The sequence below is a fragment of the Enterobacter cloacae complex sp. XAL002 genome (genome assembly GCF_049236805.1).
GTDB classification, from domain to species: Bacteria; Pseudomonadota; Gammaproteobacteria; order Enterobacterales; family Enterobacteriaceae; genus Enterobacter; species Enterobacter intestinihominis.
Genome location: NZ_JBMKJN010000010.1, coordinates 55800 through 113470, shown reverse-complemented (window position 1 = coordinate 113470; position 57671 = coordinate 55800). Strand labels below are relative to the sequence as shown.

The following is a 57671-nucleotide window of genomic DNA, read 5'->3' as shown; positions in this document are numbered from 1 at the left end:
TGATTATTGTCTTTCTTATTCCGCTGGCGCTGAAAGGGGTGAGCTATAAGCCGCTGACGGCCGCCGCCATGCTGCGCCGTAACCTGTGGATTTACGGTCTGGGTGGGCTGGTGGTGCCCTTTATTGGGATCAAGGTTATCGACATGTTGTTAACGCTGTTCGGGCTGGTTTAAAAGGTGAATCTCATGACGATGTTACGTCCCGCTATACTGTTGTTTATTCTGCTGTCTCTGATTACCGGCGGGCTTTACCCGCTGATGACAACCGCGCTGGGCCAGTGGTGGTTTGAGGACCAGGCCAACGGCTCGCTGATTATCCAGAACGGTGAAAACCGCGGCTCGCGTCTGATTGGGCAAAACTTTACGGACCCGCGCTACTTCCAGGGACGCCCTTCCGCCACTGCGGAAAGCCCGTATAATCCAATGGCATCCGGCGGCAGCAATCTGGCTGGCAGTAATCCTGACCTGGACAAAGCCGTTGCTGAACGCGTTGCCGCCCTGCGCGCCGCGAATCCGCAGGCCAGCCGTGAGGTGCCGGTTGAGCTGGTCACCGCCTCCGCGAGCGGGCTGGAGTACAGCCTGACGCCGGACGCAGCGGCGTGGCAGATCCCACGCGTGGCCGCCGCCCGTCAGCTGACCGTCGAGCAGGTGAGCCAGCTGGTTGCAGAACATACGCAAAAGCCGCTGGTCAGCTTCATCGGCATGACGATAGTGAACATTGTTGAGCTGAATCTGGCGCTGGATGCGCTAAGGAAGAACTAAATGACCGAAGAGCCCATGCGCCCGGATCCGGACAGGCTGCTTGAACAAACGGCTGAAGCCCACCGCGGCAAGCTGAAAATTTTCTTCGGCGCCTGCGCGGGCGTCGGGAAAACCTTCGCCATGCTGACGGAAGCCCAGCGGCTTCGGGCGCAGGGGCTTGATATTCTCATCGGCGTGGTGGAAACCCACGGTCGCAAAGAGACGGCGGCGCTGCTGACGGGGCTGGCGACGCAGCCGCCCCAGCGTATCAGCCATCGCGGTCGGCTGGTGACGGAGTTCGATCTTGATGCCGCCCTCGCCCGCCGCCCCGCGCTGATCCTGATGGACGAACTGGCGCACAGCAACGCGCCTGGCTCACGCCACCCGAAGCGCTGGCAGGATGTTGAGGAGCTGCTTGAAGCCGGCATCGACGTCTTCACCACGGTGAATGTTCAGCATCTGGAAAGCCTGAACGACGTGGTAAGCGGGGTAACCGGTATCCAGGTGCGGGAAACCGTCCCCGATCCGTTTTTTGATTCTGCCGATGAAGTCGTACTGGTTGACCTGCCGCCGGACGATCTGCGCCAGCGCCTGCACGAAGGCAAGGTGTATATTGCCGGCCAGGCCGAACGCGCCATCGAACATTTTTTCCGCAAAGGAAACCTGATTGCCCTGCGCGAGCTGGCCCTGCGCCGCACCGCCGATCGCGTAGATGACCAGATGCGCGCCTGGCGGGACCTGCAGGGGCGGGAGCGCGTCTGGCACACGCGTGACGCCATTCTGTTATGCATTGGTCACGGCAGCGGCAATGAAAAACTGGTCCGCACCGCCGCCCGGCTTGCGGCGAAGTTTGGCAGCGTCTGGCACGCGGTGTATGTCGAAACGCCACAGCTTCACGGCCTGCCGGAAAATCAGCGTCGCGCCATTTTGAGCGCGCTGCGGCTGGCGCAGGAGCTGGGTGCCGAAACCGCAACCCTGTCCGATCCGCAGGAAGATAAAGCCATTCTGCGCTACGCGCGCGAGCATAACCTGGGCAAGATTGTCATTGGACGTCGCCAGCATCGCCGCTGGTTTAGCCGCGAATCTTTTGCCGACAGGCTGGCACGCCGCGCGCCGGATCTGGATTTAGTCATCGTCGCGCTGGATGACAAGCCCGCCCCCCTGCCCGGCCGTACGCCGGACGCACGCACCTTTGGCGATAAATGGCGCGTCCAGATCCGGGGCTGCCTCGTGGCCGTGGTCCTTTGCGCCCTGATTACGGTGATTGCCAGCCAGTGGCTAATCGCCTTCGATGCCGCCAATCTGGTCATGATTTATCTGCTGGGCGTCGTTGTGGTCGCGCTCTTTTATGGCCGCTGGCCGTCGGTGCTGGCAACGGTGATCAACGTCATCAGCTTCGACCTCTTTTTTATCGCTCCGCGCGGGACGCTTGCTGTCTCGGACGTGCAGTACATTCTGACCTTTGCCGTGATGCTTACCGTCGGGCTGGTGATCGGGAATCTGACGGCAGGCGTGCGCTACCAGGCACGCATTGCCCGCTATCGAGAGCAGCGCACCCGCCATCTGTATGAGATGTCAAAATCGCTGGCGGTCGGTCGCACGCAGCAGGATATCGTCCAGACCAGCGAGCAGTTTATCCGTTCGACCTTTCATGCCAGTAACCTGATTTTGCTCCCCGACGAGCAGGGGCGCCTTCGCCCGCTGACCTCCCCTTCGGGGATGACGCCCTGGGATGAAGCGATTGCCCGCTGGAGCTTTGATAAGGGTTTACCTGCCGGTGCCGGCACCGACACTCTGCCCGGGGTGCCTTACCAGATCCTGCCGCTGCGCAGCGCGGATAAAAATCACGGGCTGGTCATCGTCGAGCCGTCTAACCTGCGTCAGCTGATGATCCCCGAGCAGCAGCGCCTGCTGGAAACCTTCACCCTGCTGGTCGCCAGCGCCCTTGAACGGCTGGCGCTCACCGCCAGCGAAGAGCAGGCACGGCTGGCAAGCGAGCGCGAAAGTATTCGCAATTCGCTGCTGGCAGCGCTGTCTCACGATTTGCGCACCCCGCTTACCGTGCTGTTTGGTCAGTCCGAAATTCTGACGCTGGATCTGGCGGCGGAAGGATCAAAACATGCGATGCAGGCCAGCGAAATTCGTCAGCACGTGCTAAATACCACGCGTCTGGTGAACAACCTGCTGGACATGGCGCGCATTCAGTCCGGCGGGTTTAACCTCAAAAAAGAGTGGCTCACCCTTGAGGAGGTTGTCGGCAGTGCGCTGAAGATGCTGGAGCCGGGTCTCGGCGGGCGCCATATCGAGCTGGACATGCCGGAACCCCTGACGTTAATCCATGTGGATGGCCCGCTGTTTGAGCGCGTGCTGATTAATCTTCTGGAAAATGCCGCTAAATACGCCGGGGCAAAGGCCCGGCTGGGGATTGCTGCCAGGGTGGATAAACGTGTGCTGCGGCTCGATGTCTGGGATACCGGGCCGGGTATTCCGGCCGGCCAGGAGCGCGCCATATTCGAAAAATTTGCGCGCGGTAATAAGGAATCTGCCATTCCGGGCGTCGGGCTGGGGCTGGCGATCTGCCAGGCGATTGTTGACGTGCATGGCGGCACCATTTCCGCAGAGAACCGCCCGGAAGGTGGGGCACGCTTTTGTGTTACACTTCCTCTTGAAACCCCACCAGAACTTGATGAATTACCAGAGGATTTGTGATTAACGTTCTGATTGTTGAAGATGAGCTCGCTATCAGCCGATTTCTGCGTACCGCGCTGGAAGGCGACGGTTTGCGCGTTCATGAAGCCGGTACGCTTCAACGGGGGTTAATTGAAGCCGCCACCCGCAAGCCAGATCTGGTGATCCTGGATCTGGGACTCCCGGATGGCGATGGCATCGATTTTATTCGTGAGGTGCGTCAGTGGAGCCAGATGCCCATTCTGGTGCTCTCTGCCCGCACCGAAGAGACGGATAAAATCGCCGCGCTGGATGCCGGAGCGGATGATTATCTGATCAAACCGTTTGGCATTGGCGAGTTACAGGCCCGGCTGCGTGTGGCGCTGCGTCGACACAGTGCCACCACTCCTTCTGAACCGGTGTACGTCTTTGGCGATATCCGCGTCGATCTTGCCGCCCGCCGCATCGTGCGAGGGGAAGAAGAGATCCACCTTACGCCTATCGAGTTTCGTCTGCTGGCTGTGTTGCTCAGTAACCACGGAAAAGTGTTAACGCAGCGACAGCTGTTAAGCCAGGTCTGGGGACCGAATGCTGTCGAACATAGTCACTATTTACGCATTTATATGGGACACCTTCGCCAGAAACTTGAAGCCGATCCCGCGCGTCCTCGTCATTTATTAACAGAAACCGGTATCGGATATCGGTTTATGATCTGAATAAGTATTCACTTTAATTTTAAATAAAGAACACACCAGCCTGAATATAGCCATGAAAATAACGACGAGATTATTTTCATGCCTATATTCGCCCTCGCTAAACATATTTAGAACACCAACTTAACACCAAACCAACAAAACAGCATTTTGATCTGTATTATTCACTCATAACGACTAATTATTTCTGAAATGATCGGTTATTGGTGATCTGTTTCACAGTTAATCCCTTTTTCCTGGATAAAATGACCGTGCTTTCAATTACTGAAAGGAAAATGAACATGGAAAACAATAATCGTTTAATGCCCCATATAAGGCGGACAACACATATCATGATGTTTGCCCACCGAAACTGTTTTGACTTTCATCTCTTTAACGCCCGGTAGTCCTTCGACTTCTGGCGCATACGCTTACAGGTTATCCTGAAAAACGCTATTTTACAGGCTGTTGCCTGTGAACACCTGCGCTCATTCCTTGTGATTCAGATTCTCCGCAACCGGGCGGACTGAATTCTACTCAGCAAAAAAGCAATTAACTGATTTCGTATCAGCGGACACGCTTTGCTTTTTTTTCCGGAAAAAATCGATTTCTTTACCGCAAGAAGTCGAGGGACCCATATTGCCTGAAATAAAGAGATAAAGATGAAAACGTTAAAAATTGCCGTCAGCCGTGCCTGCCCTGAATGCTTTACCACTTCGCGCGAGATCGTGGATATCACCGCATCGGATTATATTGATGTGGCAGCCGTGGTTCTGGCCGTCAGTGATATTTTCAATGGCGCAATAGAAGAAATAGAAGCCACGGGATTCGGTATTCCGGTGTTTATTGCCACGCATAAAGAAGAAAGGGTTCCGGCTGAATTTCTGTCGCGTATTCACGGCGTTTTTGAGTACTCCGACACCAGCAATGCGTACTACGGACGCCAGCTTGAAGCGGCTGCGCAGAAGTACGAAACCCAGCTCCGCCCGCCGTTCTTCCGCGCGCTGGTCGATTACGTCCAGCAGGGGAACAGCGCGTTTGACTGCCCCGGACATCAGGGAGGCCAGTTCTTCCGCCGCCATCCGGCCGGAAACCAGTTTGTCGATTTCTTTGGCGAAACGCTTTTCCGCGCCGATCTGTGCAATGCCGACGTGGCAATGGGCGATCTGCTGATCCATGAAGGTGCGCCATGCATCGCCCAACAGCATGCGGCAAAAGTCTTTAATGCGGATAAAACCTACTTCGTGCTGAACGGCACCTCCTCTTCCAATAAGGTGGTGCTCAATGCCCTGCTCACGCCAGGCGATCTGGTGCTGTTCGATCGCAATAACCATAAATCTAATCACCACGGAGCACTGTTACAGGCGGGAGCGACGCCGGTGTATCTGGAAACAGCCCGCAACCCGTACGGGTTTATCGGCGGTATTGACGCACACTGTTTCGACGAGAGTTACCTGCGGGAACTGGTGTCAGAGGTCGCGCCTGGTCGCGCGCGGGATGAACGTCCCTTCCGTCTGGCGGTGATCCAGCTGGGCACCTACGACGGTACCATTTATAACGCCCGTCAGGTGGTGGATAAGATTGGTCACCTGTGCGATTACATCCTGTTTGACTCCGCCTGGGTGGGTTACGAGCAGTTTATCCCGATGATGGCCGACTGCTCGCCGCTGCTGCTGGAGCTGAACGAAAACGATCCGGGCATTCTGGTTACCCAATCGGTGCATAAGCAGCAGGCGGGCTTCTCGCAAACCTCGCAAATCCATAAGAAGGACAGCCACATAAAAGGCCAGCCGCGCTATGTCCCGCATAAGCGCCTCAACAACGCCTTTATGATGCACGCCTCCACCAGCCCGTTTTATCCGCTGTTTGCCGCCCTGGATATCAACGCCCGCATGCACGAGGGGCAAAGTGGGCGCAACATGTGGATGGACTGCGTGGTGACGGGTATCGAAGCGCGAAAACTGATCCTTCAGAACTGTCAGTTTATTCGCCCGTTCGTGCCGGAGACGGTGGATGGCCGTCCGTGGGAAAGCTGGGATACGGCGGAGATCGCCACCGATCTGCGCTTCTTCCATTTCGTTCCGGGCGAACGCTGGCACGCCTTTGAGGGATATGCCGAGCATCAGTATTTTATTGATCCCTGCAAACTGCTGCTGACCACGCCAGGCATCAACGCCCGCACCGGCGAGTATGATGATTTCGGCGTGCCCGCCACCATCCTCGCCAACTTCCTGCGTGAAAACGGCATCGTGCCGGAAAAATGCGACCTCAATTCCATTCTGTTCCTGCTCACCCCGGCGGAGGACATGGGCAAATTGCAGCAGCTCGTCGCCCAGCTGGTGCGCTTCGAAAAACTGCTCCAGAGCGATGTGCCGCTGAAAGAGGTTCTGCCCTCTCTTTATAAGCAACATCCGGAACGTTATGCGGATTATTCCCTGCGTCAGATTTGTCAGGAAATGCACGACCTCTACGCCCGCCATAACGTGAAACAGTTGCAGAAAGAGATGTTCCGCAAGTCTCACTTCCCGCGCGTCATGATGAACCCGCAGGAGGCGAACTATGCCTATCTGCGCGGTGAGGTCGAGCTGGTGTCACTGCGCGACGCGGAAGGCCGTATCGCCGCGGAAGGCGCGCTGCCTTACCCACCGGGGGTGTTGTGCGTGGTTCCGGGGGAAGTCTGGGGCGGTTCCGTGCTGCGCTATTTCGCCGCGCTGGAAGACGGGATCAATCTGCTGCCGGGCTTTGCGCCGGAGTTACAGGGGGTTTACGTCGAGGAGTGTGACGGGCGCAAACAGGTGCGCTGCTACGTCATTAAACAACCCGCCGCTCAGCCGTCTCTGCTGAAAGGAGAAAAATTATGAGTAAGTCCAACAAGATGGGCGTGGTACAACTCACTATCCTCACCATGGTGAATATGATGGGGTCCGGGATCATCATGCTGCCCACTAAGCTCGCTGAAGTGGGGACGATTTCGATTATCTCCTGGCTGGTAACGGCAGTCGGCTCAATGGCGCTGGCGTGGGCGTTTGCCAAGTGCGGGATGTTCAGCCGTAAGTCTGGCGGCATGGGCGGCTATGCCGAATATGCGTTTGGCAAGTCGGGCAACTTTATGGCCAACTACACCTACGGCGTGTCGCTGCTGATCGCCAACGTGGCGATTGCCATTTCCGCTGTCGGTTACGGTACGGAGCTGTTTGGCGCGACGCTGACCCCGGTGCAGATTGGGCTGGCGACCATCGGCGTGCTGTGGATCTGCACCGTCGCCAACTTTGGCGGCGCGCGCATCACCGGACAACTCAGCAGCATCACCGTCTGGGGCGTGATCATTCCGGTTGTCGGTCTGTGCATCATCGGCTGGTTCTGGTTCAGCCCGACGCTGTACGCCAATTCCTGGAACCCGCACCACGTGCCGTTCTTCACCGCCGTGGGATCGTCCATCGCCATGACGCTATGGGCTTTCCTCGGTCTCGAGTCAGCCTGTGCGAATGCGGAAGTGGTGGAAAACCCGGAAAAGAACGTGCCGATCGCGGTACTCGGCGGGACGCTGGGGGCGGCGGTGATCTATATCGTCTCAACCAACGTGATTGCGGGAATTGTGCCCAACATGGATCTCGCTAACTCCACGGCGCCGTTCGGGCTGGCGTTTGCGCAGATGTTTACGCCAGAGGTAGGGAAAGTGATCATGGGACTGATGGTAATGTCCTGCTGCGGCTCGCTGCTGGGCTGGCAGTTCACCATCGCCCAGGTATTCAAATCCTCCGCTGACGAAGGTTATTTCCCGAAAATCTTCTCCCGCGTCACCAAAGCGGATGCGCCGGTACAGGGTATGCTGGCGATTGTGATTTTCCAGAGCGGTTTGTCGCTGATGACCATCAGCCCGTCACTGAACAGCCAGTTTAATGTACTGGTCAACCTGGCGGTGGTGACGAACATCATTCCGTACATTCTGTCGATGGCGGCACTGGTGATTATTCAGAAGGTGGCGAAGGTGGATCCGCGCAAAGCCCGGGCGGCCAATATCGTGGCGCTGATTGGGGCGATTTACAGCTTCTATGCGCTCTACTCGTCCGGTCAGGAGGCGATGCTGTATGGCGCGATGGTGACCTTTATGGGCTGGACGCTGTACGGTCTGGTGTCACCACGGTTTGAACTGAAGAATAAGCATAGTTAAAAAAGAAGCCCGGTGGCGCTAACGCTTACCGGGCCTACGAGATCAATGTTTTCTCCCTCTCCCTGTGGGAGAGGGCCTGGGTGAGGGCATCAGCCCGCACCAGACACCACTTACGCGTTTTTCAGCACTTCGCTGACAATCTCTACCGCTTCTTTCTCAATCTGCTGGCGGTGCTCAGCGCCGAGGAAGCTTTCGCAATAGATTTTGTACGCATCTTCCGTACCGGATGGACGCGCGGCGAACCAGCCGTTTTCGGTCATCACTTTCAGGCCGCCGATGGATGCGCCGTTACCCGGTGCCGCCGTCAGACGCGCGGTGATCGGGTCACCTGCCAGGGTGCTTGCGCTGACCATCTCCGGAGAGAGTTTGGACAGAGCGGCTTTCTGAGCAGAGGTCGCGCCAGCCTGAATACGGTTATAGCTTGGCGCACCAAAGCGTGCTGCCAGGTCGTTGTAATGTTCCTGCGGGTTCTTACCGGTAACCGCGGTGATTTCCGCCGCCAGCAGGCACATTATGATGCCGTCTTTATCGGTTGACCATGGGGTGCCGTCGAAGCGCAGGAAGGATGCCCCCGCGCTCTCTTCACCACCAAAGCCGAAGCTGCCGTCGTGCAGACCGTCAACAAACCACTTGAAGCCCACCGGCACTTCCACCAGCTTGCGGCCCAGCGCATCGACCACACGGTCAATCATGGCGGAAGAGACCAGCGTTTTACCCACCGCAACCTCTTTGCCCCACTGCGGACGATGCTGGAAGAGATAATTGATCGCAACAGCCAGGTAGTGGTTAGGGTTCATCAGCCCAGCCGGGGTGACGATACCGTGGCGGTCGTAGTCCGGGTCGTTGGCAAACGCCAGATCGAACTTGTCGCGCAGCGCCAGCAGGCCCGCCATTGCGCATTCGGAGGAGCAGTCCATACGGATCGCGCCGTCTTTGTCCAGGTGCATAAAGCGGAAGGTCTGATCGACGTGATCGTTCACGATGGTCAGATCCAGCTTGTAGTGCTCGGCAATGCGTTTCCAGTATTCAATACCGGAGCCGCCCAGCGGATCCACGCCCAGCTTCAGACCGGCTTTCTGGATAGCGGCCATATCGACGATATCCGCCAGCCCTTCCACGAACGGCTGCACCAGATCCTGCTCTTTCACGTGGCCGGACGCCATGGCTTCATCCAGCGAGATGCGCTTCACGCCGTTCAGACCGTTAGCCAGTAACGCGTTGGCGCGATCTTCCACCACTTTCGTGACGTTGGTATCCGCCGGGCCACCGTTAGGTGGGTTGTACTTGATGCCGCCATCTTCCGGTGGGTTGTGGGACGGGGTGATCACAATACCGTCCGCCTGCGCGCCACCTTTTTTGTTATGTACCAGAATAGCGTTAGAAACCGCAGGCGTTGGCGTGAAACCGTTGTTCTCCTGAACAATCACGTCTACGCCGTTTGCCGCCAGTACTTCCAGCACGGAGATAAAGGCAGGTTCAGACAGGGCGTGGGTATCTTTCCCAACATAGCACGGACCGGTGACGCCATTTTTGGCGCGCTCTTCCGCGATGGCCTGAGCAATGGCCAGAATGTGCGGTTCGTTAAAGCTATGGAGCGCCGCGCTGCCGCGGTGGCCAGATGTACCAAACTTCACTGCGTGTTCTGCGTTGCCCACCACCGGCTTCAGCACGTAGTACTGCGCGGTCAGTTGAGCGACGTTAATCAAATCGCGTTGTTGTGCAGGTTGTCCTGCACGGCTGTGATTTGCCATTGCCTGGTCCTTCTGATGCAAGGGTTAAATTGTACCGCAAACCTTTTCGATCAATTCCGCCGGGAACTGCATGGACTGCATGATATGTTCGATCATGCTGCACTTGCGGCCCGTATTGGTATTGGTGATCACCCAGTATGGCGTACCGGGAACATGTTTGGGTTTGGTTTGGTTGCCATTTTGCAGCAGGGTCTGCTCGTCACCTGCGAAGTAAACGCGCGTGCGACCGTGCAGCGACTCTGTCGCTTCTGCAAATGCGTTGTTATCCAGTGAGTAAAGTGTAGACAGCACCAGCATAAAGCGGTTAACCGCCTTTTTCTGCTCTGCATATTCATCGGACAGCAGCAGCTCGCGCATCGCGCGCACTTTGTCTTTTGCCGGCATGACGGCAGGTTTTACTTGTGCAACAACGCTCGGCTGAGACACAACATCTTTAGTGACAGGAGTGGGCTGTGAGGCGGCGGAAATTTTAAGCATGCGCCGTAAAATGTCGGACGCGCTCTCCCCAATATGCCGCGTCTGGCTGGCAATATACTGATAGAGTTCGTCATCAACTTCGATTGTTTTCATCTTAATCCAGTGCGATATCTTATCTGAATACAAGTCGTTGAGATTATAAGGTCTAATCCCAACAGCGGATAGCGTCAAACCAGGTTGGCGGCAAAAGTCAGATTAAACTGGATCCTTGCCCCCGGGCGGCAGAATGGTCAACATGATACCCTAACCTGACAAACCTAAAAAAAGAACTTTGCCATGAAATTGAATACCCGAGCGCAAACTGCACAATCGCCGAACAATAATTCTCCCATCGTACTGGTTCACGGCCTGTTTGGTAGCCTGGATAACCTGGGCGTGCTGGCGCGCGATTTAGTGACCGATCACGAGATCCTCCAGGTTGATATGCGCAATCACGGTCTTTCAGGGCGCTCTGAGGAGATGACCTACGCAGCCATGGCGCAGGATCTGCGGGACACCCTCGATGCGAATAATATCCAGAAAGCGACGCTCATCGGGCATTCAATGGGCGGTAAAGCGGTGATGGCGCTTACAGCGCTGGCCCCTGAGCGAATTTCCCGTCTGGTGGTCATTGACGTTGCGCCCGTCAATTACGACGTTCGCCGTCACGATGAGATTTTCGCTGCGATCAATGCTGTGACAGAGTCAGGCGTCTCCACACGCCAGCAGGCGGCAGCCGTTATGCGCGAGCATCTCGATGAAGAAGGCGTGGTCCAGTTCCTGCTGAAATCCTTTGTTGACGGACAATGGCGCTTTAACGTCCCGGTACTGTGGGATCAGTATTCGCATATTGTGGGGTGGGAAAATGTCCCCGCCTGGCCGCACCCTACCCTCTTTATTCGCGGCGGCAACTCCCCTTACGTCACTGACGCGTACCGTGACACGCTGCTGGCGCAATTTCCGCAGGCTCGCGCTCACGTCATCGCCGGTGCCGGGCACTGGGTCCACGCGGAAAAACCGGATGCGGTCCTGCGCGCCATTCGCCGCTATCTTACTGATACAGCGAATTGATTAAAAAGCCAGCGACCGGAAGACGACGGGCTTCCAGTCGTTGGCGTGTGGATATGGGTGATGTATGATGGCGCGCTTATCGCCCGGGCATTAGCAGGGCGGCGTGTTTCCCCCGAAGTCTCAGAATCATGGCCAAAGAACAAACGGACCGTACGACACTAGATCTGTTCGCGAATGAGCGTCGACCGGGACGACCGAAAACGAATCCGCTTTCGCGCGATGAACAGCTGCGTATCAATAAACGCAACCAGCTTAAACGCGATAAAAATCGTGGGCTTAAGCGTGTCGAACTCAAGCTGAATGCCGATGCCGTCGATGCGCTTAACGAGTTAGCTGACGCGCGCAACATCAGCCGCAGCGAACTGATCGAAGAGATGCTGATCGCCCAGCTTGAGACGTTACGCGGCAAGGCGTGAGTCAGAAAATCCCCAATATTACCTTTTTCATGTAGCACAGAGTGCAGTCCTGCGTGATAGCTGTTTCCGCAGGGTTGCCTGTTCTGCTATTATTGCCCTTATCCGTGGACAATTTGCGCCACCATACCATTAAGTTTCAAGAGGTTATTTTACTCATGGCAATCATCGGCATTTTCTTTGGCAGTGATACCGGCAATACTGAAAATATCGCAAAAAACATTCAAAAACAGCTCGGTAAAGACGTTGCTGATGTGCATGACATCGCCAAGAGCAGCAAAGAAGATCTCGAGGGCTATGACATCCTGCTGCTGGGCATCCCGACCTGGTACTACGGTGAAGCACAGTGTGACTGGGACGATTTCTTCCCGACGCTGGAAGAAGTCGACTTCAACGGCAAGCTGGTTGCCCTGTTTGGCTGTGGCGATCAGGAAGACTACGCTGAGTATTTCTGTGATGCGCTGGGCACTATTCGTGACATCATTGAGCCGCGCGGTGCGGCGATCGTTGGTCACTGGCCAACAGCGGGTTACCACTTCGAAGCTTCCAAAGGTCTGGCAGATGACGATCACTTCGTTGGCCTTGCCATTGATGAAGACCGTCAGCCAGAGCTGACCGCAGAGCGTGTAGAAAAATGGGTTAAGCAGGTTCGTGAAGAGCTGAACCTGGACGATATCCTTAACGCCTGATATCCCTGCGGCGCAACTCCGGTTGCGCCCGTTGTCCAGGTAAAACCGATTAAATTAATTGCTACAAACTTTTAACTTTTTCGTCCAGACCTGTACAATATCCCCCTGGTAAAAAGTGGGTGCCATCGAACAAGTTTGTTGGTGATACCACGTTTTTATAAGCATACTTTGCTTGAGACTTGCAGTTTTCATTTAGCCATGGCAGTTCTATAATGAGACGCATTATCCCAAGTGCATTTTCTGTCACTTCTTCTTTTGAAGTGAATCGTTTAGCAACAGGACAGATTCCGCATGACTGACAACAATACCGCATTAAAGAAAGCTGGCCTGAAAGTAACGCTTCCTCGGTTAAAAATCCTTGAAGTGCTTCAGGGGCCAGACAATCACCATGTCAGTGCGGAAGACCTTTATAAGCGTCTTATCGATATGGGTGAAGAGATTGGGCTGGCAACCGTCTATCGTGTGCTGAACCAGTTTGATGACGCGGGCATTGTTACTCGTCATAATTTCGAAGGCGGTAAATCCGTGTTCGAGCTGACTCAGCAGCACCACCATGATCACCTGATCTGCCTCGACTGTGGCAAGGTCATTGAATTTAGTGATGATTCCATTGAATCACGCCAGCGTGAAATCGCCGCCCGTCATGGCATCCGCCTGACCAACCACAGCCTGTACCTGTACGGTCACTGTGCTGAAGGGGATTGCCGCGAAAATGAACATGCGCACGACGCAAAATAAGTCAGTGTTCATACTCTGAGCCAGCCGTGAGGTTGGCTTTTTTTTGCCTGGAAAAAGCCCGGTAAGCGCAGCGCCACCGGGCGTAAAGCAACTTATTTATTGTTATTGCGAATCTCGTCCCATATCTTATCGCAACGCTTCGCCACTTCCTGATCGTTACCGGTTTTACGCGCCTGAATGCAGGCCTGGTAATCCATCACGCGAACGTTTTCCTGCGTGGCGAATTGCTCATGGGCTTTGTCTTTTTTTAGCTCGTTCAGCACGCTTTGACAGGCTTCAATCTTCTCAGGTGAACCTTGTGCGGTATTGATGCAAGCGCTATACGCCTCTTTCAGACGGGAGTCTTCTTTCGGCGCCTGATCCTGCGCGCACGCCACCAGCCCGAATGCCAGCAGCGCAACGATTACCCTTTTTTTCATCATGTTCATTCTCCATAACGGCGGGACACAGCCCGCCGCAGCATTCATCAGAAGATGGTAAATGGCGCAATGACCATGAATTTCACGTCGCGCTCATCCTGGAAGATGTTGCCGTAACCGCCCGCGTAGCTCGGGATATCGGAGTGGTTGTCATACTGGGTGAAGTGCAGTTTGAACATCGTGCCTTTCGCACGGCCCTCCTGCAGGGTATAAATCGCATCCAGACTGTATGAAGACTCTTTCAGACGGTAGTTCGGATCGTAGTAGGCGTCTGGCGTAGCCATATCCGCTGGCTTCGCGTCCCAGGCGTACGCGTAGGACGCACCCACTGCCCAGCCAGGCAGGTTCCAGTTCTTCAGGTCATACATTGCGCCGAAGAAGACCGCCTTTTCACCGTCGGCGTTGAAGTCAGAGCGATTATCCCACCAGATATCCAGACGACCATTGGAAGAGGCGTAGGTTGGCGTCATACGTTGCAGGAAGTAGCCCTGCTGCCCTTCTGCCTTGACCCATGTACCCTCCAGACGCAAATCAACCTGACCCACCTTGTAGCCGAAGGTCAGCGCCTGTAACCACGCGGTGCCGTCATAAATATCATTTACGCTGCCATCGCTGACCTTGTCGCGCGTACCGTAGAACTGATAGCTGGTGCTCAGCGGGCTACCTGCGATATCAAATTTGTAGCTGGCTTTAGCAAAGTACTGATCGATATAGCCTTCAGCCTGACCAAAAGCCGCTTCCAGCACCAGATCGTTTTTGAAGTCGTACTTCGCCCCCAGCGAGTGGAGATAATCAACTTTGGTTTTTTTATCGTTTTGATAGAACTTGTCCATCTCAATGTGCCACGGCGCTTTGTACTCGTTGGTCCACATATAGGAGAAGCTCAACGCCCCCGCATCGCCGTAGTCAAAATTAGCACCGGCTTCCGCGCCCTGATAGGTACCTGGCATAAAGCTCCAGTGCGGCGCTAACAGCGTCTGACCGGTTGGCTGGATATAACCACCACGCGCCCAGACCGGGCCATATTTGAATTTTGCAGCCGCTTTATACAGGCTGATTCCGCTTTTATCGCCGGACCAGTCTTCGTCGTAAGCTTTATTGCTGGAGGAGAACGCAATTTCGTTCGGATGGCCGCTGTCGCCATTTTCGGCCATTTCAATTGCGGTGAACGCTGCAATATCGATCCCGAACATATCGGCGGCATATCCCGACTGGAAATCCAGGTTGGCGTTCCAGGTCGAGTGAGAAAGGTTAGTTTTGTATTTATCTTCAGTGACGTCTTTACGGTCACGCTCACGTTGCCAGTAATAAATACCGCCCGTGAGGGTGGAATCTTCAATGAAACCTGCTGCTTTTGCCTCTGGCGCAACCACCAGGCCCGACATTGCTGTCACACCGGCGATAGCCAGCGCCAGCGCACTACGTTTGCCACTGAACGTACGCATAGATTATTCCTCTTTGACGAATTAAAACGCCTTAAACGGCGAAAAACAGAAAAGACCAAATGGTCAGGGGTAGTCAGAAATACCCTCGAATTAACTACCGTCTTTAGGTTATTTTTCGCGACGCGAATTATCAATGCTTTTAATCAGGCAAAAGTCAGGATTATGACGAAGAGCACATATTTCGTAGTGCTTTGTAACATTTACCGGGAAGCGAGTACTGGCGGGGGAATACGCTAATTTTCAGTAAGTAACATTGAGATTGAGAATATATTTTTCAGCGTGTCTGTTTTTGGAAAACAACAAACTTTTTTTAAATAAAATAAGTAGCACCACATTGACCTGGAATGTTGGCTTTAAAAGATTATCCCGATGCTTAACGACATGATCGTTAAATAAAAAAACGCCGCATTACGCGGCGTTTGTTTCTCATTGACCAGAGCAGCGTTATTATTCGCCGATCTTAGTCCAGGTATCACGCAGACCCACGGTACGGTTAAATACCGGTTTTTCTGCCGTGCTGTAACGACTGTCCAGGCAGAAATAACCCTCACGTTCGAACTGGAACGCTTTACCGGCTTCAGCGGCTTTCAGAGACGGCTCGGCATACCCCTGCTTGATAATCAGCGACTCAGGGTTAATAACCGCCAGGAAGTCTTCCGCTGCGCCTGGGTTAGGCACGCTGAACAGACGGTCGTAGAGACGGATCTCAACCGGCAGCGCATGCTGCGCGCTCACCCAGTGGATTACACCTTTCACTTTACGGCCATCCGCCGGATCTTTGCTCAGCGTCTCTGCGTCGTACGTACAGAAGATGGTCGTGATGTTACCTTCCGCATCTTTCTCTACGCGCTCGGCTTTGATTACATAGGCGTTACGCAGACGTACTTCTTTGCCCAGCACCAGACGCTTGTACTGCTTGTTCGCTTCTTCGCGGAAGTCGGCACGATCGATCCAGATTTCACCGCTGAACGGCACGTCGCGGGTGCCCATTTCCGGTTTGTTCGGATGATTAGGCATAGAGACCAGTTCGCTCCCGCCCTGCGGATAGTTTTCGATAACCAGTTTCACTGGATCGATCACCGCCATCGCGCGCGGCGCGTTTTCGTTCAGGTCTTCACGAATGCAGGATTCCAGAGACGCCATTTCGATGGTGTTGTCCTGCTTGGTGACGCCGATACGTTTGCAGAACTCACGAATGGACGCAGAGGTGTAGCCACGACGACGCAGGCCAGAAATGGTCGGCATACGTGGGTCGTCCCAGCCTTCAACGTGCTTGTCAGTGACCAGCAGGTTCAGCTTACGCTTGGACATCACGGTGTATTCCAGGTTCAGACGAGAGAACTCGTACTGACGCGGATGCACAGGAATGGTGATGTTATCCAGCACCCAGTCGTACAGACGACGGTTGTCCTGGAATTCCAGCGTGCACAGAGAGTGCGTAATGCCTTCCAGCGCATCGCTGATGCAGTGGGTGAAGTCGTACATCGGGTAGATGCACCACTTGTTACCGGTCTGGTGGTGTTCTGCGAACTTAATGCGGTACAGCACCGGATCGCGCATCACGATGAACGGAGACGCCATATCGATTTTGGCACGCAGACACGCTTTACCTTCTTCGAAGCCACCGGCACGCATTTTTTCAAACAGCGCCAGGTTCTCTTCCACGCTACGATCGCGAAACGGACTGTTCTTACCGGGCTGAGTCAGCGTACCGCGGTATTCACGGATTTCGTCAGCAGAGAGCTCGTCGACGTATGCCAGACCCTTGTTAATCAGTTCAACCGCATAGGCATACAGCTGATCGAAATAGTCTGAGGAGTAGCAGATATCGCCTGACCAGTTGAAGCCCAGCCATTGCACGTCGTTTTTAATCGACTCAACGTATTCGATGTCTTCTTTTACTGGGTTGGTGTCATCGAAACGCAGGTTGCACTGCCCCTGGTAGTCTTGCGCAATACCAAAGTTCAGGCAGATCGATTTGGCGTGACCAATGTGCAGGTAGCCATTTGGCTCCGGCGGGAAACGCGTGTGGACTGTGGTGTGCTTACCACTGGCCAGATCTTCATCGATGATCTGACGAATAAAGTTACTCGGGCGGGCTTCTGCCTCACTCATCGTGGATTCCTCAAAGCGTAAACAACGTATAACGGCATATGATCTTATAAGCCGGACGTAGTGACAACCCTTAAAACGTCCCGGAAGAAAATAATGGGGGCAATTGCTGCAAAAAAAAGCGGCGGAGGATATCCCCCGCCGCTAAAGGCATAACTCTACTCAGGAGCGATTACTTGCCTTTAATCTCATACAGTGGCGTTTGGCCTGCAACTACCTGCCCCTGCGCCTGGATCACCAGACCGCTGAAGTCGTCGATGTTGCTGCACACTACCGGGCTTATCATGGAGCGCGCGTTGGCGTTCAGGAACTCCAGATCCATTTCCAGAATCGGCTGACCTGCCGCCACTTCAGCGCCCTCTTCCACCAGGCGAGTAAAGCCCTGACCGTTCAGCGCAACGGTATCGATACCCATATGGACAACGATCTCCGCGCCTTTTTCCGTTTCCAGGCAGAACGCGTGGTTGGTGTTGAAGATTTTCACGATAGTACCGGCTGCCGGAGAGACCACGGTTTTGTCCGTTGGTTTCACCGCCACGCCATCACCGACCGCTTTGCTGGCGAACGCTTCGTCAGGCACCTGCTCAAGCGCAACAACGTCACCTGTCACCGGAGAAACCAGCGCAGCGATGGTCACCGCATTTGGCACAGCCTGCGGTTTTGCAACCGGCGCGTCAGCTACTGGCGCGTTATCCGTTGAGGCGGCAGCGACCGGCCCACGGGCAACCACTTTTTTCATTTCATCGCCGATAGATTCGGCTTTCGCACCCACGATAACCTGGATGGTTTGTTTGTTCAGCTTCACCACACCAGACGCACCAAGGCGTTTGCACATTGCATCGCTCACGCGGGCGGAGTCGCCCACGGTCAGACGCAGACGGGTAATACAGGCATCGATCGCTTTCAGGTTGTCGGTGCCACCCACAGCGGCAATATAGCTGGTTGCCAACTGGGTTAAACCCTCTTCGGTATTGCTGTTGGCTTCACTGGTCACAACATCATCTTTCGTATCTTCGCGGCCCGGCGTTTTCAGGTTAAACATACGAATAACCGCGCTGAACAGAACGAAGTAGATAACGAAGAAGATCAGGCCCATCACCACCAGCATCCAGACGTTGCTGCTTGCCGCCGGCAGGTTGTACATCAACACATAGTCGATAGCGCCTGCGGAGAAGGAGAAGCCTGCATGGATACCCAGAAGGGTGGCAACGAACAGGCTGATACCGGTCAGGATCGCGTGCATCAGATACAGCAGCGGAGCCAGGAACATGAACAGGAATTCCAGCGGCTCGGTCACGCCGGTCAGGAAGGCGGTGATCGCAACGGACAGCAGCATCCCGCCAACCATTGGGCGACGCGCTTTCGGCGCAGCCAGGTACATTGCCAGCGCGGCGCCAGGCAGACCAAACATCATGATTGGGAAGAAGCCGGACATGAACATGCCCGCGGTGCCGTCACCTGCGTAGAAGCGGTTGATATCACCGTGGAATACCGCGCCAGCCGCGTTGGTGAACTCACCAATCTGGAACCAGGCGATGGTGTTCAGTACCTGATGCAGACCGGTTGGGATCAGCAGACGGTTAATGAAACCGAAGATGCCCGCGCCCATTGCGCCCGCAGATACGATCCACTCGCCACCCGCATGGATAGCATGCTGAACCGGTGGCCAAACGTAGCCAAAGATGGCGGCGAGGATCAGACAGAAAAAGCCCGTCGCAATCGGCACAAAACGTTTACCGCCGAAGAAGCTCAGGAAGTCAGGCAGTTTGATACCCGCCCAGCGGTTGTACACGGCGCCACCGACCAGACCGGTAATGATACCCGCCAGTACACCCATGTTGATTTCCGGGTTGATGGTTACCATCGCTTTCGTGAGGATGAAGTAACCTACCGCCCCTGCCAGTGCCGCAGCACCGGCGCTGTCTTTTGACCAGCTTGACGCCACGCCGATGGCGAAAATCAGCGCAAGGTTGTCAAAAATGGCGCCGCCTGCCTGGGCAATAAACGGCACATTAAGAAGATCGGGTTGCCCGAATCGCAGCAGCAACGCTGCAACCGGTAGCACGGCGATAGGGAGCTGCAAAGCCCTACCGAGGCGCTGGAAAAAACCTAAAATATTCATCCTATTCCCCCTACGAGACCCTTTGTTAAGACTCGCGCATTAACTATGTTTTTATTGTGTCACGAACGATAGATACTGTTGATGATTCACTGGCAGTGTGAGTGTGTGAAAAATTAATTCGTATCGCAAATTAAACACCTATTTTTTGTGATTATTGTCACCAAATATCGTATTAAACCCTCCCTTTCACTGGCTAACCACGAAAACTTATTTTATCATTCAAAAAATCAAGACGGATTGATCCGGCCTGAAAGGTTCCAGGTTACGCTTAGTTCAGGTTGCACTAATCATCCGCCCACTTTTACTTAAACTTTAGAGGTGAATAATGAGACTGATTCCCCTGGCAACAGCTGAACAAGTCGGAAAATGGGCTGCTCGTCATATCGTTAACCGCATCAACGCGTTCAAACCAACAGCCGATCGTCCTTTCGTACTCGGTCTTCCAACCGGTGGTACTCCCCTGACCGCGTATAAGGCTTTGGTTGAAATGCACAAAGCGGGCCAGGTTAGCTTTAAACATGTTGTGACCTTCAACATGGACGAATATGTCGGCCTGCCAAAGGAACATCCGGAAAGTTACCACAGCTTTATGCACCGTAATTTCTTCGACCACGTTGATATTCCGGCTGAAAACATTAACCTGCTGAATGGAAACGCGCCTGATATTGACGCAGAATGCCGTCAGTATGAAGAAAAAATCCGTTCCTACGGTAAAATCCACCTGTTTATGGGCGGCGTAGGCAACGATGGTCATATCGCGTTCAACGAACCGGCATCTTCACTGGCTTCCCGTACCCGTATTAAAACGTTGACCCATGACACGCGTGTGGCTAACTCCCGCTTCTTTGACGGCGACGTCAATCAGGTGCCTAAATACGCGCTGACCGTGGGTGTGGGTACGCTGCTGGATGCCGAAGAAGTGATGATTCTGGTGCTGGGCGCAGTGAAAGCGCAAGCGCTTCAGGCTGCCGTTGAAGGCAACGTGAACCATATGTGGACGATCAGCTGCTTACAGTTGCATCCAAAAGCGGTTGTCGTGTGTGACGAACCGTCCACCATGGAGCTGAAAGTGAAAACGCTGAAATACTTCAACGAGCTGGAAGCTGAGAACATTAAAGGTCTGTAATTGAATAACCGCCTCTTTTATTAGGGGCGGTCGCTTTTTTAACCGGGGGTCGATATGTACGCTTTAACCCACGGTCGGATTTATACCGGCCATGAAATTCTGGATGACCATGCGATTGTAATCGCCAATGGCCTGATTGAACGTGTTTGCCCGCTGGCGGAACTGCCGCCGGAGATCGAACAACGTTCCCTCAATGGAGCAGTAATCTCCCCCGGTTTCATCGACGTACAGCTTAACGGCTGCGGCGGTGTCCAGTTTAACGATACCGCAGAGGCGGTAACGGTTGAAACGCTGGAAATCATGCAAAAAGCCAACGAGAAATCGGGCTGCACCAGCTATCTGCCAACGCTGATTACCAGCAGCGATGACCTGATGAAACAGGGTATCCGCGTCATGCGCGAATACCTGGCAAAACATCCGAATCAGGCGCTGGGTCTGCACCTGGAAGGACCATGGCTGAATATGGTCAAGAAAGGCACCCATAACCCGAACTACGTGCGCAAACCGGATGCCGAGCTGGTGGATTACATGTGCGCCAATGCCGATGTGATCACCAAAGTGACGCTGGCACCGGAAATGACCGGCACGGACGTTATCAGCAAACTGGCCGCCGCCGGGATTGTGGTATCTGCGGGCCATTCGAACGCGACGCTGAAAGAGGCGAAGGCCGGTTTCCGCGCAGGTATTACATTTGCCACACACCTTTATAACGCGATGCCGTATATTACCGGTCGCGAACCGGGACTGGTTGGCGCAATTCTGGATGAACCAGACGTCTACTGCGGCATTATCGCCGACGGCTTGCATGTCGATTACACCAACATCCGCAACGCCAAGCGCCTTAAAGGCGACAAGCTCTGCCTGGTCACGGATGCTACCGCTCCGGCAGGAGCGAATATTGACCAGTTCATTTTTGCTGGTAAAACAATATACTACCGGAATGGACTGTGTGTGGATGAGAACGGCACGCTGAGCGGTTCTTCTCTGACGATGATCGAAGGGGTACGTAACCTCGTTGAACATTGCGGCATTGCGTTTGAGGAAGTGCTGCGCATGGCCACGCTTTATCCGGCGCGCGCTATTGGCGTCGATAAACAGCTCGGCGGTATTGCGCCAGGTATGGTTGCAAACCTGACGGCGTTCACACACGATTATAAAATTATTAAGACCATCGTTAATGGTAACGAGGTCGTCACTGAGTAAGTAAAAGTATGACACCAGGCGGACAAGCTCAAATCGGTAATGTCGATCTCGTTAAACAACTTAACAGCGCGGCAGTTTATCGCCTGATTGACCAGCACGGGCCAATCTCACGCATTCAGATAGCCGAACAAAGCCAGCTTGCTCCCGCCAGCGTGACAAAAATTACACGTCAGCTTATTGAGCGCGGCCTGATCAAAGAAGTGGATCAGCAGGCCTCCACCGGCGGCCGCCGCGCGATTTCCATCGTCACTGAAACCCGCAATTTTCAGGCCATTGGCGTTCGCTTAGGCCGTCATGACACCACGCTTACGCTCTACGATCTGAGCAGCAAGGCCATTGCCGAAGAGCACTACCCCCTTCCTGAGCGCACACAGGAGACGCTCGAACACGCGTTACTGAATACCATCGCGCAGTTTATCGAAAGCTGTCAGCGCAAGATCCGTGAACTCATCGCCATCTCGGTGATTTTACCCGGTCTGGTTGACCCGGAAAGCGGCGTTATTCGCTACATGCCGCACATTAAGGTAGAGAACTGGGGGCTGGTTGAGGCGCTGGAAAAGCGCTTCAAGCTGACCTGCTTTGTTGGTCACGATATCCGCTCGCTGGCGCTGGCGGAGCACTACTTTGGTGCGAGCCAGGACTGCGAAGACTCTATTCTGGTGCGCGTTCACCGTGGTACAGGTGCGGGTATCATCTCGAAAGGCCGCATTTTTATTGGTCGTAACGGTAACGTAGGCGAGATCGGTCATATCCAGGTGGAACCGCTTGGCGAGCGCTGCCACTGCGGTAACTTTGGCTGTCTTGAAACCGTTGCCGCCAATGCCGCCATTGAACATCGCGTCCGCCACCTGCTGGAGCAGGGTTATCAGAGCCGCGTCACGCTGGGCGACTGTAAGATCGGTGCCATCTGCAAAGCGGCAAACAAAGGCGATGCGCTGGCCTGCGAAGTGATCGAACAGGTAGGACGCCACCTGGGTAAGACCATCGCCATTGCCATCAACCTGTTTAATCCGCAAAAAGTGGTGATCGCCGGCGAGATCGTTGAAGCCGAAAAAGTATTACTGCCTGCCATTGAAGGCTGCATCAATACCCAGGCGCTGAAGGCATTTCGCCAGAATTTGCCGGTGGTGCGATCTACGCTCGATCACCGCTCGGCAATTGGCGCATTCGCCCTGGTAAAACGTGCCATGCTCAACGGGATCCTGCTGCAACATTTGCTGGAATCCTGATCGGACCTTATAGTAACGCCTTCTTTTTTTGATGTCGGATTGTCCATGACCATTAAGAATGTAATTTGTGATATCGATGGCGTGCTGATGCACGACAACGTTGCCGTGCCAGGTGCTGCGGAGTTTCTTCACCGCATCATCGACAAAGGAATGCCACTGGTTCTTCTCACGAACTACCCTTCACAGACTGGTCAGGATCTGGCAAATCGCTTTGCTACCGCGGGCGTCAATGTCCCGGACAGCGTGTTTTATACCTCTGCGATGGCGACCGCGGATTTCCTGAAGCGTCAGGAAGGCAAAAAAGCCTACGTGGTTGGCGAAGGCGCGCTGATCCACGAGCTGTATAAAGCGGGCTTCACCATCACCGATGTGAATCCGGACTTTGTCATCGTGGGCGAAACGCGCTCCTTTAACTGGGAGATGATGCATAAAGCAGCCTACTTTGTCGCCAATGGTGCACGTTTTATCGCCACTAACCCGGATACGCATGGTCGTGGTTTTTATCCCGCCTGCGGTGCGCTGTGCGCCGGTATCGAAAAAATCTCAGGCCGTAAGCCGTTTGTTGTCGGCAAACCGAGCCCGTGGATCATCCGCGCTGCACTGAATACGATGCAAGCACACTCAGAAGAAACCGTCATTGTTGGCGACAACCTGCGCACCGATATTTTGGCCGGCTTCCAGGCCGGGCTTGAAACCATCCTGGTGCTTTCTGGCGTTTCACAGCTTGATGACATTGATACGATGCCGTTCCGGCCAAGCTGGATTTACCCCTCTGTCGACGAAATCGACGTTATTTGATTCAGAACCACGCCCCAGGGCGTGGTTTTTCATTTCCGCTGCCTGAAAATATCACTTCATCTAACGAAATCAGCTCTTCATTGAGAAATCATCAATAGAATGGCTTAATGCATACTCTTTTTTTAAGATTCGGCAATTGCCATTGCACTTTTTACGTTTTCATCGGTAAAACGCTTGCGCCCCCTCCCCCTTTTGCGGCATTTTCATAAGCAAGCAACATCACAACGCAACAGGGTTAACGGAGAAGGTTATGTGTTCTATTTTTGGCGTACTGGATATTAAAACTGACGCGGGCGAACTGCGTAAAAAAGCACTCGAATTGTCCCGCCTGATGCGCCATCGCGGTCCGGACTGGTCAGGCGTATACGCCAGCGATAAAGCGATTCTGGCTCACGAACGTCTCTCCATTGTTGATGTCAACGCTGGCGCACAGCCGCTGTATAACGAGAAAAAAACGCACGCGCTGGCTGTTAACGGTGAAATTTACAACCATCAGGCGCTGCGCGCCGAGTACGGCGATCGCTACGCGTTTCAGACAGGCTCAGACTGCGAAGTGATCCTGGCGCTGTATCAGGAGAAAGGCCCGGAGTTCCTCGACGACCTGCAAGGTATGTTCGCCTTCGCGCTGTACGACAGCGAAAAAGACGCTTACCTGATTGGCCGCGACCATATTGGTATTATCCCGCTGTACATGGGACACGATGAACACGGTAACTTCTACGTTGCCTCAGAGATGAAAGCCCTGGTACCGGTGTGCCGCACCATCAAAGAGTTCCCGGCAGGTAGCTACCTGTGGAGTAAAGACGGCGAGATCCGCCCGTACTATCAGCGCGACTGGTTTGATTATGAAGCGGTGAAAGACAACGTGACGGACAAAGCCGAACTGCGTCAGGCCCTGGAAGAGTCAGTGAAAAGCCACCTGATGTCAGACGTACCCTACGGCGTACTGCTCTCCGGCGGTCTGGACTCCTCCGTGATCTCCGCGATTACCAAGAAATTCGCCGCACGTCGCGTGGAAGATCAGGAGCGCTCTGAAGCCTGGTGGCCGCAGCTGCACTCCTTTGCCGTGGGTCTGGAAGGGGCACCTGACCTGAAAGCCGCCCAGGAAGTGGCGAACCATCTCGGCACGGTGCACCATGAAATTCACTTCACCGTACAGGAAGGTCTGGATGCGATCCGCGATGTGATCTATCACATTGAAACCTATGATGTGACCACCATTCGCGCCTCCACGCCGATGTATTTGATGTCGCGTAAGATCAAAGCGATGGGCATCAAGATGGTGCTCTCCGGCGAAGGTTCTGACGAAGTGTTTGGCGGTTACCTCTATTTCCACAAAGCGCCAAACGCCAAAGAGCTGCATGAAGAAACGGTGCGTAAGCTACAGGCGCTGCACATGTTTGACTGCGCGCGCGCCAACAAAGCGATGTCCGCCTGGGGTGTGGAAGCCCGCGTGCCGTTCCTCGATAAGAAATTCCTCGATGTGGCGATGCGCATCAACCCGCAGGACAAAATGTGCGGCAACGGCAAAATGGAGAAACATATCCTGCGTGAATGTTTTGAATCCTACCTGCCGGCGAGCGTGGCATGGCGTCAGAAAGAGCAGTTCTCCGATGGCGTGGGTTACAGCTGGATCGACACCCTGAAAGAGGTGGCGGCAAAACAGGTTTCTGATCAACAACTGGAAACTGCGAGCTTCCGCTTCCCGTACAACACGCCAGCCTCGAAAGAAGCGTATTTGTACCGTGAAATCTTTGAGGAGCTGTTCCCGGTTCCAAGTGCAGCCGAGTGCGTACCGGGTGGTCCATCGGTCGCCTGCTCTTCTGCTAAAGCCATTGAATGGGATGAATCCTTCAAAGCCATGAACGATCCGTCAGGACGCGCAGTGGGCGTTCACCAGTCTGCCTATAAATAATGTTCAGAGTATCATCAGGCCCTCCGGGGCCTGATTTTTTTTCCTCTCTTTTCCCCGCATAAAATCGATTAATAACCAATAATTGTCGAATATTCGGCCTCGCTGTTCGCAACCTAACCAAACAGTCACATTCCGGCTATTTTCATTGAAAAAGGTGTTGACGCTGCAAGGGTCTATACGCATAATGCGCCCCGCAACGCCGATAAGGTAACGCGAAAAAAAGATGGCTACGTAGCTCAGTTGGTTAGAGCACATCACTCATAATGATGGGGTCACAGGTTCGAATCCCGTCGTAGCCACCATCTTTTTTGCGGGAGTGGCGAAATTGGTAGACGCACCAGATTTAGGTTCTGGCGCCGCAAGGTGTGCGAGTTCAAGTCTCGCCTCCCGCACCATTCCCAGGTAAGCGTTGCACGGATGGGGTATCGCCAAGCGGTAAGGCACCGGTTTTTGATACCGGCATTCCCTGGTTCGAATCCAGGTACCCCAGCCATATTTCTTCGATCATGCGGTTCTCCGCGGTATTGGGGTATCGCCAAGCGGTAAGGCACCGGTTTTTGATACCGGCATTCCCTGGTTCGAATCCAGGTACCCCAGCCATATTTCTTCGATCATGCGGTTCTCCGCGGTATTGGGGTATCGCCAAGCGGTAAGGCACCGGTTTTTGATACCGGCATTCCCTGGTTCGAATCCAGGTACCCCAGCCATCGAAGATTGCAGTACTGGCTACGTAGCTCAGTTGGTTAGAGCACATCACTCATAATGATGGGGTCACAGGTTCGAATCCCGTCGTAGCCACCATATTTATGTTATCGAATACGATTCGGTAAACTGAACATTGTTGGGGTATCGCCAAGCGGTAAGGCACCGGATTCTGATTCCGGCATTCCGAGGTTCGAATCCTCGTACCCCAGCCACTTTAAAGTCGTTAAGCAGTTTGTTTAACGCAATTGGGGTGTCGCCAAGCGGTAAGGCTCTGGTTTCTGATACCAGCATTCCGGGGTTCGAATCCCTGCACCCCAGCCACTTAAAACAAAAAAGCCCGCTCTGCGGGCTTTTTTGTTTTTGTTGCTCAGAATAGTGCGGCCTGATGCCCTCACCCTAACCCTCTCCCACGGGGCTGAGGGATCCCCAGTAATTTTTTTATGCAGAAGCAATAAAGTTGCTTTCTAAATGACTGAGGGCTGTCAGCGATGCCCTGGTCCGGCTGTAAATCGCTGAGGCGTTTGCCTTCCGGCCGGGGCGAGGCGCAGGGATGCGCCGAGAGGGCGGCTTTACAGGGACGTTGCCTCCGCCCGTACCCGATAAGCCGGAAGGAATAAGCCGAGGGCACCGCGAAGCGGCGATTTACCGCCGGGAGCCCGGGTCGCCAGGGTGGTGGCGACTGAGCCACCCTGGCACGTTCACCGCTCATGTCGTTACAGAGTAGCAAGGAACATAAAGTGAACGGAATGACCCCCACCGCCGTATATTCCCCTCACCCTAACCCTCTCCCCGGAGGGGCGAGGGGATTGCTCAGTGCTCGCATTAATTTGTGGGGAACCCTCAGCCCACGGGGAGAGGGAATAAAGATTAGAGTCCGAGGGCGTATTTCAGTGCCTGACGCTTCAGACCACCGGCACGTTCCGCTGCCATCAATCCAATATTGCGCAATATCCGCACCGGGCCAACATCATTGCTGAACCCGGCATAGAACAGATCCATCCCCGACTGCATAATGAAGTTATCCTCCATACGGCGCGTCTGGTAGCGCTTCAGTACCTCATGGCTGGCCCAGGCTTCCGCGTGGGCGCGAGCGTTACCCAGCACATCCAGTAACGCATCGACGTCACGGTATCCCAGGTTAACCCCCTGCCCCGCCAGCGGATGAATGGTGTGCGCCGCGTCTCCCACCAGGGCCAGCCCTTCACGGGCATACTGCAACGCATGGCGTCGCATCAGCGGGAATGCGCCAGCGGCAACCGGGGTCACGTTACCCAGACGGCGCGGGAAGTGCTGGCGGATTTCGCGCTGCAACTGTTCCATGGACAGCCCCTGCAAATGTCGAATACGCGCCGGTTTGTCGTACCACACCAGCGAAGCCCAGTTATCAAACAACGGTAAGAATGCATGCGGGCCGTTCGGCGTAAAATGCTGCCAGGTGCTTTCGCCCGGCGCGTTTTCTGACTGCACGGTGATCAGCATGCAGGATTGCTGATACTGCCAGGCATGGATCCCAATGCCTGCCATCTGCCTGACCTGCGAGTTCGCGCCATCCGCCCCCACCACCAGCTTTACGGCCAGCTCATCGTCGTTATCCAGCGTCAGGAGATATCCACCTTCATGACGATGCAGGGCTTTCAGCGAGTCCGGAACGCGCAGCGTCACCTTCGGGTGCGCCTCCAGCGCCTGCCAGAGTGCCTGCTGGAGCACGTTGTTTTCCACCATATAGCCCAGGCGCGGCAGTTTCAGCTCGGCGGCGTCAAACGAGACGTGAGCATTTTCCCACTCCCAGGTTTCAAGACGGCTGTAAGGGTGCGCGCGCATCGCCAGCACCGCCTCCCAGACGCCCAGCCCGCGAAGCAGATCAACAGAGGACGCGCTGATGGCGGAAATACGCACGTCCGGTTGGCTGGCAGGATCGAATACCGGCGGAGCCGCCTGTTCAATAACGGTTACGTCAAATCCCTGCTGCGCCAGCCCCAGCGCCAGTGCGCCGCCGACCATACCGCCGCCAACAACGGCAACTTCGGTGTTCAGGAGTGTCATGGTCACTATTCCTTATTGGAGAATACCTTAAGTTTACCGGATTTTTGCGGCCCTGAGGTTGACAACCTTCATACTGGTCACAACCGCACCAAAGCATTACAATACGCGGCTTGCAATCCTGAGCTGAGCAAGTCGATGACTAAAAAACTCCATATAAAAACCTGGGGCTGTCAGATGAACGAATACGATTCATCGAAGATGGCCGATCTGCTGGATACCACCCACGGATACCAGCTGACTGAAAATGCGAAAGAAGCCGATGTGCTGCTGCTGAACACCTGTTCAATTCGTGAAAAAGCACAGGAAAAAGTCTTTCATGTGTTAGGCCGCTGGAAGCTTCTCAAACGGAAAAATCCGGACCTGATCATTGGCGTGGGTGGCTGCGTCGCATCGCAGGAAGGTAAGCTGATCCGCCAGAGAGCCCCCTATGTGGATATCGTTTTTGGCCCTCAGACCCTTCACCGCCTGCCAGAGATGATTAATCAGGTTCGCGGCAGCCGTAGCCCAGTGGTTGACGTGAGTTTCCCGGAGATCGAGAAATTTGACCGTCTGCCAGAGCCGCGCGCTGATGGCCCGACCGCCTTCGTCTCCATCATGGAAGGCTGCAACAAATACTGTACTTACTGCGTGGTACCTTACACCCGCGGTGAAGAAGTGAGCCGCCCGGCAGACGATATCCTGTTTGAAATCGCGCAGCTTGCCGCGCAGGGCGTTCGCGAAGTGAACCTGCTGGGCCAGAACGTGAACGCCTGGCGCGGGGAAAACTACGACGGCACCACTGGCAGCTTTGCTGAACTGCTGCGTCTGGTGGCGGCGATTGACGGCATTGACCGCATTCGCTTTACCACCAGCCATCCGATGGAATTTACCGACGACATTATTGACGTCTATCGCGATACGCCAGAGCTGGTGAGCTTCCTGCACCTGCCGATCCAGTGCGGCTCTGACCGCGTGCTGAACCTGATGGGTCGTCCACATACGGTGCTGGAGTATAAGTCCACCATCCGCAAGCTGCGTGAAGCACGCCCGGATATCCAGATTAGCTCCGACTTTATCGTCGGCTTCCCTGGCGAAACCGCTGATGACTTCGAGCGCACCATGAAGCTCATCGGCGAGGTGAATTTCGACGTCAGCTACAGCTTCATCTTCTCAGCACGCCCGGGCACCCCAGCGGCCGATATGGTTGACGATGTGCCGGAAGAAGAGAAAAAGCAGCGTCTGTATATTTTGCAGGAGCGTATCAACCAGCAGGCCAACGCCTGGAGCCGTCGTATGCTCGGCACTGTCCAGCGTATTCTGGTGGAAGGCACTTCCCGTAAGAGCATCATGGAACTGTCTGGTCGAACCGAAAATAACCGCGTGGTGAATTTTGAAGGCACCCCGGACATGATTGGTAAGTTTGTGGACGTCGAGGTTGTCGAAGTGCTCACGAACTCGCTGCGCGGGAAGGTGGTACGCACTGAGGACGAAATGGGTCTGCGTATTGCACAGACTCCGGAATCCGTTATCTCTCGCACCCGTAAAGTCAACGATTCTGGCGTAGGTATTTACCAGCCCTGATCCCTCTGGCCTGCCTGTCCGGCAGGCCTTGTATTTCCTCTCATCACCCCCAATATCTACCGCAACGCTTGCGCCTTTATTCTATGGCGTGAATAATTTCGGTAATGACCGTTTTATTACGCCGTGTGGCCACAGGTCAGTTAACCAAATAAAGAGGAACAGTTTGAACATAGATACGCGTGAAATTAGCCTTGAGCCCGCAGACAACGCTCGCCTGCTGAGCCTGTGCGGGCCGTTTGATGACAACATCAAACAACTGGAGCGACGTCTGGGTATCGAAATCAATCGTCGCGATAACCATTTCAAACTCACCGGACGCCCAATCTGCGTCAACGCCGCGGCAGATATTCTCCGCAGCCTGTATGTTGATACCGCCCCGATGCGCGGTGAGATCCAGGATATTGAACCTGAACAGATCCACCTGGCCATCAAAGAGGCGCGCGTGCTTGAGCAGAGCGCGGAAAGCGTGCCGGACTATGGCAAAGCCATCAACATTAAAACCAAACGCGGCGTGATTAAGCCTCGTACCCCGAACCAGGCACAGTACATCGCCAACATTCTCGACCATGACATCACCTTTGGCGTGGGTCCGGCGGGTACGGGTAAAACCTATCTGGCCGTTGCTGCTGCTGTCGATGCGCTTGAGCGTCAGGAGATCCGCCGTATCCTGCTGACCCGCCCTGCTGTAGAAGCCGGTGAGAAACTCGGCTTCCTGCCGGGCGATTTAAGTCAGAAAGTGGACCCCTACCTGCGCCCGCTGTACGACGCGCTGTTCGAAATGCTCGGCTTCGAGAAAGTTGAAAAGCTCATCGAGCGTAACGTGATTGAAGTGGCCCCGCTGGCCTACATGCGTGGGCGTACACTTAACGACGCGTTCATCATTCTGGATGAGAGCCAGAACACCACCATCGAACAAATGAAGATGTTCCTGACGCGTATTGGCTTTAACTCGAAAGCGGTTATTACCGGTGACGTCACCCAGATTGACCTGCCGCGTAACACCAAATCGGGTCTGCGTCACGCCATCGAAGTCCTGGCCGAGGTAGAGGAAATCAGCTTCAACTTCTTCCACAGTGAAGACGTGGTACGCCATCCGGTGGTCGCGCGTATCGTTAACGCTTATGAGGCCTGGGAAGAGGCAGATCAGAAGCGCAGGGCCGAACAGGCCGCAGAACGTAAGCGCGAAGCGCAGGAGCATGAACAGAAATGAGTCAGGTGATCCTCGATTTACAGCTGGCCTGTGAAGATAATTCCGGCATGCCAGAAGAGGCACAGTTTCAGAAATGGCTGGATGCCGTTATCCCCCAGTTTCAGGAAGAATCAGAGGTCACGATTCGCCTGGTGGATGAAGCAGAAAGCCATGAGCTCAACCTGACCTATCGCGGGAAAGATAAGCCGACCAATGTGCTCTCTTTCCCATTCGAAGCCCCTCCGGGCATTGAGATGCCGCTGCTGGGCGATCTGATCATCTGCCGTCAGGTGGTTGAGCAGGAAGCCAAAGAGCAGCAAAAGCCGCTGGAAGCGCACTGGGCACACATGGTGGTGCACGGTAGCCTGCATCTTCTGGGTTACGACCATATTGAAGATGACGAAGCGGAAGAGATGGAATCCCTCGAGACAGAGATAATGCTTGCTCTGGGCTATGAGGATCCGTACATTGCCGAGAAAGAATAGTCAGTCACTGACTACCATGTCGCCGCGCAGGGACATAGCGCGGCGGTTAACGTTGAACTAACAAGAGAACCCTTAACAAACGCCATGAGCGACGACAATTCACACAGTAGCGACACGACAACCACTAAAAAGGGATTTTTCTCCCTCATCCTGAACCAGCTTTTCCACGGCGAACCGAAAAACCGTGATGAACTGCTGGAGCTGATTCGTGATTCCGGGCAGAACGACCTTATCGACGAAGATACGCGCGAAATGCTCGAAGGGGTGATGGACATCGCCGACCAGCGCGTCCGCGACATCATGATCCCCCGCTCGCAGATGATTACCCTGAAACGCAACCAGACGCTGGACGAGTGCCTCGATGTGATTATCGAATCGGCTCACTCACGTTTCCCGGTCATCAGCGAAGACAAAGATCACATCGAAGGGATTTTGATGGCGAAAGATCTGCTGCCGTTTATGCGCAGCGATGCCGAAGCCTTCAGTATGGAAAAAGTGTTACGCCCGGCCGTGGTTGTGCCGGAAAGTAAGCGTGTGGATCGGATGCTGAAGGAGTTTCGCTCCCAGCGCTATCACATGGCGATTGTTATTGATGAATTTGGTGGCGTTTCCGGTCTGGTCACAATAGAAGACATCCTTGAGCTGATCGTGGGCGAAATCGAAGATGAGTATGACGAAGAAGAGGATATCGACTTCCGTCAGCTGAGCCGCCACACCTGGACCGTGCGCGCGCTGGCCTCCATTGAAGACTTCAATGACACCTTTGGCACCAGCTTCAGCGATGAAGAAGTGGACACCATTGGTGGTCTGGTGATGCAGGCCTTCGGCCATCTTCCGGCCCGCGGTGAAACCGTTGACATCGATGGTTACCAGTTCAAGGTCGCAATGGCTGACAGCCGACGTATTATTCAGGTTCATGTCAGAATGCCGGACGACTCACCGGTGCCAAAACTGGAAGATTAATGTAAATGGCATTTGCCCCACTCTTTGAACGCCAGCGCGTCCGTTTGCTGCTGGCGCTGTTACTCGGAGCCAGCGGTACGCTGGCTTTTTCTCCTTACGATATCTGGCCAGCCGCTATTCTCTCCCTGATGGGGCTACAGGGTCTTACCCTGAATCGTCGTCCGGTACAGGCCGCGGCCATAGGCTACTTCTGGGGGCTGGGGCTGTTTGGCTCTGGTATCAACTGGGTCTACGTCAGTATCGCGCAATTTGGCGGAATGCCGGGGCCGGTTAACGTCTTCCTGGTTGTGCTGCTCGCCGCCTATCTTTCGCTCTACACTGGCCTGTTCGCCGGTATTCTATCTCGTCTGTGGCCTAAAACGACCTGGCTGCGCGTCGCGATAGCGGCTCCCGTTGTCTGGCAAATCACCGAATTTCTGCGCGGCTGGGTACTGACCGGCTTCCCGTGGTTGCAGTTCGGCTATAGCCAGGTGGACGGCCCGCTGAAAGGTCTGGCTCCCGTCATGGGCGTGGAGGCGATTAACTTCCTGCTCATGGCGGTCAGCGGCCTGCTGGTGCTGGCTCTGGTGACACGTAACTGGAAGCCGCTGGTTGCCGCGTTAATCCTGTTTGCCCTGCCTTTCCCACTGCGTTATATCCAGTGGTTCACGCTGGAGCCCGCGCGCGCCACGCAGGTTTCTCTGGTCCAGGGCGATATCCCGCAGTCCCTGAAATGGGATGAGAATCAGCTGCTGAACACGCTGAAAATCTACGCCAACGCCACTGAAAAGGTGATGGGCAAATCGCAGCTCATCATCTGGCCTGAGTCTGCGATCCCGGATCTGGAGATCAATCAGCAGCCCTTCCTGAAGATGATGGACGATCTGCTGCGCGCGCGCGGCAGTACGCTGATTACCGGAATTGTGGATGCGCGTCTCAATCAGCAGAACCGCTATGACACGTACAACACGATCATTACGCTCGGTAAGGACAGCGAATACAGCTATACCTCCACCAATCGTTACAACAAAAATCACCTTGTACCGTTTGGCGAATTTGTTCCGCTGGAGTCTATTCTGCGCCCACTGGCACCGTTCTTTGACCTGCCGATGTCCTCATTCAGCCGGGGCCCTTACGTTCAGCCGCAGCTGCATGCGCACGGTTTTGCCCTGACGGCCGCTATTTGCTACGAGATTATCCTCGGCGAGCAGGTGCGCGATAACTTCCGCCCGGACACCGACTATCTGCTGACCATCTCAAACGATGCGTGGTTCGGTAAATCGATCGGCCCGTGGCAGCACTTCCAGATGGCACGAATGCGTTCTCTGGAGCTGGCACGTCCGCTGTTGCGCAGCACCAATAACGGCATCACCGCCGTGATTGGCCCGCAGGGTGAAATCCAGGCCATGATCCCGCAGTTCACCCGTGAGGTGCTGACCACGAAAGTGACGCCAGCTACGGGCCTGACGCCTTATGCGCGCACCGGGAACTGGCCGCTGTGGATCCTGACCACGCTGTTCGGTTTTGCCGCCGTAGTGATGAGCCTGCGTCAGCGTCGTAGATAACCTGGCCTTCTGTTGCCGGGTGGCGGCTACGCCTTACCCGGCCTACTCTCCGGCGCAGCCGCCACCCGACAATTTCCTCCTAAACTTCAATTCTGGCACGCCTGTTGCTTTGTTTAATTACGCAAACGCTGTCTGGCTTAACGTGCAACCTTGTCGCACCAGCATGGATCTCCGGTAGCACCGAAACGGTGCAACGAGAGATTATTGCCTCTGAATGGTGCGGCGCGCTTCGCAAAAATAAACAATAACGCAGCAAAATCTTTACATTAAGCCAGACTAAATGTTAACAAGCTTGCATAACACTGCACTCGCATTGCGCGAGATATAACAACATCACAATGGGTATCAAAGCGTCACTGGCGCTGATAAGAAAGGAGTTGGGTATGCAATTACGTAAACTGGCCACAGCAATGCTGGTTATGGGAATGTCTGCGGGCATCGTTCACGCTGAAGACGCTCCGGCAGCAGGAAGCACTCTCGACAAGATTGCCAAAAACGGCGTGATCGTGGTCGGCCACCGTGAATCTTCTGTCCCGTTCTCTTACTACGACAACACGCAAAAAGTCGTGGGCTATTCACAGGATTACTCCAACGCCATCGTTGAAGCCGTGAAGAAAAAGCTGAACAAACCTGACCTGCAAGTGAAGCTGATCCCCATCACTTCACAGAACCGTATTCCTCTGCTGCAAAACGGCACATTTGATTTTGAATGTGGCTCAACCACCAACAACCTTGAGCGTCAGAAACAGGCCGCTTTCTCGGACACCATCTTCGTTGTAGGCACCCGCCTGCTGACGAAGAAAGGCGGCGATATCAAAGATTTTGCTGACCTGAAAGGCAAAGCGGTTGTCGTGACCTCCGGTACCACGTCCGAAGTGCTGCTGCACAAGCTGAACGACGAGAAGAAAATGGACATGCGCATCATCAGCGCGAAAGATCACGGCGACTCCTTCCGTACCCTGGAAAGCGGTCGTGCCGTTGCGTTTATGATGGATGACGCTCTGCTGGCAGGCGAGCGCGCCAAGGCGAAGAAACCAGACAACTGGGAAATCGTCGGGACTGCGCAGTCGAAAGAAGCTTACGGCTGTATGCTGCGTAAAGGCGATGAAGGCTTCAAAAAGCTGATCGATGACACCATCGCTCAGGCGCAAACCTCTGGCGAAGCGGCAAAATGGTTCGACAAATGGTTCAAGAACCCAATTCCACCAAAAAACCTGAACATGAACTTTGAACTGTCTGACGACATGAAAGCGCTGTTCAAATCACCAAACGACAAAGCTCTTAACTAACTAGAACGACAGGGGCGGGATCTCCTGCCCTCTCGATTGTCGGGAAGCATGGACAGACTATACGTTGAGTGGTCGTTCCCCACTCAGCGCAAAAATTGAGCTTCTCACCAATCTTCGAGGGTAGCGCTGCTACCCTCTTTTTTCTGGAGTTTACTATGTCAATTGACTGGAACTGGGGCATCTTTCTGCAACAAGCCCCGTTCGGCAACACCACCTATCTCGGCTGGCTGTGGAGCGGCTTTCAGGTTACCGTTGCGTTATCGATAACGGCGTGGATTATCGCGTTTCTTGTCGGTTCGCTGTTCGGTATTCTGCGTACCGTCCCTAATCGTTTTCTCTCTTCGATTGGCACGCTCTATGTGGAACTGTTCCGTAACGTTCCGCTGATCGTGCAGTTCTTTACCTGGTATCTGGTGATCCCGGAACTGCTGCCGGAAGATCTCGGCATGTGGTTCAAGGCCGAGCTGGATCCTAACGTACAATTCTTTGTCTCCTCCATGCTGTGTCTGGGACTGTTCACCGCTGCGCGCGTCTGCGAGCAGGTGCGTGCCGCCATACAGTCACTGCCACGCGGACAAAAGAATGCGGCACTGGCGATGGGCCTGACCCTGCCACAAGCCTACCGTTACGTACTGCTGCCTAACGCTTACCGCGTCATCGTTCCGCCGATGACCTCCGAGATGATGAACCTGGTAAAAAACTCGGCCATCGCCTCAACCATTGGTCTGGTAGATATGGCGGCGCAGGCGGGCAAACTGCTGGATTACTCCGCTCACGCATGGGAATCCTTCACGGCAATCACGCTCGCCTATGTTCTGATTAACGCTTTAATCATGCTGGTGATGAACCTGGTTGAACGCAAAGTACGCCTGCCGGGCAATCTGGGGGGCAAATAATGTACGAATTTGACTGGAGTTCCATTGTTCCCTCCATGCCTTATCTGCTGGATGGACTGGCGATCACCTTAAAGATCACCGTAATCGCCATTATCGTCGGTATTGTCTGGGGCACCCTGCTGGCAGTGATGCGCCTGTCGAGCTTTAAGCCGCTCGCCTGGTTTGCTACGGCTTACGTTAACGTGTTCCGCTCCATTCCACTGGTCATGGTGCTGTTGTGGTTTTACCTGATTGTTCCCGGCTTTTTACAGAACGTGCTGGGACTGTCGCCGAAAACCGATATCCGCCTGATCTCTGCCATGGTGGCATTCTCTATGTTTGAAGCCGCCTACTACTCCGAGATCATCCGCGCAGGTATTCAGAGTATCTCGCGCGGGCAGTCCAGCGCTGCGCTGGCGCTCGGTATGACGCACTGGCAGTCCATGAAGCTCATTATTCTGCCGCAGGCGTTTCGCGCCATGGTTCCGCTGCTGCTGACGCAGGGCATCGTCCTGTTCCAGGATACCTCCCTGGTCTACGTGCTGAGCCTGGCAGACTTCTTCCGTACCGCCTCCACCATTGGCGAACGTGACGGAACGCAGGTTGAGATGATCCTCTTCGCAGGCGGGGTCTATTTTGTGATTAGTTTAAGCGCATCGCTGTTGGTCAGCTGGCTGAAGAAAAGGACCGTATAATGATTTCCCTGAAAAATGTTTCTAAATGGTATGGGCACTTTCAGGTGCTGACCGACTGCTCAACAGAAGTGAAAAAAGGCGATGTGGTGGTGGTATGCGGCCCGTCCGGCTCCGGTAAGTCGACGCTTATCAAAACCGTTAATGGGCTGGAACCTGTCCAGCAGGGCGAGATTGTCGTTAACGGCACCAAAGTGAATGACCGCAAAACCAACCTTGCCCAGCTTCGCTCCCACGTTGGGATGGTGTTCCAGCATTTTGAGCTGTTCCCTCACCTCTCCATCATTGAGAACCTGACGCTGGCGCAGGTGAAAGTGCTGAAGCGTGATAAAAAAGCGGCGCGTGAAAAGGGGCTGAAGTTGCTGGAACGCGTCGGGCTGTCTGCGCATGCGGATAAGTTCCCTGCGCAGCTTTCAGGTGGCCAACAGCAGCGCGTGGCAATCGCGCGTGCGCTGTGCATGGATCCGGTGGCGATGCTGTTTGATGAGCCGACGTCCGCGCTCGATCCTGAGATGATCAACGAAGTGCTGGACGTTATGGTGGAACTGGCGCACGAAGGGATGACCATGATGGTGGTGACGCACGAAATGGGCTTCGCCCGTAAAGTGGCCAACCGTGTGATCTTCATGGATGAAGGGAAAATTGTTGAAGACTCACCGAAAGAAGAGTTCTTCGCAAATCCTAAATCTGAACGTGCAAAAGACTTCCTCGCCAAAATCCTGCATTAATCTTTTCAGTGCGCAATCTGTGGATTGCGCACTGCTTCACGCTTTAGATCTCTTTTTCTATTCGGCGTCACATCGCAGCGTTAACCTTGTCACAAATAATGCTAAGAATGGAGAACGCCATGGCACAGCCTATTATTCTCGACTGCGATCCGGGTCATGATGACGCGATCGCACTCGTCCTTGCTCTTGCCTCCCCTGAACTGGACGTAAAAGCTGTCACCTCCTCTGCAGGGAACCAGACGCCGGATAAAACCCTGCGAAATGTGTTGCGCATGTTAACGCTGCTAAAACGCACCGATATTCCGGTCGCAGGTGGCGCCATTAAGCCGCTAATGCGCGAGCTGATCATTGCGGATAACGTTCACGGTGAAAGTGGGCTGGATGGCCCGGCGCTGCCGGAGCCGGGTTTCGCACCACAAAACTGCACTGCCGTCGAGCTCATGGCGAAAGTTCTGCGTGAAAGCGCAGAGCCCGTGACGCTGGTGGCGACCGGCCCACAGACCAACGTAGCGCTGCTGCTGAACAGCCATCCTGAACTGCACAGCAATATCGCCCGTATCGTCATCATGGGCGGGGCAATGGGGCTGGGGAACTGGACGCCAGCCGCGGAGTTCAACATCTTTGTTGACCCGGAAGCCGCAGAAATCGTCTTCCAGTCGGGCCTGCCGATTGTGATGGCGGGGCTGGACGTTACCCACCGCGCACAAATTATGGCGCAGGACATCGAACGATTTCGTACTGTGGGTAACCCGGTTGCAACAACCGTGGCAGAGCTGCTCGATTTCTTTATGGAGTATCACAAAGCCGAGAAGTGGGGATTCCACGGCGCCCCGTTGCATGACCCATGCACCATCGCCTGGCTACTGAAGCCGGAAATGTTTACCACGGTCGAGCGTTGGGTTGGTGTGGAAACACAGGGGAAATATACCCAGGGAATGACGGTGGTGGACTATTACTCGCTGACGGGAAACAAGCCGAATACCACAGTGATGGTGGATATCGATCGGAAAGCGTTTGTGGATTTGCTGGCGGAGAGGCTGGCTTATTATTCTGCGGCCTGATGCCCTCACCCACAGGGAGAGGGAGCAGACACTAAAAGCGGCAACGACGTTGCCGTTTTGCTTTTACCTACGGCTCAAACGGCCGACGCTGGAACTGGTCGTGCCCGCATTTCGGACACAGCGACAGCACCTCCGGCGTATAAACGGCGATATGGTGGTGGCACTTCTCACACACAAGGTTCCCCAGCCCCACCACTTCGCCGCTGTGATAGACACCGTGGTGGTTTAAATCCTGGAACACCTCGCGCCACTCCAGTTGGGTTTTATCGGTAATATCCGCCAGCTCCTGCCACAGGCTCTCTTTAATTACCCGCATAAAAACACTGTCGGCGATTTCGTCCTGGCTCTCTTCATAGCTTCGCGCAAACTCTTCCAGGTCGCGGCGCACGGCGCGCGTCACCTCTTCCACTTCGGTTCGCGATAACTCACCCGTTTGCGTCACGCGTGCGCGTGCCTGTTCGACCAACGCGTCGATATCACGTTCGCCGTTACGCAGCCTTTCCGTCAGAGTCGCTACCAGTTCACGGTAAAATTGAGCAACCTTGTTCATCATTTTGCCTCCCGGGTAAGTAACTGTCTCTAATAATAGACCTTATTTCGTCGCCGCTTTGTCAGGTGAAGCACAGACCCGGTAAATTCCTGCAAAGTGCATTTGCGTGAAAGGCTGTTTTGACGCGGGCGTTTGGGCTATGCTATGCGGATCTGAATTACCACATCCATTGGCTACATTTGTAGCTGTATTGAACACAGGACCACTGGCTGCCATGCAAGAGCAATACCGCCCGGAAGAGATAGAATCAAAAGTCCAGCAACACTGGGACGAGAAGCGCACCTTTGAAGTAACCGAAGACGAGAGCAAAGAGAAGTATTACTGCCTGTCGATGCTTCCCTATCCTTCTGGTCGACTACACATGGGCCACGTGCGTAACTACACCATCGGTGACGTGATTGCACGCTACCAGCGTATGCTGGGCAAAAACGTACTTCAGCCTATCGGCTGGGATGCGTTCGGCCTGCCTGCTGAAGGCGCGGCGGTGAAAAACAACACGGCACCGGCTCCGTGGACGTACGACAACATCGCGTACATGAAAAACCAGCTGAAAATGCTGGGCTTTGGCTATGACTGGAGCCGCGAGCTGGCAACCTGTACCCCGGAATACTACCGCTGGGAGCAGAAGTTCTTCACCGAGCTGTATAAAAAAGGCCTGGTCTACAAGAAAACGTCCGCCGTTAACTGGTGCCCGAACGACCAGACCGTTCTCGCGAACGAGCAGGTTATCGATGGCTGCTGCTGGCGCTGTGACACCAAAGTAGAGCGTAAAGAGATCCCGCAGTGGTTTATCAAAATCACCGCCTACGCTGACGAACTGCTGAACGATCTGGATAATCTGGATCACTGGCCTGACACCGTTAAGACCATGCAGCGCAACTGGATCGGCCGTTCCGAAGGTGTGGAAATTACCTTTAACGTAGAAAACTACGACCAGACGCTGACCGTCTACACCACCCGTCCGGACACCTTCATGGGCGCGACCTACCTGGCCGTGGCCGCAGGTCATCCGCTGGCGCAAAAAGCGGCGGAAAACAATCCGGAGCTGGCGACCTTTATCGACGAATGCCGCAACACGAAAGTGGCCGAAGCCGACATGGCGACGATGGAGAAAAAAGGCGTTGATACCGGCTTCAAAGCGATCCACCCGCTGACGGGCGAAGCGATACCTGTCTGGGCCGCCAACTTCGTACTGATGGAATACGGCACAGGCGCCGTGATGGCCGTGCCGGGTCACGATCAGCGCGACTACGAATTTGCCACCAAATACGGCCTGACCATCAAGCCTGTTATTCTTGCTGCTGACGGCTCTGAACCCGATCTCTCTGAGCAAGCGCTGACTGAAAAAGGCACCCTGTTTAACTCCGGTGAGTTCAGCGGCCTGAGCTTCGAAGAGGGCTTCAACGCCATCGCCGACAAACTGGCCTCCCTGGGCGTGGGCGAGCGTAAAGTGAACTACCGTCTGCGCGACTGGGGCGTTTCCCGTCAGCGTTACTGGGGTGCGCCAATCCCAATGGTGACCCTGGAAGACGGCACCGTGATGCCAACGCCGGAAGATCAACTGCCGGTGATCCTGCCGGAAGACGTGGTCATGGACGGCATCACCAGCCCGATCAAAGCCGATCCTGAGTGGGCAAAAACCACCGTCAACGGTCAGCCAGCGCTGCGTGAAACCGACACCTTTGACACCTTTATGGAATCCTCCTGGTACTATGCGCGCTACACCTGCCCGCAGTATAAAGAAGGCATGCTGGATTCCGATGCTGCAAACTACTGGCTGCCGGTAGACATCTATATCGGTGGCATTGAACACGCCATCATGCACCTGCTCTACTTCCGCTTCTTCCACAAACTGATGCGTGACGCAGGCCTGGTCAACTCCGACGAGCCGGCAAAACAGCTGCTGTGTCAGGGTATGGTGCTGGCAGATGCGTTCTACTACGTTGGCGCGAACGGTGAACGTAACTGGGTTTCTCCGGTTGATGCGATTGTGGAGCGCGACGAGAAAGGCCGTATCGTGAAGGCGAAAGACGCCGAAGGTCATGAACTGGTTTATACCGGCATGAGCAAGATGTCCAAGTCTAAAAATAACGGTATCGACCCGCAGGTGATGGTTGAGCGTTACGGCGCTGACACCGTGCGTCTGTTCATGATGTTCGCCTCCCCGGCAGATATGACGCTGGAATGGCAAGAATCCGGCGTTGAAGGGGCAAACCGCTTCCTGAAACGCGTCTGGAAACTGGTTTACGAGCACACCTCACAAGGTGATGCGCCAGCGCTGAACGTGGCTGCACTGAGCGAAGATCAGCAGGCGCTGCGTCGTGATGTTCATAAAACCATTGCGAAAGTCACCGATGATATTGGTCGTCGTCAGACCTTCAATACCGCAATTGCGGCTATTATGGAACTGATGAACAAGCTGGCAAAAGCCCCGCAGGACGGCGAGCAGGATCGCGCGTTAATGCGCGAAGCGCTGCTGGCGGTCGTTCGCATGCTGAACCCGTTCACGCCGCACGTTAGCTTCACCCTGTGGCAGGAGCTGAAAGGCGAAGGCGATATCGATAACGCGCCGTGGCCAGTGGCGGATGAATCCGCTATGGTGGAAAACACCACGCTGGTTGTGGTGCAGGTTAACGGTAAAGTGCGCGGTAAAATTACCGTCGCGGTCGACGCAACCGAAGAACAGGTTCGCGAGCGCGCAGGCCAGGAGCATCTGGTCGCGAAATACCTTGAGGGCGTTACCGTACGTAAAGTGATCTACGTACCCGGTAAACTGCTGAATCTGGTCGTTGGCTAAGCGCGGGAGGAAACGTGCGACACCTGGCAACAATACTCTTATCTCTGGCGGTGCTGGTCACCGCTGGCTGCGGCTGGCACCTGCGCAATACCACGGCAGTGCCTGCTCAGATGAAAACAATGATCTTCGACTCATCCGATCCGAATGGACCGCTGAGCCGGGCCATTCGTAACCAGCTGCGTTTGAACGATGTTGAGCTGATCGAGAAGGGAACCCTGCGTCAGGATGTTCCTTCGCTCCGCGTCCTGAAATCAACGCTGTCACAAGACACGGCATCGATCTTCCAGGATGGACGAACCGCGGAATATCAAATGGTGCTTACCGTTGATGCGGCCGTTTTAATGCCAGGTAAAGATATTTACCCTATCAATACCAAAGTCTACCGCTCGTTCTTCGATAACCCGCAGACGGCCCTGGCAAAAGACGCCGAACAGCAGATTATCATCAAGGAAATGTATGATAAGGCCGCGGAGCAACTGATCCGCAGACTGCCTGCCATTGCCGCGTCGACGAAAAAAGGCGCTGACGTTATCGAAACACCGGATGCCAGCACGCCGGATATGCCAACGTCGCTGGGTAACTGATGATCAGGTTGTATCCTGAACAACTCCGCGCGCAGCTCAACGAAGGGCTGCGCGCGGCCTATCTGCTACTCGGCAATGACCCCCTGTTACTTCAGGAAAGCCTTGATGCGGTTCGCCATGCGGCAGCCGCGCAGGGTTTCGATGAGCATCATACGTTCCAGATCGATAACAGTACCGACTGGAACGCTATCTTCTCGCTTTGTCAGGCCATGAGCCTGTTTGCCTCTCGTCAGACAATCCAGATCGTGCTGCCAGAGAATGGTCCTAACGCGGCCATCAATGAACAGCTGACCATGCTGGTGAGTTTATTACACGGCGATCTGCTGCTTATCGTACGCGGTAACAAGTTCACGAAAGCGCAGGAAAACGCGGCCTGGTTTACCCAGCTTGCTACCAATGCGGTACTGGTCACCTGCCAGACGCCAGAACAGGCGCATCTGCCAAAATGGGTTGCCGCGCGCGCAAAGCTGCACAATCTGCAACTGGATGATGCCGCCAGCCAGCTCCTTTGCTATTGTTATGAAGGCAACCTTCTGGCACTGGCGCAGGCGCTGGACAGGCTCGCCCTGCTGTGGCCCGATGGCAAGCTGACGCTACCGCGCGTGGAACAGGCGGTGAATGATGCCGCGCACTTTACTCCCTTCCACTGGGTTGATGCGCTGCTGTCGGCGAAAAGTAAGCGAGCCCTGCACATACTGCAACAGCTGCGCCTGGAAGGGAGTGAGCCGGTCATTCTGCTCCGCACGCTCCAGCGCGAATTACTGCTGCTGAACAACCTTAAACGTCAGTCGGCACATACGCCCCTGCGCGCCTTATTCGATAAACATCGCGTCTGGCAGAACCGTCGGGCGATGACCACGGAGGCGATAAACCGCCTGAGCCAGGAGCAGTTGCGTCAGGCAGTGCAACTTCTGATGCGCGCCGAACTGACGTTAAAACAGGACTACGGCCAGTCTGTCTGGGCGGAGCTGGAGAGCCTCTCTTTGCTGCTCTGCCATAAGGCGCTGGCAGACGTATTTATCGATGGGTGATATGCATTCTTTACAGGCAATGTATGGCGGGACCTTCGACCCGGTACACTATGGGCATCTTAAGCCGGTAGAAATCCTCGCGAATTTGATTGGGTTGCAGCGGGTAATCATCATGCCCAACAATGTTCCTCCGCATCGTCCTCAGCCAGAAGCAACCAGCGAGCAGCGCAAAGCGATGCTCGCGCTGGCTATCGCAGATAAGCCTCTCTTCACGCTGGATGAGCGCGAATTGCGCAGGGATACCCCTTCCTGGACATCGCAAACGCTGCGGGAGTGGCGCGCTGAGCAGGGGCCCATGCAACCGCTGGCGTTTATCATCGGCCAGGATTCCTTGCTCAACTTTCCCAGCTGGTACCAGTACGAAACCATTCTGGAAAACAGTCATCTGCTGGTCTGCCGCCGTCCGGGCTACCCGTTGACCATGCGCGACGCGCAGCATCAGCAGTGGCTTGACGCGCATCTGACGGACAATATAGAAGACCTGCACAGTCTACCCGCCGGGAAAATTTACCTCGCTGAAACGCCGTGGTTTGATATTTCCGCGACCCTCATCCGCGAGCGTCTCCAGCAGGGTTTAGACTGTGACGATCTCCTGCCCTCGCCCGTGCTGGCCTATATCCACGCACACGGTTTGTATCAGAAAAGTACAGATGCCTGATCATCACCGGCGAAATTGTCTGTTAATGTTTATCCTGCCTTGACAGGCTAAGCCATACTGATATCCTCCGCTGCCAGACTTTCCCGCCGATCGCTGCTTTACAGAAATTGTTTTACAAAAATGGCGATGCAATCTCAGGCGGAGGGTGGGATGATACCCGCCTTCAAAAGCCGGGCGGTGACATTTGTCCCGCGACTGGCGTCAGTTCAGGTATACTGACTGGCCACGAATTCATAGTTGTACAATCTCATTCACCCAGGGGGAAAACTTGCAGGGTAAAGCACTCCAGGATTTTGTTATCGACAAAATTGATGACCTGAAAGGTCAGGACATCATCGCTATCGACGTTAAGGGTAAATCCAGCATCACCGACTGCATGATCATCTGCACCGGGACCTCAACTCGTCACGTTGTTTCGATTGCTGACCATGTTGTTCAGGAATCGCGCGCGGCAGGGCTGCTTCCGCTGGGCGTTGAAGGTGAAGCGACCGCTGACTGGGTGGTTGTCGATCTCGGCGATGTGATTGTCCACGTCATGCAGGAAGAGAGCCGTCGCCTGTATGAGCTGGAAAAACTCTGGGGTTAATGCGTGAAGTTGCAACTGGTCGCCGTCGGCACCAAAATGCCGGACTGGGTACAAACCGGTTTTACTGAGTATCTGCGTCGTTTCCCAAAAGATATGCCGTTCGAACTGGTGGAGATCCCAGCAGGAAAGCGCGGCAAGAACGCAGATATCAAACGTATTCTCGATAAAGAGGGAGAGCTGATGCTGGCTGCCGCAGGCAAAAACCGCATCGTGACCCTCGATATCCCGGGAAAACCCTGGGATACGCCGCAGCTGGCGCACGAACTGGAGCGCTGGAAGCAGGATGGTCGTGATGTCAGTCTGTTGATTGGCGGACCAGAGGGGTTATCTCCCGCCTGCAAAGCGGCAGCAGAACAAAGTTGGTCACTCTCGGCGCTGACGTTGCCCCACCCGCTTGTGCGGGTTCTCGTGGCAGAAAGTTTGTATCGCGCATGGAGCATCACTACCAACCACCCTTATCACCGCGAGTAATGACTGACCAGGGTAATTTAAGCAGCGGATGAAACTACAGAATTCTTTTCGCGACTATACGGCTGAGTCCGCGCTGTTTGTGCGCCGGGCGCTGGTCGCCTTTACGGGGATTTTGCTGCTTACCGGCGTGCTGATCGCCAACCTCTATAATCTGCAAATTGTCCGCTATACCGATTACCAGACCCGCTCAAACGAAAACCGTATCAAGCTGGTGCCCATCGCGCCCAGCCGCGGCATTATCTACGATCGTAACGGCACCCCGCTGGCGCTAAACCGCACCATCTACCAGATAGAGATGATGCCGGAGAAAGTGGATAACGTGCAGGATACGCTGAACGCGCTGAGAAGCGTTGTCGACCTGACTGATGACGACATCGCTGCGTTCAAAAAAGAGCGCGCACGTTCTCACCGCTTCACCTCTATTCCGGTAAAAACCAACCTGACGGAAGTGCAGGTCGCCCGTTTTGCCGTTAACCAGTACCGTTTCCCCGGTGTGGAAGTCAAAGGCTATAAACGCCGCTACTATCCTTACGGCTCCGCGCTGACGCACGTCATTGGCTACGTCTCCAAAATTAACGATAAAGACGTCGAACGCCTTGATAAAGACGGCAAGCTGGCTAACTACGCCGCAACCCATGATATTGGCAAGCTTGGGATTGAACGTTATTACGAAGATGTCCTGCACGGTCAGACCGGGTATGAAGAGGTTGAAGTTAACAACCGTGGCCGCGTGATCCGTCAGCTCAAAGAGGTTCCCCCACAGGCGGGACATGACGTTTATCTGACGCTCGACCTGAAGCTACAGCAGTATATCGAAACGCTGCTGGCGGGTAGCCGGGCCGCCGTAATCGTGACCGACCCGCGTACCGGCGGTATTCTGGCGATGGTTTCTATGCCAAGCTACGATCCGAACCTCTTCGTGGATGGCATCTCCAGCAAGGATTACTCCGGCCTGCTCAACGATCCAAACACCCCGCTGGTGAACCGCGCCACGCAGGGGGTTTATCCTCCAGCCTCAACGGTAAAACCGTATGTCGCCGTTTCTGCGCTGAGCGCGGGCGTCATTACCCGTAATACCAGTCTGTTTGACCCTGGCTGGTGGCAGTTACCTGGCTCTGAAAAACGCTACCGTGACTGGAAAAAATGGGGTCACGGCCATCTGAACGTGACCAAATCACTGGAGGAGTCGGCGGATACCTTCTTCTATCAGGTCGCCTACGACATGGGTATTGATCGTCTGTCTGAATGGATGAGCAAATTCGGCTACGGACATTACACCGGTATAGATTTGGCGGAAGAACGTTCCGGCAACATGCCAACCCGCGAATGGAAGCTGAAGCGCTTTAAAAAACCCTGGTATCAGGGTGATACCATTCCGGTGGGCATCGGCCAGGGCTACTGGACGGCAACGCCGCTGCAAATGAACAAGGCGATGATGATCCTCATCAACGATGGCGTTGTGAAAGTACCGCACCTGCTGCAAAGCACCGTAGAAGACGGCAAAAAAGTGCCATGGATACAGCCGCACGAGCCGCCGGTGGGTGACATTCATTCCGGGTACTGGGAAATCGCCAAAGACGGGATGTATGGCGTAGCCAACCGCCCTAACGGGACGGCGCACAAATATTTCGCTGGCGCACCGTATAAGGTTGCCGCGAAATCAGGTACGGCTCAGGTCTTCGGTCTGAAAGCGAATGAAACCTATAACGCACATAAAATTGCCGAACGTCTGCGTGACCACAAGCTCATGACGGCGTTTGCCCCTTATGATAACCCGCAGGTTGCGGTGGCGATGATTCTTGAGAACGGCGGCGCAGGCCCGGCGGTGGGTACCATCATGCGTCAAATCCTCGACCACATCATGCTGGGTGATAACAACACCGAACTGCCAGCTGAAAACCCGGCAGCCGCTGCGGCGGAGGACCAATAATCATGACGGATAATCCGAATAAAAAATCGCTGTGGGACAAGATCCACATCGACCCTGCCATGCTGCTGATCCTGCTGGCTCTGCTGGTGTACAGCGCCCTCGTTATCTGGAGCGCCAGCGGCCAGGATATCGGCATGATGGAGCGTAAAGTTGGCCAGATCGCCATGGGTCTGGTCATTATGGTGGTGATGGCGCAAATACCACCGCGCGTGTATGAGGGCTGGGCGCCCTATCTCTATATTTTCTGTATCATTTTGCTGGTGGCAGTAGATGCGTTCGGTGCTATCTCGAAGGGGGCGCAACGCTGGCTGGATCTGGGGATTGTCCGCTTCCAGCCGTCAGAAATCGCCAAAATCGCCGTTCCGCTGATGGTGGCGCGCTTCATTAACCGCGACGTCTGCCCGCCGTCGTTTAAGAATACCGCCATTGCGCTGGTGCTGATTTTCCTGCCGACGCTGCTCGTGGCCGCACAGCCTGACCTCGGTACCTCGATTCTCATCGCCCTCTCCGGCCTGTTCGTCCTGTTCCTGTCCGGCCTGAGCTGGCGTCTGATCGGCATCGCGGTGGTCCTGCTGGCTGCCTTTATTCCTATTCTCTGGTTCTTCCTGATGCATGATTACCAGCGCCAGCGCGTGATGATGCTGCTCGATCCCGAGACCGATCCGCTGGGCGCAGGCTATCATATTATTCAGTCGAAGATTGCGATTGGCTCCGGCGGCCTGCGCGGAAAAGGCTGGCTGCACGGGACACAGTCGCAGCTCGAATTTTTACCGGAACGCCACACCGACTTTATCTTTGCCGTTCTGGCTGAGGAGTTAGGGCTGGTTGGCATTCTGGTGCTGCTTGCACTCTACGTGCTGTTGATCATGCGTGGGCTCTACATTGCCGCACGCGCACAGACCACCTTTGGCCGAGTTATGGCGGGTGGATTAATGTTGATTTTGTTCGTTTATGTCTTCGTAAATATTGGTATGGTGAGTGGTATTCTGCCGGTTGTTGGCGTACCGCTGCCGCTGGTGAGTTACGGGGGCTCGGCACTGATCGTGTTGATGGCCGGGTTTGGTATCGTCATGTCGATCCATACCCACAGGAAAATGTTGTCCAAAAGCGTATAAAAATAAGGGGATCGCAATGCGTAAGCAGTGGCTGGGGATCTGCATCGCAGCAAGTTTACTTGCCGCCTGTACAAGTGATGATGGTCAGCAACAGGCAACCGTCGCGCCGCCGCAGCCTGCGGTCTGTAATGGCCCGATTGTTGAAATTAGCGGTGCCGATCCCGTTTATGAACCGCTGAACGCCAGCGTGAATCAGGATTATCAGCGCGACGGTAAAAGCTATAAAATCGTTCAGGATCCTTCCCGTTTCAGCCAGGCCGGCTTTGCTGCCATCTATGACGCTGAGCCAGGCAGCAATCTGACCGCGTCAGGTGAAACCTTCGATCCGATGCAGATCACGGCGGCACACCCGACACTGCCTATTCCAAGCTATGCGCGCATCACTAACCTGGCGAATGGCCGGATGATCGTGGTACGTATCAACGATCGTGGCCCTTACGGCAACGATCGCGTGATCTCCCTGTCACGCGCGGCAGCCGACCGTCTGAATACCTCAAATAATACAAAAGTGCGTATCGACCCGATTATCGTGGCGCAGGATGGTTCGCTGTCTGGCCCGGGCACGGCCTGTACCACGGTCGCGAAACAGACCTACGCCCTGCCCGCGCGCCCGGATCTAAGCGGTGGTATGGGGGGCGCTTCAATGCCAGCAGAGCCCGCGCAGCCGCAGGGTGAAGTGCACGCCATCAGCAACGATACGCTACAAAGTGAAGATGCGACAGGCGCCCCGGTGAAAAGCAGTGGTTTCCTTGGTGCACCCACCACGTTAGCGCCGGGCGTGATTGAATCAAATGAACCTGCCCCAGCGCCTGCGCCCGTTGTTGCTGCACCCGCTACACAACCCGCCCCGGTGACCGCACCGGCTGCTACGCAGACTGCGGCGCCTGCGACGGCGAGCGGCAGCTACGTGGTTCAGGTTGGCGCCGTCAGCGATCGGGCCCGTGCAGAGCAGTATCAGCAGCGTTTAAGCCAGCAGTTTGGCGTGCCAGGCCGCGTTGAGCAAAACGGTGCGGTATGGCGTATCCAGATGGGTCCGTTTGCCAGCAAATCGCAGGCAGCGTCCCTGCAACAGCGTTTGCAGAGCGAGGCGCAGCTCCAGTCGTTTATCGCTGTTGCGAAGTAATTAATCGGTGGTATCCGAAATGTCAGTTTGTGTAAACCACGTTAACACTCTCATGATGAAAGTCGGATGCCTGCCCGTATAGCATTTGCTATAGTAAGGCACTTTTTTTAATTCCATCACGGATGTCGTAGTTCTGACCATGAAGACCACTTTTTCTGCTCGTTTTGTGCAGCGCATGGCGCTGACCACGGCCCTTTGCGCTGCTGCGTTCTCCGCAGCTCACGCGGATGACCTGAACATCAAGACCATGATCCCTGGCGTTCCGCAGATCGACGCGGAATCCTACATCCTGATTGATTACAACTCCGGCAAAGTTCTGGCAGAACAGAACGCCGATGCCCGCCGCGACCCAGCCAGCCTGACCAAAATGATGACCAGCTATGTTATCGGCCAGGCCATGAAAGCGGGTAAATTTAAAGAAACCGATCTGGTGACTATCGGTAACGATGCGTGGGCAACCGGCAACCCGGTGTTCAAAGGTTCATCGCTGATGTTCCTGAAGCCAGGCATGCAGGTTCCGGTCTCTCAGCTTATCCGTGGCATCAACTTGCAGTCCGGTAACGACGCCTGCGTGGCAATGGCCGATTTTGCAGCGGGCAGCCAGGACGCGTTTGTGGGCCTGATGAACAGCTACGTCTCTGCGCTGGGCCTGAAAAACAGCCACTTCCAGACCGTTCACGGCCTGGACGCCGAAGGTCAGTACAGCTCCGCGCGTGACATGGCGCTGATCGGTCAGGCGCTGATCCGCGATGTGCCAAACGAGTACTCTATCTACAAAGAGAAAGAGTTCACCTTCAACGGCATTCGTCAGACCAACCGTAACGGCCTGCTGTGGGACAATAGCCTGAACGTCGACGGCATCAAAACTGGTCACACCGACAAAGCCGGCTATAACCTGGTGGCTTCTGCCACTGAAGGCCAGATGCGTCTGATCTCTGCCGTGATGGGAGGCCGCACGTTTAAAGGACGCGAAACGGAAAGTAAAAAACTGCTGACCTGGGGCTTCCGCTTCTTCGAAACCGTGAATCCGCTGAAAGCCGGTAAAGAATTTGCCTCTGAACCTGTCTGGTTTGGCGATAACGACCGTGCTTCCCTGGGTGTGGACAAAGATCTCTATCTGACGATCCCACGCGGTCGTATGAAAGATCTGAAAGCCAGCTACGTGCTGAATACCACCGAGCTGCACGCCCCGCTGCAAAAGAATCAGGTCGTGGGTACCATCAACTTCCAGCTGGATGGCAAAACCATCGATCAGCGCCCGCTGGTGGTGCTGGAGGAAATTCCTGAAGGCAATTTCTTCGGCAAAATCATTGATTACATTAAGCTGATGTTCCATCACTGGTTTGGTTAAAAATTGAACACTTGAAAGTGTGATTTTGATCCCCATATACTACGTATCAGTAAAACTCCCGCCCCGTGGCGGGAGTTATTATTTTTTATACACACGCCGGAGCTGACATGAAAACCAAACTTAACGAACTGCTTGAATTCCCTACCCCTTTTACTTACAAAGTAATGGGTCTGGCGAAACCTGAGCTGGTTGATCAGGTGGTTGAAGTGGTACAGCGCCATGCGCCGGGCGACTACTCTCCATCAGTCAAACCGAGCAGCAAAGGTAACTACCACTCGGTCTCAATCACCATCACTGCGACACACATTGAGCAGGTTGAGACGCTGTACGAAGAGCTCGGCAATATTGAAATTGTTCGTATGGTGCTGTAGTCCTTCTGCGGTTACCCGGTTTGCCGGGTAACCCACTTCCCCGCTGTGATATACTCCCCGTTACCTATTCTCCCTTGTCTTCGGAGACATCCTTTTGTACCAGGATAAAATTCTTGTCCGCCATCTTGGGCTACAGCCTTACGAGCCTGTCTCTCAGGCTATGCATGACTTTACCGACAGGCGCGATGACACCACGCCTGATGAAATCTGGCTGGTTGAACACCTGCCGGTGTTCACTCAAGGCCAGGCAGGAAAAGCCGAACATTTATTGATGACGGGCGATATCCCGGTGATCCAGAGCGATCGCGGTGGACAGGTGACCTACCACGGCCCGGGCCAGCAGGTGATGTATGTTCTGCTTAACCTGAAACGCAGAAAGCTGGGCGTGCGTGAGCTCGTGACCTTACTGGAGCAAACCGTGGTGAATACGCTGGCTGAGTACGATATTGACGCTCACCCTCGCGCCGATGCCCCGGGCGTTTATGTGGGAGAGATGAAGATCTGTTCGCTGGGGCTGCGTATCCGCAAAGGCTGCTCGTTCCACGGGCTGGCGCTGAATATCAATATGGATTTGGCCCCCTTCCAGCGCATCAACCCATGTGGGTATGCCGGTATGGAAATGACGCAAATGCGCCAGTGGGTCGATACCGCCACGCCTGACAATATCCGGCCCGTGCTTCTGAAGAACTTTTTAGCACTGCTTAACAATCCCACCTACGAATATATTGCTGCTTAACTTACCTCGGGCAGTGGCTCAATTATTTGACCAGCCACTGCTTAATTACCGCATTTACGCTTTACAATAAACCGCATATTCTATATTTTCGAGTCGCCCATATATTAGCGTCACATATTAATTAGAACCTTAATAGAACCATCGCCGGGTTTCGTGTAACGTGCGTGACAATCACCCAACTGCTTGTTTTCGATAAATAATGGAAACTTACTAAACACTTTACGAATCTCTGCAAGCATAATAAATAAATTCAACTATCATTCATATTGTGAATGGATACGGAGTAAGAGCGTGGAGCCTACTAATTTACCAGCCAAACGCCTGAATGAAACCAGCGGCGAAGATAAGCCGCAAATTTTTCGGACTTTACGTAATATTGATCTCAATTTATTGACTATTTTTGAGGCGGTATATGTCCATAAAGGTATCGTTAATGCTGCGAAAATTCTTAATCTCACGCCCTCTGCTATTAGCCAGTCAATTCAAAAATTGCGCGCGATATTTCCCGATCCGTTATTTATTCGTAAAGGCCAGGGCGTAACCCCAACCGCGTACGCCACCCATCTGCACGAGTACATCAGCCAGGGTCTGGAATCAATACTGGGCGCGCTGGATCTCACCGGCAGTTACGATAAGCAACGAACTATCACCATAGGCACCTCTCCCTCAGTGGGCGTTCTGGTCATGCCGGCCATCTATCAGGCGGTGAAACAGCATGCGCCACAGTTGCTTATCCGCAACGTGCCCGTCACCGATCCGGAAACACAGCTGGCGCAATTCCAGACGGACCTGATCATCGACGGCAATAGCTTTACGGCCAGAGCGTTAGGGCATAACGTACTTTATACCGACACTCTGGCGCTCGTTTGTCGTCAGGCTCACCCTGCGTTGAGCGCACCTTTGACGCCAGAAAATTTGCGCCATTACGAACATGCGACATTTATGTCCGAAGGACAGGGTCAGGATCCGCTGCGACAACGTATTGACGAACTCTTCCCGGACCGTCCGATCAGCTTTAGCAGTTACAATATGTTTACCCTCGCGGCCCTGATTGGCAGCAGCGACTTGCTCTGTATCATGCCTGTGCGTCTCTTCACTTTGCTTCAAAAGTGCTGGCCACTGGAGAGCATTCCATTAAGTCAACTTACGACGGAATCTATTGAAATCTCACTGCATTACAACAAGCTAAGCCTGCGCGATCCGGTGCTGGAAAACGTCATCAATGTGATCCGCCAGACTTTTTGATCCGCCTTTCAGCGTAAGGCCCTGCCGCATGCGGGGCAAAAGGCACAAAACAACAACTATTTTACAAATTGGCGACCTGGCAGGCTGCTTTACCGCCCCTTTAAATGATATACTGCCTGTCGTTCGTTCAAAAATAGTTGATAATTACAACATTCCCTTGAATTGAAACGCTTTCCTTCGATATTCGCAACTGGAACACGCACGCTATGAGTAAACCCATTGTGATGGAACGCGGTGTTAAATACCGCGATGCCGATAAAATGGCCCTTATCCCGGTTAAAAACGTGGCTACAGAGCGCGAGGCGCTGTTAAGAAAACCGGAATGGATGAAAATTAAACTTCCGGCTGACTCTTCGCGTATTCAGGGGATCAAAGCGGCGATGCGCAAAAATGGCCTCCACTCTGTCTGTGAAGAGGCCTCCTGCCCTAACCTTGCTGAATGTTTCAATCACGGTACCGCGACGTTTATGATTCTGGGTGCCATCTGCACCCGCCGCTGTCCGTTCTGTGACGTTGCCCATGGCCGTCCTGTTGCGCCTGACGCTAACGAACCGCAAAAACTGGCGCAGACCATTGCCGATATGGCGCTGCGTTATGTTGTTATCACCTCCGTTGACCGTGACGATCTGCGCGATGGCGGTGCTCAGCATTTCGCTGACTGCATTACCGCCATCCGCGAAAAAAGCCCGAACATTAAGATTGAGACGCTGGTGCCGGACTTCCGTGGCCGTATGGACCGCGCGCTCGATATCCTGACCGCGACGCCACCAGACGTGTTCAACCACAACCTGGAGAACGTACCGCGTATCTACCGTCAGGTGCGTCCAGGTGCAGATTACAACTGGTCGCTGAAGCTGCTGGAGCGCTTTAAAGAAGCCCATCCGCATATTCCTACCAAGTCTGGCCTGATGGTGGGACTGGGTGAAACCAACGCTGAGATCATTGAAGTGATGCGCGATCTGCGCCGCCACGGCGTCACCATGCTGACGCTGGGGCAGTACCTACAGCCAAGCCGTCACCACCTGCCTGTACAGCGTTACGTGAGTCCGGATGAGTTCGATGAAATGAAAGCCGAAGCGATGGCGATGGGCTTTACCCACGCTGCGTGCGGTCCGTTTGTTCGCTCCTCTTATCACGCCGATATGCAGGCGAAGGGCGAAGAAGTGAAATAAAGCTGTAAAACTTATTTACAGTAAAACAAAAAACCGGCCTCGTGAGCCGGTTTTTTTATGCAAGCCTTGCAGCATTGCCATTACTCTTTGTGTGAAAGCTTCTGTGCTGCGATGTCATCTTCGGCACTTTTCTTCGCTGCCGCGTCGTCATCGTTCATTGCTTTCTTAAAGCCTTTAATGGCAGCACCCAGGTCTCCACCCAGCGTGCGTAACTTCTTGGTACCGAACAGCAGGACGACCAGTGCGGCAACCACCAGCAGTTTGGTAATACTAATCTCACCCATAAATACCTTCTTTACATGAAACAGGCTGCATTAAGCGCCAAAGAAACCTGAACGTATTAACGGTCATCAGGCGCGCGCACACAATAGCAATCTGTAACAAGGTGAATCAAGCATTGTTGAAAAAAACATCATATTAATTGCGGTGGCGCAAACCTGCGGTTGCGTAGAACAGGTAATTGCTGACGCGCAAGCGTTATTCGTGCTGACGTTATCTCCGTCAGCAGTAAAGCAGGCGCTTCCGCCGCCGCGGCTACGGTCACTCCCAGCGGATCGACAACCCTGCTCTGCCCGATATTTTTATTGCCACATTCACCCGCAGCCACTACATAGCAGGTGGTGTCCAGCGCGCGTGCGGCCAGTAGCGTTACCCAGTGATGCTCCTTAAGCGGTCCTCTGACCCACGCGGCGGGCAGAACCAGCACCTCGGCCCCCTGTAGTGCCAGGTTCAGCGCCAGCTCCGGAAAACGGATATCGTAGCAGGTCATTAGGCCAACCTTGAAACCCTCCACCTCAATCAGCGGCGGAATTACACTCCCCGGATCGACCAGTCGCGACTCCTGGACGCTGAACGCATCATACAGATGAAGTTTGGCGTAGCTTGCGACAATTGTGCCTTCACGTATCGCCACCAGCGTGTTCACCGCCCGCCCCGGCGTGGAGGGAACATGGATAGTCAAAATGGTGGTGAGCGCGTTACCGACGCTTTCGGCCAGCAGTCGTTTCAGAAACGCCCCTTCCAGCATTTGCGCAGACTTTACCGACAGGTCCGGATCGCCATCATCGCGCGCCAGTAACGCTTCAGGAAGCACCAGCAGCGCCGCCCCTTTTTGCTTCGCCTGGTTCATCAGGGAGATGCACTTGTCCGCGTTTTCATTCCAGTCCGGCGTCACCGCAAACTGCCCTACTGCAACATACATAATTGTCTCCCGGTTAAAAACAGCGTTACACTCGACGCACTTACACAGCAAATAGCAGGTATTGACAGTGTTACAACTACTTATAGCCGTTTTTATTGGTGGGGGCACGGGTAGCGTTGCGCGCTGGCTCTTAAGCATGCGGTTTAACCCGCTGCATCAGGCCATTCCGATGGGGACACTGGCGGCAAACCTGATCGGGGCATTTATCATCGGGATGGGGCTGGCGTGGTTTAATCGCATGACCAATATCGACCCTATGTGGAAGGTATTGATTACGACCGGTTTCTGCGGCGGTTTAACGACGTTTTCTACCTTCTCTGCGGAGGTGGTGTTTCTGTTTCAGGAAGGCCGGATGGGCTGGGCGCTGACGAACATTGCTGTTAACATGCTTGGCTCGTTTGCGATGACTGCGATCGCATTCTGGTTATTTTCCTCCGCCAGCGGACATTAAGCGCGACAACCTTAATGTTGGCTTAATTTTTGTCTGTCATTCTTGGCTCAATATTGAACGAGGGTGATAGCATGAGAGAGAATCTGTCAGGCGTGGGTATGGTATTGCTAAGCGTCGCGATCGTCGCCAGCTTTCTGAAGATCTATCTTTTTGGTTGATTCATAACGAAAAAAACCCGCTCATTGAGCGGGTTTTGAAATTCTTGCTGACGCGTCTGAATTACAGAGCGATTACGTTAGCAGCAGAAGGGCCTTTGGCACCGTTAGTGATTTCGAACTCTACGCGCTGACCTTCAGCCAGAGTTTTGAAACCATTAGACTGGATTGCAGAGAAGTGTACGAACACGTCTTTGCTGCCATCTTCAGGAGTAATGAAACCGAATCCTTTGGACTCATTAAACCACTTAACGTTACCTTTAATCTTAGACATCAAAATTACCTTTACATTAAAAAACGACACAAATGCTGTGTCGGGTATCAGTACAACAATTGTGAGGCGTTTTGTCCAGCGGATCTTTGATAAAAAGTGACAAAAGTCGCGTTAATTTTCGCTGTCCGATTTTTATCCTTTACATTTCAATGTCTGTGCGTTTTTTGGCCGATTTACCAGGCAAATTCAGTTAAAACTGAAACCGCATCCAGGCAAAGTAAACGTTACCGTTGTTATACGTACCCGGTATGTAGGTCATCTGAAACGTTGCAGGACCATAGCCGATGGAGGCAAGCGGCAACAGTACCGGAACAGGAATGTACTTCCAGTTATCACGCGCCGTAAACCCTGCCGTATAGCCCAGTCCCAGACGGAAGTTGTCGTCTGATAACGGACGCCAGGTTTTTTCCCAGCCGTAGCCACCAATAGGCTCCCATTTATTGTAGGAGTCCTTAAACGCCATCAGGTACAGGCCATGCCAGTTACCTTTTTCATCCCAGCGAGACTGACCGAAACCAACCCCCCACGGACGCTCGTTATAACGGTCTGTTTTTTCTTTATCGTAGGCAAAACGTGCATGCCACGTAATGGCCGGAATATAGAGATCGTAATGTTCAGGTTCGTTCCATGTTTGCGCGACGTTATCCGTGAAGGTGGTGAACCAGCTTTTATCCGCTGTATTGCTCTGTGCATTAACAACAGACGCAAATGATAACTGCGCAATAATAAACAATAAAATCAGGGGGAATTTAATTCGTACAATCACAATGCCATTACCATATTTAGTATTCGGTGCAGACCTTAGCACAGATTACTTGAATGAACGCTTAACAGCATGGGTGTTATTCCTAATTACCATCCCGTTCCTGAGAATAGTCTGACGATACATAAACTGCATGCCTGAATAAGCACATGCAGTTGACATTTTTAACGTTGATGTAACAATTTGTAGAGTGCGGGAATAACTAACATCGACAAT

54 protein-coding genes and 8 tRNA genes (2 of these 62 cut by a window edge) are annotated in these 57671 nt (G+C 54.2%); 49 read left to right on the top strand and 13 right to left on the bottom strand.

Translation table 11 applies throughout. The features are described from left to right. From kdpB to potE, 7 genes are all read left to right on the top strand, one after another. Positions 1 to 173: the final stretch of a potassium-transporting ATPase subunit KdpB gene (kdpB, locus tag ACOT0L_RS11950; protein WP_023305699.1), read on the top strand. 1876 nt of this gene lie to the left of the window's left edge; the window shows 173 of its 2049 coding nt (coding positions 1877–2049); its start codon lies beyond the left edge, outside the window; the stop codon is at positions 171 to 173. A gap of 12 nt (positions 174 to 185) precedes the next feature. Further along, positions 186 to 761, top strand: coding sequence for a potassium-transporting ATPase subunit KdpC (kdpC, locus tag ACOT0L_RS11945; RefSeq protein ID WP_126503764.1), 576 nt, complete (start codon positions 186 to 188; stop codon positions 759 to 761). Next, positions 762 to 3449 carry a two-component system sensor histidine kinase KdpD gene (gene kdpD / locus ACOT0L_RS11940; RefSeq protein WP_023299605.1) on the top strand — a complete coding sequence of 896 codons (2688 nt, stop codon included), beginning with the start codon at positions 762 to 764 and terminating at the stop codon, positions 3447 to 3449. It abuts the gene before it with no gap. Beyond that, positions 3446 to 4123: a two-component system response regulator KdpE gene (gene kdpE / locus ACOT0L_RS11935; protein ID WP_022647450.1), complete on the top strand. Its 678-nt coding sequence runs from the start codon at positions 3446 to 3448 to the stop codon at positions 4121 to 4123. Before kdpD ends, kdpE begins: the two co-directional genes overlap by 4 nt. 278 nt (positions 4124 to 4401) lie before the next feature. Further along, positions 4402 to 4506 (top strand): leader peptide SpeFL, encoded by a 105-nt coding sequence (gene speFL / locus ACOT0L_RS11930; RefSeq protein WP_003858645.1) that lies wholly within the window; start codon positions 4402 to 4404, stop codon positions 4504 to 4506. Between the two features lie 255 nt (positions 4507 to 4761). Further along, the gene (gene speF / locus ACOT0L_RS11925) at positions 4762 to 6960 is read left to right on the top strand and encodes an ornithine decarboxylase SpeF (RefSeq protein ID WP_022647449.1); all 2199 of its coding nucleotides are present in this window, start codon (positions 4762 to 4764) and stop codon (positions 6958 to 6960) included. Then, a complete protein-coding gene (gene potE / locus ACOT0L_RS11920; protein WP_022647448.1) occupies positions 6957 to 8270 on the top strand; it encodes a putrescine-ornithine antiporter in 1314 nt (437 codons plus the stop codon). Before speF ends, potE begins: the two co-directional genes overlap by 4 nt. A 110-nt stretch (positions 8271 to 8380) precedes the next feature. On the opposite strand, the gene pgm is transcribed toward potE, so the two are convergent. Together pgm and seqA are read right to left on the bottom strand one after the other, a co-directional pair. Further along, the gene (gene pgm, locus ACOT0L_RS11915) at positions 8381 to 10021 is read right to left on the bottom strand and encodes a phosphoglucomutase (alpha-D-glucose-1,6-bisphosphate-dependent) (protein WP_421637260.1); all 1641 of its coding nucleotides are present in this window, start codon (positions 10019 to 10021) and stop codon (positions 8381 to 8383) included. A gap of 24 nt (positions 10022 to 10045) precedes the next feature. Then, positions 10046 to 10591: a replication initiation negative regulator SeqA gene (gene seqA, locus ACOT0L_RS11910; protein WP_003858650.1), complete on the bottom strand. Its 546-nt coding sequence runs from the start codon at positions 10589 to 10591 to the stop codon at positions 10046 to 10048. Positions 10592 to 10774: 183 nt separating this feature from the next. On the opposite strand from seqA, the gene ybfF reads away from it, so the two are divergent. From ybfF to fur, 4 genes are all read left to right on the top strand, one after another. Next, the gene (gene ybfF / locus ACOT0L_RS11905; RefSeq protein ID WP_126504368.1) at positions 10775 to 11548 is read left to right on the top strand and encodes an esterase; all 774 of its coding nucleotides are present in this window, start codon (positions 10775 to 10777) and stop codon (positions 11546 to 11548) included. 128 nt (positions 11549 to 11676) lie between these two features. Then, on the top strand, positions 11677 to 11964 hold the full coding sequence (ybfE, locus tag ACOT0L_RS11900) for a LexA regulated protein (RefSeq protein ID WP_003858652.1): 288 nt from the start codon (positions 11677 to 11679) through the stop codon (positions 11962 to 11964). A gap of 155 nt (positions 11965 to 12119) precedes the next feature. Further along, on the top strand, positions 12120 to 12650 hold the full coding sequence (gene fldA / locus ACOT0L_RS11895) for a flavodoxin FldA (RefSeq protein WP_003858653.1): 531 nt from the start codon (positions 12120 to 12122) through the stop codon (positions 12648 to 12650). A gap of 291 nt (positions 12651 to 12941) precedes the next feature. Next, entirely contained in the window at positions 12942 to 13388 is a 447-nt protein-coding gene (fur, locus tag ACOT0L_RS11890; RefSeq protein WP_003858655.1) for a ferric iron uptake transcriptional regulator, read from the top strand. Positions 13389 to 13480: 92 nt separating this feature from the next. On the opposite strand, the gene chiQ is transcribed toward fur, so the two are convergent. The 4 genes from chiQ to nagE form a co-directional block, all read right to left on the bottom strand. Continuing rightward, positions 13481 to 13807, bottom strand: coding sequence for a ChiQ/YbfN family lipoprotein (gene chiQ, locus ACOT0L_RS11885; RefSeq protein WP_023299602.1), 327 nt, complete (start codon positions 13805 to 13807; stop codon positions 13481 to 13483). A 47-nt stretch (positions 13808 to 13854) separates the two neighbouring features. After that, a complete protein-coding gene (gene chiP, locus ACOT0L_RS11880) occupies positions 13855 to 15252 on the bottom strand; it encodes a chitoporin ChiP (RefSeq protein ID WP_017694280.1) in 1398 nt (465 codons plus the stop codon). A 447-nt stretch (positions 15253 to 15699) separates the two neighbouring features. Then, on the bottom strand, positions 15700 to 17367 hold the full coding sequence (gene glnS, locus ACOT0L_RS11875) for a glutamine--tRNA ligase (RefSeq protein ID WP_015571127.1): 1668 nt from the start codon (positions 17365 to 17367) through the stop codon (positions 15700 to 15702). Between the two features lie 169 nt (positions 17368 to 17536). Continuing rightward, the gene (nagE, locus tag ACOT0L_RS11870; protein WP_022647444.1) at positions 17537 to 19486 is read right to left on the bottom strand and encodes a PTS N-acetyl glucosamine transporter subunit IIABC; all 1950 of its coding nucleotides are present in this window, start codon (positions 19484 to 19486) and stop codon (positions 17537 to 17539) included. A 325-nt stretch (positions 19487 to 19811) separates the two neighbouring features. Here nagE and nagB point away from each other — a divergent pair, with 325 nt between their 5' ends. The 13 genes from nagB (at position 19812) to ACOT0L_RS11805 (ending at position 26783) form a co-directional block, all read left to right on the top strand. After that, entirely contained in the window at positions 19812 to 20612 is an 801-nt protein-coding gene (nagB, locus tag ACOT0L_RS11865; RefSeq protein WP_003858663.1) for a glucosamine-6-phosphate deaminase, read from the top strand. A 54-nt stretch (positions 20613 to 20666) separates the two neighbouring features. Continuing rightward, positions 20667 to 21815 (top strand): N-acetylglucosamine-6-phosphate deacetylase, encoded by a 1149-nt coding sequence (gene nagA / locus ACOT0L_RS11860; RefSeq protein ID WP_421637259.1) that lies wholly within the window; start codon positions 20667 to 20669, stop codon positions 21813 to 21815. An 8-nt stretch (positions 21816 to 21823) separates the two neighbouring features. After that, on the top strand, positions 21824 to 23044 hold the full coding sequence (gene nagC, locus ACOT0L_RS11855; protein WP_126504370.1) for a DNA-binding transcriptional regulator NagC: 1221 nt from the start codon (positions 21824 to 21826) through the stop codon (positions 23042 to 23044). 45 nt (positions 23045 to 23089) lie between these two features. Further along, positions 23090 to 23842 (top strand): ribonucleotide monophosphatase NagD, encoded by a 753-nt coding sequence (nagD, locus tag ACOT0L_RS11850; protein WP_003858667.1) that lies wholly within the window; start codon positions 23090 to 23092, stop codon positions 23840 to 23842. 250 nt (positions 23843 to 24092) lie between these two features. Then, positions 24093 to 25757: an asparagine synthase B gene (asnB, locus tag ACOT0L_RS11845; protein ID WP_015571128.1), complete on the top strand. Its 1665-nt coding sequence runs from the start codon at positions 24093 to 24095 to the stop codon at positions 25755 to 25757. Between the two features lie 225 nt (positions 25758 to 25982). Further along, a tRNA-Met gene (locus ACOT0L_RS11840) sits at positions 25983 to 26059 on the top strand. 8 nt (positions 26060 to 26067) lie between these two features. After that, a tRNA-Leu gene (locus tag ACOT0L_RS11835) sits at positions 26068 to 26152 on the top strand. 23 nt (positions 26153 to 26175) lie between these two features. Continuing rightward, positions 26176 to 26250: transfer RNA gene (locus ACOT0L_RS11830), tRNA-Gln, on the top strand. A 32-nt stretch (positions 26251 to 26282) separates the two neighbouring features. Further along, positions 26283 to 26357, top strand: a tRNA-Gln gene (locus ACOT0L_RS11825). Between the two features lie 32 nt (positions 26358 to 26389). Then, a tRNA-Gln gene (locus tag ACOT0L_RS11820) sits at positions 26390 to 26464 on the top strand. 17 nt (positions 26465 to 26481) lie between these two features. Beyond that, positions 26482 to 26558 (top strand) — tRNA-Met (locus ACOT0L_RS11815). A 41-nt stretch (positions 26559 to 26599) separates the two neighbouring features. After that, positions 26600 to 26674 (top strand) — tRNA-Gln (locus ACOT0L_RS11810). A gap of 34 nt (positions 26675 to 26708) precedes the next feature. Further along, a tRNA-Gln gene (locus ACOT0L_RS11805) sits at positions 26709 to 26783 on the top strand. 546 nt (positions 26784 to 27329) lie between these two features. Here ACOT0L_RS11805 and ubiF read toward each other — a convergent pair. Then, positions 27330 to 28505: a 3-demethoxyubiquinol 3-hydroxylase gene (gene ubiF / locus ACOT0L_RS11800; RefSeq protein ID WP_126503705.1), complete on the bottom strand. Its 1176-nt coding sequence runs from the start codon at positions 28503 to 28505 to the stop codon at positions 27330 to 27332. A gap of 135 nt (positions 28506 to 28640) precedes the next feature. On the opposite strand from ubiF, the gene miaB reads away from it, so the two are divergent. From miaB to rihA, 10 genes are all read left to right on the top strand, one after another. Beyond that, the gene (gene miaB, locus ACOT0L_RS11795) at positions 28641 to 30065 is read left to right on the top strand and encodes a tRNA (N6-isopentenyl adenosine(37)-C2)-methylthiotransferase MiaB (RefSeq protein WP_023299595.1); all 1425 of its coding nucleotides are present in this window, start codon (positions 28641 to 28643) and stop codon (positions 30063 to 30065) included. Between the two features lie 163 nt (positions 30066 to 30228). Continuing rightward, the gene (locus tag ACOT0L_RS11790) at positions 30229 to 31275 is read left to right on the top strand and encodes a PhoH family protein (protein WP_126503703.1); all 1047 of its coding nucleotides are present in this window, start codon (positions 30229 to 30231) and stop codon (positions 31273 to 31275) included. Continuing rightward, positions 31272 to 31739 (top strand): rRNA maturation RNase YbeY, encoded by a 468-nt coding sequence (ybeY, locus tag ACOT0L_RS11785; protein ID WP_003858677.1) that lies wholly within the window; start codon positions 31272 to 31274, stop codon positions 31737 to 31739. The genes ACOT0L_RS11790 and ybeY overlap by 4 nt, the downstream gene beginning before the upstream one ends. Before the next feature lie 84 nt (positions 31740 to 31823). Further along, a complete protein-coding gene (gene corC, locus ACOT0L_RS11780) occupies positions 31824 to 32702 on the top strand; it encodes a CNNM family magnesium/cobalt transport protein CorC (protein ID WP_003858679.1) in 879 nt (292 codons plus the stop codon). 5 nt (positions 32703 to 32707) lie between these two features. Further along, on the top strand, positions 32708 to 34246 hold the full coding sequence (lnt, locus tag ACOT0L_RS11775; protein WP_126503701.1) for an apolipoprotein N-acyltransferase: 1539 nt from the start codon (positions 32708 to 32710) through the stop codon (positions 34244 to 34246). Positions 34247 to 34629: 383 nt separating this feature from the next. Beyond that, positions 34630 to 35535, top strand: coding sequence for an amino acid ABC transporter substrate-binding protein (locus ACOT0L_RS11770; RefSeq protein ID WP_022647438.1), 906 nt, complete (start codon positions 34630 to 34632; stop codon positions 35533 to 35535). A gap of 155 nt (positions 35536 to 35690) precedes the next feature. After that, a complete protein-coding gene (gltJ, locus tag ACOT0L_RS11765) occupies positions 35691 to 36431 on the top strand; it encodes a glutamate/aspartate ABC transporter permease GltJ (protein WP_126503699.1) in 741 nt (246 codons plus the stop codon). Beyond that, positions 36431 to 37105: a glutamate/aspartate ABC transporter permease GltK gene (gene gltK / locus ACOT0L_RS11760; protein ID WP_022647437.1), complete on the top strand. Its 675-nt coding sequence runs from the start codon at positions 36431 to 36433 to the stop codon at positions 37103 to 37105. The genes gltJ and gltK overlap by 1 nt, the downstream gene beginning before the upstream one ends. Next, positions 37105 to 37830: an amino acid ABC transporter ATP-binding protein gene (locus ACOT0L_RS11755; RefSeq protein ID WP_006809622.1), complete on the top strand. Its 726-nt coding sequence runs from the start codon at positions 37105 to 37107 to the stop codon at positions 37828 to 37830. The genes gltK and ACOT0L_RS11755 overlap by 1 nt, the downstream gene beginning before the upstream one ends. 119 nt (positions 37831 to 37949) lie before the next feature. Further along, positions 37950 to 38891, top strand: coding sequence for a pyrimidine-specific ribonucleoside hydrolase RihA (gene rihA, locus ACOT0L_RS11750; RefSeq protein ID WP_032624662.1), 942 nt, complete (start codon positions 37950 to 37952; stop codon positions 38889 to 38891). Positions 38892 to 38958: 67 nt separating this feature from the next. Here rihA and ACOT0L_RS11745 read toward each other — a convergent pair whose 3' ends face one another. Further along, entirely contained in the window at positions 38959 to 39441 is a 483-nt protein-coding gene (locus tag ACOT0L_RS11745; RefSeq protein ID WP_032621827.1) for a zinc ribbon-containing protein, read from the bottom strand. A 214-nt stretch (positions 39442 to 39655) separates the two neighbouring features. Here ACOT0L_RS11745 and leuS point away from each other — a divergent pair, with 214 nt between their 5' ends. The 14 genes from leuS to lipA all read left to right on the top strand — a co-directional run bounded on the left by leuS (position 39656) and on the right by lipA (position 54611). Further along, on the top strand, positions 39656 to 42238 hold the full coding sequence (gene leuS / locus ACOT0L_RS11740; protein ID WP_015571136.1) for a leucine--tRNA ligase: 2583 nt from the start codon (positions 39656 to 39658) through the stop codon (positions 42236 to 42238). A gap of 14 nt (positions 42239 to 42252) precedes the next feature. Continuing rightward, positions 42253 to 42822 (top strand): LPS assembly lipoprotein LptE, encoded by a 570-nt coding sequence (gene lptE / locus ACOT0L_RS11735; protein ID WP_022647432.1) that lies wholly within the window; start codon positions 42253 to 42255, stop codon positions 42820 to 42822. Beyond that, complete coding sequence (gene holA, locus ACOT0L_RS11730; protein ID WP_022647431.1) at positions 42822 to 43853, top strand: DNA polymerase III subunit delta; 1032 nt, start codon at positions 42822 to 42824, stop codon at positions 43851 to 43853. Before lptE ends, holA begins: the two co-directional genes overlap by 1 nt. Beyond that, positions 43846 to 44511 (top strand): nicotinate-nucleotide adenylyltransferase, encoded by a 666-nt coding sequence (nadD, locus tag ACOT0L_RS11725; protein WP_023299589.1) that lies wholly within the window; start codon positions 43846 to 43848, stop codon positions 44509 to 44511. The genes holA and nadD overlap by 8 nt, the downstream gene beginning before the upstream one ends. A 268-nt stretch (positions 44512 to 44779) precedes the next feature. Further along, positions 44780 to 45097 carry a ribosome silencing factor gene (gene rsfS / locus ACOT0L_RS11720; RefSeq protein ID WP_003858696.1) on the top strand — a complete coding sequence of 106 codons (318 nt, stop codon included), beginning with the start codon at positions 44780 to 44782 and terminating at the stop codon, positions 45095 to 45097. 3 nt (positions 45098 to 45100) lie between these two features. Then, positions 45101 to 45568, top strand: a complete 468-nt coding sequence (gene rlmH / locus ACOT0L_RS11715) for a 23S rRNA (pseudouridine(1915)-N(3))-methyltransferase RlmH (protein ID WP_003858701.1) — start codon at positions 45101 to 45103, stop codon at positions 45566 to 45568. A gap of 28 nt (positions 45569 to 45596) precedes the next feature. Then, positions 45597 to 47498, top strand: a complete 1902-nt coding sequence (mrdA, locus tag ACOT0L_RS11710) for a peptidoglycan DD-transpeptidase MrdA (protein ID WP_015571138.1) — start codon at positions 45597 to 45599, stop codon at positions 47496 to 47498. A 2-nt stretch (positions 47499 to 47500) separates the two neighbouring features. Continuing rightward, entirely contained in the window at positions 47501 to 48613 is a 1113-nt protein-coding gene (gene mrdB, locus ACOT0L_RS11705) for a peptidoglycan glycosyltransferase MrdB (RefSeq protein WP_126503697.1), read from the top strand. A gap of 16 nt (positions 48614 to 48629) precedes the next feature. After that, on the top strand, positions 48630 to 49736 hold the full coding sequence (rlpA, locus tag ACOT0L_RS11700; RefSeq protein WP_023305687.1) for an endolytic peptidoglycan transglycosylase RlpA: 1107 nt from the start codon (positions 48630 to 48632) through the stop codon (positions 49734 to 49736). A 139-nt stretch (positions 49737 to 49875) separates the two neighbouring features. Continuing rightward, positions 49876 to 51087, top strand: coding sequence for a D-alanyl-D-alanine carboxypeptidase DacA (gene dacA / locus ACOT0L_RS11695; protein WP_003858714.1), 1212 nt, complete (start codon positions 49876 to 49878; stop codon positions 51085 to 51087). Between the two features lie 107 nt (positions 51088 to 51194). Beyond that, positions 51195 to 51458: a DUF493 family protein YbeD gene (gene ybeD / locus ACOT0L_RS11690; RefSeq protein WP_003858718.1), complete on the top strand. Its 264-nt coding sequence runs from the start codon at positions 51195 to 51197 to the stop codon at positions 51456 to 51458. Between the two features lie 94 nt (positions 51459 to 51552). Beyond that, complete coding sequence (gene lipB / locus ACOT0L_RS11685; protein WP_023299587.1) at positions 51553 to 52194, top strand: lipoyl(octanoyl) transferase LipB; 642 nt, start codon at positions 51553 to 51555, stop codon at positions 52192 to 52194. A 291-nt stretch (positions 52195 to 52485) separates the two neighbouring features. After that, a complete protein-coding gene (locus tag ACOT0L_RS11680) occupies positions 52486 to 53439 on the top strand; it encodes a YbeF family transcriptional regulator (RefSeq protein WP_022647425.1) in 954 nt (317 codons plus the stop codon). A 206-nt stretch (positions 53440 to 53645) separates the two neighbouring features. Then, positions 53646 to 54611 carry a lipoyl synthase gene (lipA, locus tag ACOT0L_RS11675; RefSeq protein ID WP_006809637.1) on the top strand — a complete coding sequence of 322 codons (966 nt, stop codon included), beginning with the start codon at positions 53646 to 53648 and terminating at the stop codon, positions 54609 to 54611. Between the two features lie 80 nt (positions 54612 to 54691). Here the strand turns inward: lipA and tatE are convergent, their stop codons facing one another. Both tatE and ACOT0L_RS11665 read right to left on the bottom strand, forming a co-directional pair. Further along, a complete protein-coding gene (gene tatE / locus ACOT0L_RS11670; RefSeq protein ID WP_022647424.1) occupies positions 54692 to 54895 on the bottom strand; it encodes a twin-arginine translocase subunit TatE in 204 nt (67 codons plus the stop codon). Positions 54896 to 55023: 128 nt separating this feature from the next. Further along, positions 55024 to 55812 (bottom strand): deaminated glutathione amidase, encoded by a 789-nt coding sequence (locus ACOT0L_RS11665; RefSeq protein ID WP_023299586.1) that lies wholly within the window; start codon positions 55810 to 55812, stop codon positions 55024 to 55026. A 67-nt stretch (positions 55813 to 55879) separates the two neighbouring features. Between ACOT0L_RS11665 and crcB the strand changes: the two genes are divergently transcribed. Beyond that, positions 55880 to 56263 (top strand): fluoride efflux transporter CrcB, encoded by a 384-nt coding sequence (crcB, locus tag ACOT0L_RS11660; RefSeq protein WP_017382474.1) that lies wholly within the window; start codon positions 55880 to 55882, stop codon positions 56261 to 56263. Between the two features lie 219 nt (positions 56264 to 56482). Here crcB and cspE read toward each other — a convergent pair whose 3' ends face one another. From cspE to ACOT0L_RS11645, 3 genes are all read right to left on the bottom strand, one after another. Next, the gene (gene cspE, locus ACOT0L_RS11655) at positions 56483 to 56692 is read right to left on the bottom strand and encodes a transcription antiterminator/RNA stability regulator CspE (RefSeq protein WP_002439184.1); all 210 of its coding nucleotides are present in this window, start codon (positions 56690 to 56692) and stop codon (positions 56483 to 56485) included. A 190-nt stretch (positions 56693 to 56882) separates the two neighbouring features. After that, entirely contained in the window at positions 56883 to 57458 is a 576-nt protein-coding gene (gene pagP / locus ACOT0L_RS11650) for a lipid IV(A) palmitoyltransferase PagP (protein WP_126503695.1), read from the bottom strand. 161 nt (positions 57459 to 57619) lie between these two features. Beyond that, a protein-coding gene (locus ACOT0L_RS11645; protein WP_126503693.1) for an efflux RND transporter permease subunit crosses the window boundary here: on the bottom strand, positions 57620 to 57671 show its end. Its footprint extends 3065 nt past the window's final position; 52 of the gene's 3117 nt are visible here — the last part of the coding sequence; the start codon falls outside the window, past its right edge; its stop codon occupies positions 57620 to 57622.

Coding starts and splice junctions, on each gene's coding strand:
- kdpC (WP_126503764.1), top strand. CDS start 186: ATGACGATGTTACGTCCCGCTATACTGTTGTTTATTCTGCTGTCTCTG.
- kdpD (WP_023299605.1), top strand. CDS start 762: ATGACCGAAGAGCCCATGCGCCCGGATCCGGACAGGCTGCTTGAACAA.
- speFL (WP_003858645.1), top strand. CDS start 4,402: ATGGAAAACAATAATCGTTTAATGCCCCATATAAGGCGGACAACACAT.
- speF (WP_022647449.1), top strand. CDS start 4,762: ATGAAAACGTTAAAAATTGCCGTCAGCCGTGCCTGCCCTGAATGCTTT.
- potE (WP_022647448.1), top strand. CDS start 6,957: ATGAGTAAGTCCAACAAGATGGGCGTGGTACAACTCACTATCCTCACC.
- pgm (WP_421637260.1), bottom strand. CDS start 10,021: ATGGCAAATCACAGCCGTGCAGGACAACCTGCACAACAACGCGATTTG.
- seqA (WP_003858650.1), bottom strand. CDS start 10,591: ATGAAAACAATCGAAGTTGATGACGAACTCTATCAGTATATTGCCAGC.
- ybfF (WP_126504368.1), top strand. CDS start 10,775: ATGAAATTGAATACCCGAGCGCAAACTGCACAATCGCCGAACAATAAT.
- ybfE (WP_003858652.1), top strand. CDS start 11,677: ATGGCCAAAGAACAAACGGACCGTACGACACTAGATCTGTTCGCGAAT.
- fldA (WP_003858653.1), top strand. CDS start 12,120: ATGGCAATCATCGGCATTTTCTTTGGCAGTGATACCGGCAATACTGAA.
- fur (WP_003858655.1), top strand. CDS start 12,942: ATGACTGACAACAATACCGCATTAAAGAAAGCTGGCCTGAAAGTAACG.
- chiQ (WP_023299602.1), bottom strand. CDS start 13,807: ATGAAAAAAAGGGTAATCGTTGCGCTGCTGGCATTCGGGCTGGTGGCG.
- chiP (WP_017694280.1), bottom strand. CDS start 15,252: ATGCGTACGTTCAGTGGCAAACGTAGTGCGCTGGCGCTGGCTATCGCC.
- glnS (WP_015571127.1), bottom strand. CDS start 17,367: ATGAGTGAGGCAGAAGCCCGCCCGAGTAACTTTATTCGTCAGATCATC.
- nagE (WP_022647444.1), bottom strand. CDS start 19,486: ATGAATATTTTAGGTTTTTTCCAGCGCCTCGGTAGGGCTTTGCAGCTC.
- nagB (WP_003858663.1), top strand. CDS start 19,812: ATGAGACTGATTCCCCTGGCAACAGCTGAACAAGTCGGAAAATGGGCT.
- nagA (WP_421637259.1), top strand. CDS start 20,667: ATGTACGCTTTAACCCACGGTCGGATTTATACCGGCCATGAAATTCTG.
- nagC (WP_126504370.1), top strand. CDS start 21,824: ATGACACCAGGCGGACAAGCTCAAATCGGTAATGTCGATCTCGTTAAA.
- nagD (WP_003858667.1), top strand. CDS start 23,090: ATGACCATTAAGAATGTAATTTGTGATATCGATGGCGTGCTGATGCAC.
- asnB (WP_015571128.1), top strand. CDS start 24,093: ATGTGTTCTATTTTTGGCGTACTGGATATTAAAACTGACGCGGGCGAA.
- ubiF (WP_126503705.1), bottom strand. CDS start 28,505: ATGACACTCCTGAACACCGAAGTTGCCGTTGTTGGCGGCGGTATGGTC.
- miaB (WP_023299595.1), top strand. CDS start 28,641: ATGACTAAAAAACTCCATATAAAAACCTGGGGCTGTCAGATGAACGAA.
- ybeY (WP_003858677.1), top strand. CDS start 31,272: ATGAGTCAGGTGATCCTCGATTTACAGCTGGCCTGTGAAGATAATTCC.
- corC (WP_003858679.1), top strand. CDS start 31,824: ATGAGCGACGACAATTCACACAGTAGCGACACGACAACCACTAAAAAG.
- lnt (WP_126503701.1), top strand. CDS start 32,708: ATGGCATTTGCCCCACTCTTTGAACGCCAGCGCGTCCGTTTGCTGCTG.
- ACOT0L_RS11770 (WP_022647438.1), top strand. CDS start 34,630: ATGCAATTACGTAAACTGGCCACAGCAATGCTGGTTATGGGAATGTCT.
- gltJ (WP_126503699.1), top strand. CDS start 35,691: ATGTCAATTGACTGGAACTGGGGCATCTTTCTGCAACAAGCCCCGTTC.
- gltK (WP_022647437.1), top strand. CDS start 36,431: ATGTACGAATTTGACTGGAGTTCCATTGTTCCCTCCATGCCTTATCTG.
- ACOT0L_RS11755 (WP_006809622.1), top strand. CDS start 37,105: ATGATTTCCCTGAAAAATGTTTCTAAATGGTATGGGCACTTTCAGGTG.
- rihA (WP_032624662.1), top strand. CDS start 37,950: ATGGCACAGCCTATTATTCTCGACTGCGATCCGGGTCATGATGACGCG.
- ACOT0L_RS11745 (WP_032621827.1), bottom strand. CDS start 39,441: ATGAACAAGGTTGCTCAATTTTACCGTGAACTGGTAGCGACTCTGACG.
- leuS (WP_015571136.1), top strand. CDS start 39,656: ATGCAAGAGCAATACCGCCCGGAAGAGATAGAATCAAAAGTCCAGCAA.
- holA (WP_022647431.1), top strand. CDS start 42,822: ATGATCAGGTTGTATCCTGAACAACTCCGCGCGCAGCTCAACGAAGGG.
- nadD (WP_023299589.1), top strand. CDS start 43,846: ATGGGTGATATGCATTCTTTACAGGCAATGTATGGCGGGACCTTCGAC.
- mrdA (WP_015571138.1), top strand. CDS start 45,597: ATGAAACTACAGAATTCTTTTCGCGACTATACGGCTGAGTCCGCGCTG.
- mrdB (WP_126503697.1), top strand. CDS start 47,501: ATGACGGATAATCCGAATAAAAAATCGCTGTGGGACAAGATCCACATC.
- rlpA (WP_023305687.1), top strand. CDS start 48,630: ATGCGTAAGCAGTGGCTGGGGATCTGCATCGCAGCAAGTTTACTTGCC.
- dacA (WP_003858714.1), top strand. CDS start 49,876: ATGAAGACCACTTTTTCTGCTCGTTTTGTGCAGCGCATGGCGCTGACC.
- ybeD (WP_003858718.1), top strand. CDS start 51,195: ATGAAAACCAAACTTAACGAACTGCTTGAATTCCCTACCCCTTTTACT.
- lipA (WP_006809637.1), top strand. CDS start 53,646: ATGAGTAAACCCATTGTGATGGAACGCGGTGTTAAATACCGCGATGCC.
- tatE (WP_022647424.1), bottom strand. CDS start 54,895: ATGGGTGAGATTAGTATTACCAAACTGCTGGTGGTTGCCGCACTGGTC.
- ACOT0L_RS11665 (WP_023299586.1), bottom strand. CDS start 55,812: ATGTATGTTGCAGTAGGGCAGTTTGCGGTGACGCCGGACTGGAATGAA.
- cspE (WP_002439184.1), bottom strand. CDS start 56,692: ATGTCTAAGATTAAAGGTAACGTTAAGTGGTTTAATGAGTCCAAAGGA.